The sequence below is a fragment of the Pseudoalteromonas sp. OF7H-1 genome (genome assembly GCF_022347825.1).
Taxonomy (GTDB): domain Bacteria; phylum Pseudomonadota; class Gammaproteobacteria; order Enterobacterales; family Alteromonadaceae; genus Pseudoalteromonas; species Pseudoalteromonas maricaloris.
The window spans coordinates 114227-171897 of the sequence record NZ_JAKRFX010000005.1 but is presented as its reverse complement, the minus strand read 5'-3'; the positions used below and the strand labels follow the sequence as shown (position 1 = coordinate 171897).

44 protein-coding genes (1 of these 44 cut by a window edge) are annotated in these 57671 nt (G+C 43.2%); 19 read left to right on the top strand and 25 right to left on the bottom strand.

Features of this window, described 5'->3' with window-relative positions:
* Positions 1 to 312 carry the 3' portion of a DEAD/DEAH box helicase gene (locus MHN30_RS08560; protein WP_130164283.1) on the top strand. Its footprint begins 924 nt before the window's first position, so 312 of the gene's 1236 nt are visible here — the last part of the coding sequence; its start codon lies beyond the left edge, outside the window; the stop codon is at positions 310 to 312.
* 67 nt (positions 313 to 379) lie between these two features.
* On the opposite strand, the gene MHN30_RS08555 is transcribed toward MHN30_RS08560, so the two are convergent.
* The 3 genes from MHN30_RS08555 to MHN30_RS08545 form a co-directional block, all read right to left on the bottom strand.
* Positions 380 to 760, bottom strand: coding sequence for a diacylglycerol kinase (locus tag MHN30_RS08555; RefSeq protein ID WP_010605037.1), 381 nt, complete (start codon positions 758 to 760; stop codon positions 380 to 382).
* Positions 750 to 2393 carry a phosphoethanolamine--lipid A transferase gene (locus MHN30_RS08550; protein ID WP_239359236.1) on the bottom strand — a complete coding sequence of 548 codons (1644 nt, stop codon included), beginning with the start codon at positions 2391 to 2393 and terminating at the stop codon, positions 750 to 752. The genes MHN30_RS08555 and MHN30_RS08550 overlap by 11 nt, the downstream gene beginning before the upstream one ends.
* A 75-nt stretch (positions 2394 to 2468) precedes the next feature.
* On the bottom strand, positions 2469 to 4412 hold the full coding sequence (locus MHN30_RS08545; RefSeq protein ID WP_239359234.1) for an LTA synthase family protein: 1944 nt from the start codon (positions 4410 to 4412) through the stop codon (positions 2469 to 2471).
* 162 nt (positions 4413 to 4574) lie between these two features.
* Here MHN30_RS08545 and MHN30_RS08540 point away from each other — a divergent pair, with 162 nt between their 5' ends.
* Together MHN30_RS08540 and MHN30_RS08535 are read left to right on the top strand one after the other, a co-directional pair.
* Positions 4575 to 5252, top strand: a complete 678-nt coding sequence (locus MHN30_RS08540; protein WP_069022342.1) for a response regulator transcription factor — start codon at positions 4575 to 4577, stop codon at positions 5250 to 5252.
* The gene (locus MHN30_RS08535; protein WP_069022344.1) at positions 5249 to 6637 is read left to right on the top strand and encodes a HAMP domain-containing sensor histidine kinase; all 1389 of its coding nucleotides are present in this window, start codon (positions 5249 to 5251) and stop codon (positions 6635 to 6637) included. The genes MHN30_RS08540 and MHN30_RS08535 overlap by 4 nt, the downstream gene beginning before the upstream one ends.
* An 8-nt stretch (positions 6638 to 6645) precedes the next feature.
* Here MHN30_RS08535 and MHN30_RS08530 read toward each other — a convergent pair whose 3' ends face one another.
* Together MHN30_RS08530 and MHN30_RS08525 are read right to left on the bottom strand one after the other, a co-directional pair.
* On the bottom strand, positions 6646 to 8304 hold the full coding sequence (locus MHN30_RS08530) for a hypothetical protein (protein WP_239359233.1): 1659 nt from the start codon (positions 8302 to 8304) through the stop codon (positions 6646 to 6648).
* Positions 8305 to 8447: 143 nt separating this feature from the next.
* The gene (locus tag MHN30_RS08525; RefSeq protein WP_239359232.1) at positions 8448 to 9743 is read right to left on the bottom strand and encodes an anti-phage deoxyguanosine triphosphatase; all 1296 of its coding nucleotides are present in this window, start codon (positions 9741 to 9743) and stop codon (positions 8448 to 8450) included.
* A 255-nt stretch (positions 9744 to 9998) separates the two neighbouring features.
* Here MHN30_RS08525 and MHN30_RS08520 point away from each other — a divergent pair, with 255 nt between their 5' ends.
* The 3 genes from MHN30_RS08520 (at position 9999) to MHN30_RS08510 (ending at position 14441) form a co-directional block, all read left to right on the top strand.
* On the top strand, positions 9999 to 10820 hold the full coding sequence (locus MHN30_RS08520) for a glucosaminidase domain-containing protein (RefSeq protein WP_130164279.1): 822 nt from the start codon (positions 9999 to 10001) through the stop codon (positions 10818 to 10820).
* Entirely contained in the window at positions 10810 to 11460 is a 651-nt protein-coding gene (locus MHN30_RS08515; protein ID WP_130164278.1) for a DUF2987 domain-containing protein, read from the top strand. Before MHN30_RS08520 ends, MHN30_RS08515 begins: the two co-directional genes overlap by 11 nt.
* Positions 11461 to 11774: 314 nt before the next feature.
* Complete coding sequence (locus tag MHN30_RS08510; protein ID WP_130164277.1) at positions 11775 to 14441, top strand: TonB-dependent receptor; 2667 nt, start codon at positions 11775 to 11777, stop codon at positions 14439 to 14441.
* Positions 14442 to 14749: 308 nt separating this feature from the next.
* Here MHN30_RS08510 and MHN30_RS08505 read toward each other — a convergent pair whose 3' ends face one another.
* Entirely contained in the window at positions 14750 to 16084 is a 1335-nt protein-coding gene (locus tag MHN30_RS08505; protein ID WP_039497462.1) for a dicarboxylate/amino acid:cation symporter, read from the bottom strand.
* A gap of 180 nt (positions 16085 to 16264) precedes the next feature.
* Between MHN30_RS08505 and MHN30_RS08500 the strand changes: the two genes are divergently transcribed.
* Positions 16265 to 20194 (top strand): hypothetical protein, encoded by a 3930-nt coding sequence (locus MHN30_RS08500; RefSeq protein ID WP_239359231.1) that lies wholly within the window; start codon positions 16265 to 16267, stop codon positions 20192 to 20194.
* A 251-nt stretch (positions 20195 to 20445) separates the two neighbouring features.
* The gene (gene topA / locus MHN30_RS08495) at positions 20446 to 23091 is read left to right on the top strand and encodes a type I DNA topoisomerase (protein WP_010373951.1); all 2646 of its coding nucleotides are present in this window, start codon (positions 20446 to 20448) and stop codon (positions 23089 to 23091) included.
* A gap of 338 nt (positions 23092 to 23429) precedes the next feature.
* Here the strand turns inward: topA and MHN30_RS08490 are convergent, their stop codons facing one another.
* Positions 23430 to 23672: a hypothetical protein gene (locus MHN30_RS08490; protein ID WP_010373953.1), complete on the bottom strand. Its 243-nt coding sequence runs from the start codon at positions 23670 to 23672 to the stop codon at positions 23430 to 23432.
* Between the two features lie 173 nt (positions 23673 to 23845).
* On the opposite strand from MHN30_RS08490, the gene MHN30_RS08485 reads away from it, so the two are divergent.
* Positions 23846 to 24406 (top strand): TIGR00645 family protein, encoded by a 561-nt coding sequence (locus MHN30_RS08485; protein WP_017219099.1) that lies wholly within the window; start codon positions 23846 to 23848, stop codon positions 24404 to 24406.
* A 282-nt stretch (positions 24407 to 24688) separates the two neighbouring features.
* Here the strand turns inward: MHN30_RS08485 and MHN30_RS08480 are convergent, their stop codons facing one another.
* Genes MHN30_RS08480 through MHN30_RS08470 form a run of 3 tightly spaced genes read right to left on the bottom strand, consistent with a single transcriptional unit; the run spans position 24689 to position 27143 of the window.
* Positions 24689 to 25942, bottom strand: a complete 1254-nt coding sequence (locus MHN30_RS08480) for a hypothetical protein (protein WP_039497473.1) — start codon at positions 25940 to 25942, stop codon at positions 24689 to 24691.
* A complete protein-coding gene (locus tag MHN30_RS08475) occupies positions 25939 to 26772 on the bottom strand; it encodes an ABC transporter ATP-binding protein (RefSeq protein ID WP_130164273.1) in 834 nt (277 codons plus the stop codon). Before MHN30_RS08475 ends, MHN30_RS08480 begins: the two co-directional genes overlap by 4 nt.
* Positions 26772 to 27143 (bottom strand): GntR family transcriptional regulator, encoded by a 372-nt coding sequence (locus MHN30_RS08470; protein WP_010373963.1) that lies wholly within the window; start codon positions 27141 to 27143, stop codon positions 26772 to 26774. The genes MHN30_RS08475 and MHN30_RS08470 overlap by 1 nt, the downstream gene beginning before the upstream one ends.
* Positions 27144 to 27232: 89 nt before the next feature.
* Between MHN30_RS08470 and MHN30_RS08465 the strand changes: the two genes are divergently transcribed.
* From MHN30_RS08465 to MHN30_RS08440, 6 genes are all read left to right on the top strand, one after another.
* Positions 27233 to 28717 carry an alpha/beta hydrolase gene (locus MHN30_RS08465; protein WP_130164272.1) on the top strand — a complete coding sequence of 495 codons (1485 nt, stop codon included), beginning with the start codon at positions 27233 to 27235 and terminating at the stop codon, positions 28715 to 28717.
* Between the two features lie 3 nt (positions 28718 to 28720).
* Complete coding sequence (locus MHN30_RS08460; protein WP_130164271.1) at positions 28721 to 29455, top strand: ATP-binding cassette domain-containing protein; 735 nt, start codon at positions 28721 to 28723, stop codon at positions 29453 to 29455.
* Positions 29452 to 30588 (top strand): ABC transporter permease, encoded by a 1137-nt coding sequence (locus MHN30_RS08455; protein ID WP_010373969.1) that lies wholly within the window; start codon positions 29452 to 29454, stop codon positions 30586 to 30588. Before MHN30_RS08460 ends, MHN30_RS08455 begins: the two co-directional genes overlap by 4 nt.
* 163 nt (positions 30589 to 30751) lie before the next feature.
* Positions 30752 to 31645, top strand: a complete 894-nt coding sequence (ttcA, locus tag MHN30_RS08450; protein ID WP_010373971.1) for a tRNA 2-thiocytidine(32) synthetase TtcA — start codon at positions 30752 to 30754, stop codon at positions 31643 to 31645.
* A gap of 489 nt (positions 31646 to 32134) precedes the next feature.
* Positions 32135 to 34288 carry a TonB-dependent siderophore receptor gene (locus tag MHN30_RS08445; protein WP_130126154.1) on the top strand — a complete coding sequence of 718 codons (2154 nt, stop codon included), beginning with the start codon at positions 32135 to 32137 and terminating at the stop codon, positions 34286 to 34288.
* A gap of 74 nt (positions 34289 to 34362) precedes the next feature.
* The gene (locus MHN30_RS08440) at positions 34363 to 35559 is read left to right on the top strand and encodes a PepSY-associated TM helix domain-containing protein (protein WP_222240717.1); all 1197 of its coding nucleotides are present in this window, start codon (positions 34363 to 34365) and stop codon (positions 35557 to 35559) included.
* A gap of 52 nt (positions 35560 to 35611) precedes the next feature.
* Here MHN30_RS08440 and uspE read toward each other — a convergent pair whose 3' ends face one another.
* The 10 genes from uspE to ccoN form a co-directional block, all read right to left on the bottom strand.
* Positions 35612 to 36535 carry a universal stress protein UspE gene (uspE, locus tag MHN30_RS08435; RefSeq protein WP_010605017.1) on the bottom strand — a complete coding sequence of 308 codons (924 nt, stop codon included), beginning with the start codon at positions 36533 to 36535 and terminating at the stop codon, positions 35612 to 35614.
* Positions 36536 to 36653: 118 nt separating this feature from the next.
* Positions 36654 to 37388: an FNR family transcription factor gene (locus MHN30_RS08430; RefSeq protein WP_010373979.1), complete on the bottom strand. Its 735-nt coding sequence runs from the start codon at positions 37386 to 37388 to the stop codon at positions 36654 to 36656.
* Positions 37389 to 37573: 185 nt separating this feature from the next.
* Positions 37574 to 38245, bottom strand: coding sequence for a sulfite exporter TauE/SafE family protein (locus MHN30_RS08425; protein WP_039497489.1), 672 nt, complete (start codon positions 38243 to 38245; stop codon positions 37574 to 37576).
* A gap of 1 nt (position 38246) precedes the next feature.
* Positions 38247 to 38447 carry a cbb3-type cytochrome oxidase assembly protein CcoS gene (ccoS, locus tag MHN30_RS08420; RefSeq protein ID WP_010373983.1) on the bottom strand — a complete coding sequence of 67 codons (201 nt, stop codon included), beginning with the start codon at positions 38445 to 38447 and terminating at the stop codon, positions 38247 to 38249.
* Positions 38444 to 40819 (bottom strand): heavy metal translocating P-type ATPase, encoded by a 2376-nt coding sequence (locus MHN30_RS08415; protein ID WP_239359230.1) that lies wholly within the window; start codon positions 40817 to 40819, stop codon positions 38444 to 38446. The genes ccoS and MHN30_RS08415 overlap by 4 nt, the downstream gene beginning before the upstream one ends.
* A gap of 6 nt (positions 40820 to 40825) precedes the next feature.
* The gene (locus tag MHN30_RS08410) at positions 40826 to 41317 is read right to left on the bottom strand and encodes a FixH family protein (protein WP_010605013.1); all 492 of its coding nucleotides are present in this window, start codon (positions 41315 to 41317) and stop codon (positions 40826 to 40828) included.
* Between the two features lie 118 nt (positions 41318 to 41435).
* The gene (gene ccoP / locus MHN30_RS08405) at positions 41436 to 42401 is read right to left on the bottom strand and encodes a cytochrome-c oxidase, cbb3-type subunit III (RefSeq protein ID WP_039497495.1); all 966 of its coding nucleotides are present in this window, start codon (positions 42399 to 42401) and stop codon (positions 41436 to 41438) included.
* Complete coding sequence (locus MHN30_RS08400) at positions 42398 to 42583, bottom strand: cbb3-type cytochrome c oxidase subunit 3 (RefSeq protein WP_010373992.1); 186 nt, start codon at positions 42581 to 42583, stop codon at positions 42398 to 42400. Before MHN30_RS08400 ends, ccoP begins: the two co-directional genes overlap by 4 nt.
* Before the next feature lie 5 nt (positions 42584 to 42588).
* A complete protein-coding gene (ccoO, locus tag MHN30_RS08395; protein ID WP_010373994.1) occupies positions 42589 to 43263 on the bottom strand; it encodes a cytochrome-c oxidase, cbb3-type subunit II in 675 nt (224 codons plus the stop codon).
* 12 nt (positions 43264 to 43275) lie between these two features.
* A complete protein-coding gene (ccoN, locus tag MHN30_RS08390; RefSeq protein WP_010373997.1) occupies positions 43276 to 44709 on the bottom strand; it encodes a cytochrome-c oxidase, cbb3-type subunit I in 1434 nt (477 codons plus the stop codon).
* A gap of 306 nt (positions 44710 to 45015) precedes the next feature.
* Between ccoN and MHN30_RS08385 the strand changes: the two genes are divergently transcribed.
* Together MHN30_RS08385 and MHN30_RS08380 are read left to right on the top strand one after the other, a co-directional pair.
* On the top strand, positions 45016 to 45450 hold the full coding sequence (locus MHN30_RS08385; protein WP_010605011.1) for a hypothetical protein: 435 nt from the start codon (positions 45016 to 45018) through the stop codon (positions 45448 to 45450).
* Positions 45447 to 45923, top strand: a complete 477-nt coding sequence (locus MHN30_RS08380) for a transcription elongation factor GreAB (protein ID WP_239359229.1) — start codon at positions 45447 to 45449, stop codon at positions 45921 to 45923. The genes MHN30_RS08385 and MHN30_RS08380 overlap by 4 nt, the downstream gene beginning before the upstream one ends.
* Before the next feature lie 20 nt (positions 45924 to 45943).
* On the opposite strand, the gene MHN30_RS08375 is transcribed toward MHN30_RS08380, so the two are convergent.
* Positions 45944 to 46936 carry a helix-turn-helix domain-containing protein gene (locus MHN30_RS08375; protein WP_130164263.1) on the bottom strand — a complete coding sequence of 331 codons (993 nt, stop codon included), beginning with the start codon at positions 46934 to 46936 and terminating at the stop codon, positions 45944 to 45946.
* Between the two features lie 117 nt (positions 46937 to 47053).
* Here MHN30_RS08375 and MHN30_RS08370 point away from each other — a divergent pair, with 117 nt between their 5' ends.
* The gene (locus MHN30_RS08370; RefSeq protein ID WP_130164262.1) at positions 47054 to 48952 is read left to right on the top strand and encodes a beta-ketoacyl synthase; all 1899 of its coding nucleotides are present in this window, start codon (positions 47054 to 47056) and stop codon (positions 48950 to 48952) included.
* A gap of 103 nt (positions 48953 to 49055) precedes the next feature.
* Here the strand turns inward: MHN30_RS08370 and fghA are convergent, their stop codons facing one another.
* Positions 49056 to 49898 (bottom strand): S-formylglutathione hydrolase, encoded by an 843-nt coding sequence (gene fghA / locus MHN30_RS08365; RefSeq protein ID WP_130164261.1) that lies wholly within the window; start codon positions 49896 to 49898, stop codon positions 49056 to 49058.
* A 56-nt stretch (positions 49899 to 49954) separates the two neighbouring features.
* Complete coding sequence (locus tag MHN30_RS08360) at positions 49955 to 51076, bottom strand: S-(hydroxymethyl)glutathione dehydrogenase/class III alcohol dehydrogenase (RefSeq protein ID WP_130164260.1); 1122 nt, start codon at positions 51074 to 51076, stop codon at positions 49955 to 49957.
* 95 nt (positions 51077 to 51171) lie between these two features.
* On the opposite strand from MHN30_RS08360, the gene MHN30_RS08355 reads away from it, so the two are divergent.
* Positions 51172 to 52047, top strand: coding sequence for a LysR substrate-binding domain-containing protein (locus MHN30_RS08355; protein ID WP_239359228.1), 876 nt, complete (start codon positions 51172 to 51174; stop codon positions 52045 to 52047).
* Here MHN30_RS08355 and MHN30_RS08350 read toward each other — a convergent pair.
* Both MHN30_RS08350 and rne read right to left on the bottom strand, forming a co-directional pair.
* A complete protein-coding gene (locus MHN30_RS08350; RefSeq protein ID WP_010605005.1) occupies positions 52034 to 53692 on the bottom strand; it encodes a SulP family inorganic anion transporter in 1659 nt (552 codons plus the stop codon). The genes MHN30_RS08355 and MHN30_RS08350 overlap by 14 nt on opposite strands.
* A 148-nt stretch (positions 53693 to 53840) precedes the next feature.
* A complete protein-coding gene (gene rne / locus MHN30_RS08345; protein WP_130164258.1) occupies positions 53841 to 57239 on the bottom strand; it encodes a ribonuclease E in 3399 nt (1132 codons plus the stop codon).
* Between the last annotated feature and the right edge of the window lie 432 nt (positions 57240 to 57671).

The following is a 57671-nucleotide window of genomic DNA, read 5'->3' as shown; positions in this document are numbered from 1 at the left end:
ATTGACTCGCTAAACTATGTCTTCAATGCTGAGTTACCCTATGTTGCTGAAGACTATGTGCACCGTATCGGCCGTAGTGGTCGTGCAGGACAAAACGGCCAAGCCATTTCGCTTGTGAGTATTGATGAACAGTGGCTACTAGAAGAAATAGAAATTTTCTTAGATGAGCGATTTGCACCGCAATGGCTGCCAGGCTATGAACCTGATTTAACCAAAGAGCCTAAAGACACTCGCCGTAATTCTGGTAAATCTAAGAAGCAAAGAGACAAAAAGCGTATTCTAGGAACAAGAACCAAGCGTAAAAGGAAGTAATGGCTTAGCGCTAAAGCTTATGTTTGGCTTCTCTCATCCAAACATAAGCATCATTGGCCATTAATTGCTAGTAGAGGTTTTGATATAAACAGCTGCCCCAGATGCAGATAAAAACGATAAGTGCGATCAATACGCCTGCAGAGCCCAAGTCCTTGGCAAGCCCCGACAGTGGATGGATTTCTAAACCGACTCTATCAATTGTTGCTTCAATAGCGGTATTTACTATCTCTGCAAACATCACAAACAGCGTTGCACAAAACAGCATAACGCGCTCATAGAGTGAAAGTTCAAGTGTAAACAGCAAAATGATAGTAACCAGCAGTAGAATAAGCTCCTGCCGAAAGGCGGATTCATTTTTTGTGAGCCAATTAAACGCTCTAAATGAGTGTCCAAGCGCCAGCAATAGTCGTTTTGCTCCAGTTGGCTTATTGGTGTTATCAAAATGCATTAGTTTCTCCATTAGTTGCGAGTAATTGAGTTCGACAGGTTGCGAATATGTCATTTTTGGACTGATAGGTTTTCGAATTAACTTGGGTTAAGCCAAGTAACGTATCGTAGATATTGTCATGAGAAAGGGGTTGCTGTTTTACAGCGTCAATGCAACCACTATAGCTTTTATTTGTTAGGCGATTACTCCAGTAAATCATCGGGATCTGAGTTTGCTCTTTAGGTGCTAGACGATATGGAAAGCCATGTAAATATAATCCGGTTTCACCAAGTGATTCGCCATGATCGGAAACATAGAGCATGTTGACAGTTTCTGCGTCTAACGAAGACAGTTGTGTAATGATTTTGTGCAACACTAAATCTGTGTAAGCAATGGTATTGTCATAGGTGTTCACTAATTCTTGAGGCGTACAATTTTGGATATCGCTACGTTGGCAATCTGGGAGGAATTTTTGCTGCGTTTTAGGGTAGCGGCGGTAATAAGTTGGGCCATGCGAGCCAATCATATGTAAGACAACAACAATATTGCTTGTTTGCGCGTTGTTTATGGTAGTCATAAGTGATGGGATTAGTACCTCATCAAAGCAATACTTACCGTCGCACAGCGGGTTATCCTTGTTAGTATCAATCCGGTAATTCTCAACCCGATTACATACACCTTTACAACTACTATTATTGTCTATCCAAAACACTTCGGCGCCAGCCCTGTGGATCACATCAAGCACGTTATCTTGGCTCTGAGCAAGACGGCTATTGTAATGTGCTCTATCTAGCCGTGAAAACATACAGGGTACTGAAATTGCTGTCGCTGTGCCACAAGATGACATTTTACTGAAATATTTGATGCCGTCCTGTTTAGTGTATTCGTTAGTATCTATTTTATAGCCTCCGTGTGAAAAGTTGCTTGCACGTGCAGTTTCACCAACGACGACAACGGTAATATTAGCACCTGACTTGGAAGCTAAAGCAGGTGTTTTATCTAGTAATCGAAATGGTAATGGAGGATAAAAATAGTTATCTCTCAGGTATTTATATCCTGCAATATAAAATGAAAATGGCGTGATATAGCTTGCGACTTCTTTATTGTTTCTACCAACGGAAGCATAGTTTTGATAAAAGCTAAATGCTATCAAAGAGATGAAGGTTATTGAAACAAAATTAATGAGAATAAAGGATTTTAGTCTTTGCTTTAGTGGCTGCCTGATTTTGTTTTTTGTCATTAAATAAGCAGGAATTAAACCCAAAGTTAGTACGAAAAGAACTAGATTTATATTTAAATATGAAAATGCTTCACCTGTGTCTGTTTCAATAATATTTTGCATCATGCTTTTATCAAATATGACGCCGTAGTTTATTGATGCGTATAGCAACACGCTAGATAACACAATGGTAATGAATAGAAAAGGCCGTACGAAGGTGATTAAAGAAAGCCAACTAAATAGTAACAGTGTCAGGAAAAATAAAAGAATAGGGACAGACGCTAAAAATAGCCAATCGGACCAGTCCTGTATTGTAGCAACATTAAATACTTTGATAAAAAATAGGCTATTAAAAGCAAAGGTACAATAAAGGGTGGCGAGAACCATCAGGCTGGTATAGCCTGATGGGGAGATATGTTTTAAAAATTTAAACATATCCAACTCCTGATGAGAAAATAAAAACTAAGTTATCTTTATTTTCTATAGAAATACTTAAGACAACCTTATGCTTTACTCTTTTAATCGATAAATTTGCTCCTGATAGGCCAAATTACTAAATAATACATGAGATAGTGCTTTTTCTTTCAAATCAATGGCGTGCGTTGTATTCACCAGTGGTTTTTGCATCTTAGTCGCCGTGTCATATTGCCAATAACTCACTTTGTTGCCTGGCATCAAAATGGCGGCTTTGTCATCTTCAATGTAGGCAAAATTATCGTAATATTGCATCATCGCTCTTTGCACGGGATATTGTTTGGTTAAGTCAAAACCAAGCATAGGCGTTGGGCGTTCAACCCCTACTAAAGAAAGCAAAGTGACAGGTAAATCAATTTGACTGACCAACCTTTTATCTTGTTTCTGATTAAAGCCTGAATTCAAAATAACGGCTGGAATATGAAAAGACTTAATAGGGACGGGCTCGGATCCATACACCCTGACATCATGATCTGCAACGACTAAAAAGATAGTATCTTGCCAATATCGGCTTTGCTTGGCCTTATCAATAAACTTTCCGAGCGCATAGTCGGCGTACTTGATAGCGAGATCTCGCGCAGGTTTATCACTTTTATGATTTGTTGGTAACATTACTTTTCCGTCAGGAATTTCAAACGGGTCGTGATTGCTAGATGTAAAGATCAAACTAAAAAATGGCTTTTCTTCTTCACTCAGCTGAGTTAGTTCTTTATCCGCTTGATTAAACAGATCTTCGTCGCTGGCGCCCCAAGACGCAACAAATTCTGGGTTTTCAATATCATCAAAGTCAACGATACGTTGAAAGCCATTTCCTAAGAAGAAGCTTTTCATGTTATCGAAGTGGCTTTCGCCACCGTAAATAAACTGTGTGGTATAGTTTTCTTTGGCTAAAATATCCGCCAACGTACAAAACTGTTGCTGAGACTTTGAAAGCTTAACGACGGAGCGTGACGGTGAAGGTACAAAGCCGGTGATCACGGCTTCAATTCCACGAACCGATCGGGTGCCCGTTGCGTAGAGGTTCTCCAGCCCCCAGCCTTCTCGATACAGTTTATCTAACTCTGGGGTTAGATTTGCTCCCCCTAGCGAGCTTACAAAACGCGCGCCTAAGCTTTCTTCCAAGATAATCACTAAATTTTTCTTTTTACCCTGATGGTATGCCGGATTAGTGGCTAGGGTAGGAAGTGTATTTGAGATAAAACCTTGTTTGTAACTTGCTTTTCTTACTGTATCAAAAACCTTTTTTTTGGATAGCGAACCATAAAGCGCACTGGCACTTTTTTCGCTGCCCATATTTTTTGCTGCAAACGCAACACTATAAGCAGAGTTGATGGTCAACGAATTAACCAATGCGTCTTGTGAGAAGTAGACGGTAGCAGGGTTTAGTGGTCTATGACCCAGAGTACCTCTCGCTAATAGCGCTAAACAGATTAGACTACAAAAAGTAGAGATAGCCATATTCCGTTTTAATGGCACATCGTTGCCAATGCGAGGAAAATATCTCAAGGTGGTTATTAAAGCTAAAGTACATAAAAGTAGGGTCAATATCACTGTGCCCAAGTGACCACTCAACAACATTGACATGACTTCTTTGGGGTAAATCAGATACTCAATAAATAAACGGTTTGGTCTGATGTCGTATTGCAAAATAAATGCAGGAGTTGCAGCTTCAAGTAGTAGGACAAATGCAATACCCAACGCAATATACCCCGTTACTAGCGCCGTAAGTAAAGGCTTCAATGGTTTAGGCATAAAATAGTGTGTGACCATTAACAATAAGAGCGGTATTGCGAGATAAGCGGTAGTACTCAAATCAACTCGCAGGCCTGATATCACAAAGGTCAAAGGATCAGAGCCTGCCATTCTCTCTAACATCCAAGCTGATAGTCCTAAACGGCTAAGCGTCAAAATCACCAACAAGGACAAGAAAAATACCATGAAAGGTTGTGCATAAGGAGTTGAAAAGTGTACTTTGTTCATAGAGTGTTAAGAATAGTTGCATTTATCACAAGACTATCCGACGAAACTTAAGAAAAGCTTAGGAAATCCTTCGGAATTGATGAAAGTTGAAGTTCTCTTTAGCGAATCTTAAGTTTGAGCAACTAAGCTATGTGATATTAAGCACTAGCCGAAGGTTTATTTATGAATGTGTTACTGATTGAAGATTCTGAGTCCTTGCGTCGCAGCTTAACCTTAGGGCTCTCTAAACTGGGTTTTACGGTAGATGATACGGCGGATGGTTCTAGCGGTTTGAGTATGGCGCTGATGGATCACTATGATGTAATTATTTTAGATATTATGTTGCCCAGTTTGGATGGCATAAGTGTGCTTAAAGCGCTAAGACAGCAGAAGAATGACACTCGAGTGTTGGTGTTGTCAGCAAAGTCACAACCTGAAGACCGAGTGCTGGGTTTATTAAGTGGTGCAGACGACTATCTCGCCAAGCCCTTTTCGTTTGATGAGCTGCATGCACGGCTATTAACGCTAATGAGAAGAGGGGCATTTAAACAAGATGGTGATGAAATCGTGCATGGCTTTTTGACCATTGACTTGCAGCTAAAGTCGGCGTTAATTGCAGGGCAGCAAATAGACTTAACACCCAATGAGTATAAAATTTTGGAATGTTTGTTTACTAATCAAAATAAGATTATAACACCAGAAAAATTGAGCACTTATATTACCGGCAATTTCGATAGTGTGTCGAAAAATGCCATCGAAGCTCACCTTTCTTCGCTACGCAAAAAGGTCAAAGCGTTGGGTCAATGCTTGCCAGTTAAAACTAAACGCGGGTTTGGATATTATGTTGAGCAACTACCATGAAGTCGATCCGAGGGAACTTAGTTAGCACATTATCAATTACCATCACAGGTGTTGTAGTCGCCATTTTACTCGCCACAGATTTGGCTGTTGACTCTTGGATTGACTCACAATTCGACAAAGCGATGCATACAAAAGTTGGCATGCTGATGACGTTAGTCTCTGAAGATGAAGATCATCTTGAACTGCACTTTTCCGGTGAGTTTTTACCTGAATTTACTGGCAATATCGAGCCCGAATATTATCAAATCTGGTTGAACGACCGAGTTTTTGCACGCTCTGACAGTTTAGATCTTTTTTCGCAACACGAGTTACCTTATTTGTCGTTATCACTTGGCGAGAGCAAAGTGGTAAATGAAACCCTGCCAGATGGTCGTGCGGGACGGATCATATATACCCGTTTTATTCCGCAGATCCATACCCTAAAAGGGGAAAAAAAATCTTTTGACGACGAACTTGTTATTGCCTATGCGGCCTCGTCGGAGGGGCTGGACTTTATTCTTTGGCTCATTGATATCGTTTTTATCGTGACTATCGTATGTGTTGTGGTGTTTATTCGTGTCTTTGTGCGTAAAACGGTCGATGTTGGTCTCGCGCCGTTGAATAGCATGAACGCTCAGATAGCCAAACTAAATTTCTCTAAAGATTCAGACACCATAATATTAGAAAAGCCAGTCTCTGAGCTATTACCCGTCGAGCAAAGCTTAAACCGTTTTATCGTTGAAAACAGACAACTGTACTTGCGAGAAAAGCGCTTAACCTCAGATATTTCGCACGAACTAAAAACGCCCATTACGGAACTCATTAATTTGGCGGAAGTCATTTCACGTTTCCCGGAAGACAATGAATTGACGGATGACTTTGTGCCAGAAGTATTAAGAATAAGTCAGCGGATGAAAAACATCGTCACCAACGTAATGTTGTTACATAAATACGAGCAGATAAAGCTACCTAAAGAAGATGTTGTTGATGTATTGCAAGTCGTCAACCGTTCGATTGGTGAGATAGCATTTGATAATGTTGAGATTCAGACAACTTGCTCCGAATGTCCAATTCAGACCAACTTAATGGCAGTTGAGAGCATCATTGGTAACTTACTAAAAAATGCCAAGCGTCACCGTGTACTGGGTTCCGAAGCACTTATCGTTGTTGAAAAGGGGGCGACAAATGGGATAAATGTTCGAGTGAGCAATCAGGTTTCCGGCGAGCTCGAAAACGTGAATTTAGCACAGTTATTTGAACCACTATGGCAAAGCGACCAATCGAGAAGCGCGAATGATTGCTTTGGCTTGGGCTTACCTATTGCTAGGGCCTTTGCTGAAGCCATTGACGCGGAACTCACTGTTGCGTTGGAAGCGAGCACCATCACCTTTACATTGACCCTTTGAAGCGCTATTTAAAAGTGAGTTTCCACTGATAAACCAAGTTCCCAGCTGTCAACTTCAGGATAGTTACCTAATGGTTTAGTAAAGTCTATATGCACTACGTTTTCGTTACTTGAACGGGCGGAATATAAACGAACTCCGAGCCCTACACTACCTAGCATTTTATTGCTTATATTAGGATGTTGTATATTCCCGGATGCTTTTCCCATATCAACAAAGCCAACGAATCCTAAATCAACAAGCTGATAAATATTAATGTTAGGGTACATACGGAGTTCGAATGAAGATTTGACAGTTTGTGTACCTTGTTGATAGCTTTGTGGGAAGCCTCGGAGCCCTTCTTCTCCACCGAGAGCAAGAGGACGCTCGGCAAATTCCTTGTTTTGCCACGCAGCAATGACATCAGCATAAAAAGCAAAACTATCGCTCCAGCGATAATTTACCTTTGCAGCGAGAGTAGACCATACTCTATCACCTTGCTGCGTGCCGATTTGGGCATTGGTTGATGCTTTAAATCGGTATAAGACATCATCATTAAATAGCCATGCTTTATTGGCTGAAAACTCCCAAATTGAGCCAACTCCATCCGCTTCGGTATCAATACCTGCTTTGGCCGCAAGTGACCATCCGAGGTTGAAATCTTCACTGTGATTGATTAAGTCTACGTCCTGCAGCACGATATAATTATCTTCGATATATTGAAGGCTAATCCAAGGCGCTAACAATTTGAAGTCATAAAGGTTATCCCTTATGGCTAAGTTTGGCTCGTCATAGCTGACATCTTGGTAATCGACACCAGCTATCCACCTAAGTGTGGTGGTGTTGGTTTGCTGCCATAAACGGCCATAAGCAAATTGCGCAGATGTACCATTAGATCGAAACTGACTTTCTGTTTGACCGTTATGATAGATAGAAGTCGTTTGGTCTTGTGCATTAATATAAGCTCTATATAACAAAGAGCTGGAGCGCTGATAGAAAGGTTGATAAATGTCAGCCATAAATATTTGACCGTCATCATAATCATCTGCTTGCACCGTTATCATGGCATGTGGTTGCCATGGCGCAGGCATTTGCAATACGGTATGGTAACCGGAACGTTCATGGTCAGATTTGTATTTTACGGATGCCCTAACGCCATACCCTAACAAGTTTTCTTCTTTAAACCCCAAACTTAACTTATTGTTTCCACTACTTCGGCCAAAGTTTACACTGGGCAGCAAACTCCAGGTGTCCCACGTTTGCACTGATATTTTCTGTGGCTCGGCACTGCTGCATGGCTTGACATAGTTAATTTTCGCCTCTCTGATGTATTTTTTAGCACGCAAGATCCGCTCAGCCTCTAAAATATCGGCCTCGCTGACTAGGTCACCAGCCTGAAAAGGGAGTTGAGAAGCGATAGTCGCATCTCGGGTTTCTATATGCAGCCAGTTTACGAAGTCATGGAAAGAGGTCGTTTCTGGGTCGTCTGGGTTAAAAATAGGGTTTGAGTTTATTTCGATAGACTCAATCTTGATGTTTTTCTCTTGACTTGCTTTATCTGTCTGTCGAGCCATTTTATTACTATGTTCAGCTTTATTATTGCAAAGGGCGTCGATGCTAAATGGGTCACCAGCAAACGCAGGAGTGATTGAAGTGACTAACACGAATACCGCAACGGTTTTGGCTGGCATATATGCTCCAACTGAAAAATATCAAGCTACGTTGAAAACATATATGCCGATACTTAAGAAAGGCTTAAGAAAAATTAAAGAATGAATTAATCGCCAATGTATGCGAATTTTTCATGATTGAGTTTTGCCTCTACGAACAGAGTTTACAGTTCCCCGGTAAATAAGCGTCGATGCGTTTTTCGTGCATACTCATCAGACATGCCACCAAGATAGTCCGCTAACACGCGCATTTGCTGCGTTTCATCGGTTGCTTGCTGGTACAATGTTTGGGTTGTATACGGCAACAATCGCATGGGGTCACTGGCAAAAACTTCAAATAAATCAATAAGCAGGTTTTGACCACTAAACTCAATTTGCTGCATTTTAGGTTCACGAATTAATCTTCGATATACGAACACTTTTAATACTTGCAGGATTTCCTGAAATTCGGGTGCCATCTCAACGGTAAAATGAAGTAGGGCGGAGTCAAAATCTGAGTCTTGAACGGTGAGTTTACAATGCACAATAAACAGGTTGACGAGTTCACCTATGGTATCTTTTCGATTAGATTCATCTTCTGAAAATAAACTCTCGCTTACGCGTTGTAAGTTGTGCTTTAACCAAGGTGAGTCTAACTTTTGCAATTCAGGCAGAGCAAAATCATGCCATGCTGCCTCGTTAAGGGTCTCGGTAGCTATCGCATCTTCTAAATCATGAACTGCATAGGCGATATCATCGGCATATTCCATAATGGCGCAATCTAACGATTTAAACTTTGTCTTGCGACGGAAGGTGTCTTTCACCTCGGTTTCTTGCAGCTTTATTTGGTCGTTTTGAGAAAATGGCGAGAGGATCCAATCAAATACCGATTGGTCGCATTGATAAATGCCTTTTGCAGGCAGCCAATCACTGGACAATATGTATTTTCGACTTTGTGTTTGCGTTGGTTGGTGATACCAAAGTGTGTCGATTAATGCAGGATATTTAATAAAACCTAGTAAGGTACGGCGTGTTAAATTCATGCCATAGCCTTTAGTGTATGGTTCCAATTTGGTGACAATGCGCAAGGTTTGGGCGTTTCCTTCAAACCCTCCGTGAGCACGCATAAGGTAATTAAGCGCGATTTCTCCGCCATGGCCAAAAGGCGGGTGACCGATATCATGCGCTAGGCACAAAGTTTCAATAAGACTTGTCGAAGGAAAGTGTTCAAATTCAGGGTGTTGTTTTCTTAAATGGCGTAGTAGACCGCTGCCTATTTGCGATACTTCCAAAGAGTGTGTTAGGCGAGTCCGATAAAAGTCGTTGACGCCGATTGCCATAATTTGGGTTTTGGCTTGCAAGCGCCTAAAAGCCGCGGCATGTATGATCCTAGAACGATCTATTTGCCATGCTGAGCGATTGTCGTTAGGGCGGTTTTTTTGCTGCGATAGCAGACGCTGCTGCCAAGCGTTAGACGTCATACTTCTGTTCCTTTTTCTTTATACCTTAAATTCGTCTAAACTATGTACGATAACTGAACGAAAATTCGCGTTTAATTGCGGCTTTTGATATTATCAGCCGCTATTTTTGAATACTGTTATTTTGGCGCAATTTATCAACGCTCTATCAAACTATAGTAACAGAATAAAACTGTTATTGAGCGGGCTTGAGAAAAGTTCTTAGAGACTTAGGGAAAGAGACTCCGTTTCCAGAACAACGCCACTGCGAGGAGAAGTATGCAAGCTAAACTGATTAAACTCATTGTTGCCCTGGTGACCATTTGGGCGTTAATTTATCCTTTTATCCAAGATGAAAGTTCTCAAGATTCTACTTTAGATCAAGAGGGTACGGGTGCAGAGGTTGTACCTAAGGTGCCGGAAAAGCCACTCCATAGCGTAAAGCTACCCAATTTCTCAGACATTCGTGACATTAAGGAAAAGAAAACGGCGTTTTTCGACTTTATTAAACCGCACGTAGAAGCCGAAAATAAACAGATCTTAGAGCAACGGGCAACGCTTGAAATCGCTCTGATGATGGTGCAATTTGATGAAACCCTAACACGCAAACAAATAGAAAAGATTGCGATGATTTTCACAAAGTATGATTTAAAAGGTGAAGCCATTAATGAATCTTCGCTCAAAAGAGCATTGCGCCGAGTGGATATTATTCCTAAAGAGCTGGCGCTGATGCAGGCTGCTAATGAATCTGCTTGGGGTACGTCACGGTTTGCACGAATTGGGTTAAACTTTTTTGGTCAATGGTGTTACACCAAAGGCTGCGGTATGGTGCCGAAGCGGCGAGAAGATGCGGCCGATCACGAAGTTAGAGCATTTCAGTCGGTAAGAGCCGCGGTCAAGTCATACTTTAGAAATATTAACACCAATGATGCATACAGGGAGTTGCGTTCGGTACGAGCAGAGCTGCGAGCTCAAAAAGCGCCGATTGACGCGACAGTATTAACCAGTGGTCTTTTGAGTTATTCAGAGCGTGGTGAGGACTACGTGAACGAACTTAACGATATGATAAGGCATAACCGAGCGTATTTTGATGAAGAGTAAGATTGTACTTGTCCTGATAATGGCACTTTGGAGTGCGATAGCCTCAGCTAAAACATTCACCTTTGCATATGACAGCTTTTACGACAGGCTAAAAGTGGTAAGTAAAGGCGAGTTTGAGTTTGCACGTGTGGGTTTTTACCTTGTTGATACAGTGAGTATGCAAGCCTGTAAAATCACGACGGGTAATATTGTGACCGAGGAAGCGAGCTTTCCATTGTCGTACACTGATGAAGCGCAGCTATTGCTGCCATTTGATAAAGAGTTGGACAAAGACAAAGCAAAAGTAGTGATTGAAACAAAGGGCACAAACTCGGACTGCCAGCTAAAAATGCAGATTGAAGCTGAGTTATTTAACACGACATCTTTGCGCAAAGCTGACCTTTATAAAATGCAACAGGAATTTGAAGAGCTACTGGCTGATCTCTCTGGCTTTTTTATTAAAAACTTACTGTCATTTTTGCTGCCTGAGCAACAAGGGGTTATTGTGACCTTTGGTAAAAGTCAAACTGTCACCGACGCTACAATGAAGTGTGAGTCGCAAGTCTGTCAAATCAGCGTCCCGAAGACGTGGTCAAACGACAACACACATTTTGCAGACTCTGTTAATGTGAAGTCAGTGCAACCTTGGCTGGCACTATAATTAGCCCATCATAATATAAAGTAACGTCTATAGACTTTAGTCGGAGCTATTCAGACTAACGAAATTCGTTAGACGTTACTTCACCCTTGCATTTCTTACAGATAAAACCCTCTCTCATCACCTTTAATCCTTCTTTTGACAATAATTCATACCGGCAAACAGCGATATCTATTCGTCGTGAATTTCTGCCATTAGACCCCCAAAATGGAAACTTAATGTTAAATAAATGCATTGTTAAAGTTGCTTCGGTATGCTAATAATGGCTGGATTATTAAAAAAACTACAGTGTAATTATCAACTTAAGGGGAAACAGGATGACCTATAAATTACCACTCAGTGCGCTCTCTATTGCCGTTTTAATCGGCATGAATCAACAAGTTAAGGCTGAAGAAACGAAGCAAGTTGAACGTATTGAAGTGACCGGTTCTCACATTAAAAGAACAGATTTAGAAGGCCCGTCACCAATCCAAAGTTTATCAGCTGCTGATCTAGCTTCAACGGGATCAACGGACCTTATTGGCGCGTTGCAAAAGCTGCCGGTATCGGGTACTGGTACTTTTAGTACGCAAGGTAACTCCAGCGATGACACAGCAAATGGTGGCTCTAGTGTTGCTCTAAGAGGGTTAGGGGCGTCATCGACGCTTGTATTAATCAATGGCCGCCGCGTTGCGGTTAGCCCATTTGCAAAAGATATCGAAACATCATTTGTGGACTTAAATACCATTCCGGTGTCATCGGTTAAACGTATAGATATTCTAAAAGATGGTGCCTCTGCAACTTATGGTTCTGATGCGGTAGCGGGTGTTATTAACATCATTCTTCGTGATGATATCGACGGTTTTGAAGTTGCAGGTAAAATCTCAGACACCGCAGATGGTGGTGCCGAAGAACAAAACTTTACTCTTCTTTGGGGGTCGTCAACACAAAATGGCCACCATAATTTCTCACTCGATTATTTCAAACGTGGTCACTTAACGTATGCAGATCGTGACTATACGGCATCTGCTGATCAGCGTTTTCGTGGTGGTAATAACTCATTAAGTTCTGCTGGTGTTCCTGGTAGTGTTGAAGTGATGAGAAGCATGTTAACAGACGAGCAGTGGGCGAGATTACCTGTAGTTCGTGTTGAAGACGATGGCACTCAGGTAAGACAGACTATCTTTACGGACGTATGGGGTAATGATAAATGCGATCCTGCTTTAGATATTGGTGATATTTGTCGCTACGACTACGCGCCACACATGACCGCAATTCCATCGACAGAGCGTATTAGCTTTAACTATAACGGTGTACAAGAAATCACCGACGGTATTGAAGGTTTTGCAGAAATTTCGGCACAGCACTCTACAACTTTCATTCAAGGTGCAGGTAGTCCAAGCTTTACAGAACTATTTATGGATGGTGATAACCCAAACCATCCATTATTTAACGATCCAGACCATTTCTTACATGGTGTAGATATTTCAATGCGTCGTCGTACGGTTGATATCGGTAACCGTAAAAAAGATGTTGATTCTGAATACTACCGCGCCGTCCTCGGTGCTCGTGGTGAGTGGAATGCGTGGTCTTGGGAAGTTGCCTACTCAGCAATTCGTTCAAGTGCAGTTGAAAAGGGTTTTGATGGTTTCCCTAATAAGTTAAGAGCGCAGCAAGCGATTGATGAAGGCCTTTGGAACCCATTTGAACCAAGCACCAATACAGAAGCAGGTCTGGCGTTTTTTGAGACCACGACTACGCGTTATGGTGCATCAACCATGCAATCATTAGACGGTACCATTTCAGGCGAACTGTTTGAATTGGGTGCAGGCTACGTTGCTGCAGCGTTTGGTTTCGAACATCGCTACGAGAAAATCGAAGATAACCCAGATAGTCAATACATCAGAGGCGAAATCTTTGGTACAGAAGCGACGCAAGCGAACGGTGATCGCGACAATACTGCACTATTCGCAGAATTTAGCGTACCAGTGCTAGATACGCTAGAGCTACAATTAGCATTGCGTTATGAAGATTATAGTGACTTTGGAACAACAACCGATCCAAAAGTAGCATTCCGCTGGTCACCACTTGATAGCCTTGTGGTTCGTGGTTCTTGGGGTACCGCATTTAGAGCACCTTCTCTTGTTCAGCTACATCTAGGTAGAACAGACGAATCTCCAAGCGTGATAGACCGCGAGCGTTGTCGCCAAACTGGCGCTGATGATGATTGTAGCCCGTATGAATACACTGCGATTGTGTCTGGTAACAAAAATCTACAACCAGAAGAGTCAGAAAACTACAACTTAGGTGTTGTGTGGCAAGCGACCGATGACTTTAGTATCGGTGTGGATTACTGGAACTATGATCAAGAAGATCTTATCAAGAAGATAGGTGCACAGAAGTTAGTTGATTGTTGTGGCACTGATCCTAATTTAGTTGTTCGTGCACCGAATCAGGGCAGCACACTTGGCCGTATTCTCACCATTAACGACACCTTTGTTAATATTGGTGGTCGTGAAACAGACGGTTTCGATGTTAACTTAGCCTACGCGTTAACTACTCGTGAAATGGGTGAATTTAAGTTCAATTATAACTTAACTTACGCACTTAACTTTGAAGAGCAATCATTTGAAAGTGACGATCAAGGTAACACATTCAATGTTGCAGAAGATCTCAATGGAGAATACCAGCATCCACAGTTCCGTTGGACCGCAGGCATGGACTGGGCCAAGAATGATTGGCTTGCAAATATCAGCGTAAACTATGTCGATTCGTATAAAGACCTTGCCGATAGTGATGGCAATAAATATGAGATTGATTCATGGACTACCGTTGATACAAGCGTCAGTTATATTGGCGTAGAAAAGCTGACAGTAACGCTTGGTGCGTCTAACTTGTTTAATGAGGAAGCGCCGCTTGCTCCTTCAGAGTCTATGGGAATTGACAATAAAACGCACAGTATCCTTGGTCGTCAAGCATACGTGAAGTTTGCATACCAATTCTAATATATTAACGTTTATTAAGATGAAAGCCGCGCTTTATAGCGCGGTTTTTTCTTGTACCAATTCGCTTAATTAAGTGGCCTAGCTTTGAGATGGAGAGACTTACCGGTAACTCCATGTCCAAATCCTGCAATAACTAAAGTACTCATATGCATAGGCACGGAGAATCTTCTGCTTAATCTTATTCTGTACCTAGGAAAAAATGGCAATGAAGAAAAGGGTATGGATAGCAGATATGTCGCTAGGAGAGTATTGAGTTAGCTTATTGAGGAGAATAACGCAGCTATTATAATTAGCTGCGTTATTGATATTTACGCTTTTGCTTTAGAAGTGGTTTCTTCCAGTTCTTTTGCAGCATCAGGGTCGTTGAAAACATCAATATCAAATTCGTTTTCAGACTTAGCGACAACGCAAGTAACCATACAGTCACCTGTTATATTAACGGCTGTTCTTGTCATATCTAACAGTCTGTCTACACCAATGATAAGCGCGATACCTTCAACTGGCAATCCAACTTGGTTAAGCACCATTGCAAGCATGATCAAGCCAACACCAGGCACACCTGCCGTACCAACAGAGGCAAGAGTAGCAGTCAAGATAACCATGAGATAGTCATTGATGGTGAGATCTACACCAAATACCTGAGCGATGAAGACTGTTGCAACACCTTGCATAATAGCTGTGCCATCCATATTAATGGTTGCACCCAGAGGGATTGTGAAAGAAGCGACTGAGTTATGTGCACCTAGCTTCTTAGTCGCAGTCTCTAATGTTACAGGCATAGTCGCACTTGAACTTGAAGTACTAAAGGCAAACATACACGCGTCTTTCATCTTCTTCAGGAAGATGATTGGACTCAAGCCCGTCAATAGCTTAAATAAGATTGAATAGTTAATGAATGCATGAATTAGCAGCGCTGCCAGCACCACCATAAAGTATTTGCCGAGCTCGGCGATTAACCCCATGTCGATGGTTGTAAACAACTTAGCCATCAAACAAAATACGCCATATGGAGCGACATTCATTAATAAAGTCACTAGCTTAAGCACCACTGTATTGAGATCTTCAAATACGGTTGCTAGGCGAGCACCAGCGTCTCCGCTTAATGCCATAGCAATACCAAATAGCAGCGCAAAGACGATGATTTGAAGCATGTTACCATTGGCCATCGCATCAATTGGGTTGGTTGGGAACATGTTGATTATGACTTGCACAAGTGTTGGTGCTTGCTTTGCGTCAAATGACGCGCTGCTTGGAATTTCAACGCCACCGCCCGGTGCAATGAGTAGTGCGAGCGTGATTGCAACCGTGATTGCGATTGCTGTTGTAATGAGATACAAACCAATGGATTTACCACCCAAGCGGCCTAATTTCTTTGGGTCACTAAGGCTACATGTGCCACATACAAGGGAAATAAACACCAAAGGAACAACAAGCATTTTTAAGCTTGCAATGAAGATTTGCCCACCTATGTGGAATAAACCGTCAACGAAAAAACCTTTAATGGGAAGGTCAAAGAGACCTAAAGGAATGAGTATTTCTTTATTCTTACCTAGGATGGCTTGAAGAGTGAGGCCTAATACAACACCCAACACCATGCCTATCATAATGCGCGCCGTTAGGCCCATTTTTTGATTTTCTGACATTGTCCTAACACTATGTATCTTAAAACTGCTAAAGCTTAACAGGCTTAGCGCAGATGAACAGCATTTCACGACAGAAAATCTACCTAATCTAATAAAAAATTGTGATTTTATCGCTAAAATTGAGTTACTATTGAACAATAATAAAATTAACTTAGCTAGGGAGATAGGTGAATGCCCTTGATGCGCTATTTTAGCATACTGATGCTAGCATTCTTACTGACCGCGTGCGGTGGCGGCGGCAGTATCCAAAAAGATACAGATAATGGTGGTGACAATACTGGAGGCGGCTTTTCTTTAACCCTTGGCTTTATAGGTGAGACGAACAGCTTATCACCTTCAAATGAACTAATAGCCATTGCAACGTTAACCAATAATGGAGAGCCTATTTCAGGTGCAATAGTCACTTTTGAAACGGATGCTTTTTCACTGATTGATTCTTCCTCGTCGGTAACAGTGACAACTGATGTAGATGGGAAAGCTAAAGTGACGCTTCAAGCAACTGCAGCCGAAGGTCAGGGAGTTTTAACTGCAAGTTATAATCAGGGAGATACAACCCTGTCAAAAGAATTGACTTTTGTTTCTGAGGGATTGATTGAACTGAAAATTGATTCGACACAGTCTGAAAACAATAGGTTATCACGAGCCGTCCCGTTAAAAGTCGATATTATAGTTAAAGAAAACGGTAATATCGTAGAAGGTGCAAGAGTTGTTTTTCAGGTCGATCAGGTTGCAACTATGTTGCCAGAGTCGGGAGCTGTACTCACTAACGACGAAGGCATTGCCAGTGTCACCTTGATTGCAACGAGTATCGCTGGAGCGGGTCAGCTTAGCGCAACATATGAATCTGACGGCATCGTTAAAACTGTTGAGTTCAACTTTACCTCTGTCGGTGACGGGGGAGATGATTCTTCTAATCCTTATCAAGTTACCATATCGGCAGTTAATTTAGATGGTGATGTGAGTAATGTCTTAGGTAAAAACTCTCCGTTAGTGGTGATAGCCAAGTTGACCTTTGAGGGAGCACCATTGGTTAATGAACGTTTGCAATTTCAAGTTGATGATTTTGGTATTATTGAACCAAAATCAGGTTTTCTATTAACTGACCAACAAGGCAAAGCTCAGGTGACACTTACAGCAAGTGAGTTAGTTGGTGCTGGCCGCATTATGGTAACTTATGAAGAGGGTCAAGGTGCAGCAAATCAGTACTTTAACTTTATATCTGAAGGAGCAACTTCTGAATTAGCTATTATATTGAGTGCTAAGACTGAACAAGGGCAAGAAAGCCGAGAGTTATCGGCTGGTTCTCCATTAATTGTAAGCGCCAGACTGACTAAAGATAATGCTGCGTTAGTAAATAAAATTATCACTTTTGAATCGGATGGTTTTGCGACACTTGTTCCTTCATCTGGTCGGGTTCTTACGGATACCCAAGGGGTAGCAGAAATAACTATGCAAGTCACTTCTTCAGCAGGTGCAGGCCAGTTAATCGCGCGCTTTTCGGAAGGTGACGAGAGTGTTGCTCAAGTGCTTAATTTTTCGTCTGAAGGTGATAACGCAAATAATAAAATAAAAGTTGAATCTAGCCTTATTGTCGATTGCGACGATGGCTGGGAATCTTCTCGAGAGCAAGCCCAGTTAGATCCTGTTGCAGGTGGATGTCGTATTGTTAATCAGGTTAGCTCAAATGAAAGTGCGGACATTTTTGTTAAAGTAACATCCGACCAATCAACTGATGGAATCAAGGCGTCCTTGGTTAGAGCTGAATCAACTCTTGGACAGGTATTACCAGCCACTGGTACGGCAATCACGGATAATTTTGGTATTGCCTTATTGAAGCTTCAGCCAGGAACCCAAGGTGGAGCTGGTAAAGTGACGGTAACTTCGCTGGATCATAATAATGTTCAAGACTCCTTTAATTTTGCGATTGGTGTAGCGGAGTTATTTGTAGATATTAAAAATGGCTTGGAGATAGAACCAAGTAACCCTCAAACTGGTTATTTTCCTTTAAAAGCAGGAGGAAGTACCGTTATTGTCGTTACATTAACGGATCAAGAAGGGAATCCTGTTACCAGTTCTATTGATGTTGAGTTTAGCTCATCTTGTAGTAGTCAAACTCCTGCATTGGCAGAACTGGATGAATTAGTTTCTACTTCAAATGGTATTGCTAAGTCTACGTACACCGCAAAAGGCTGTGCGGGGAAAGATATCATATCTGTCGTGATTGTTAATGGTAGTCAAACTATTACTGAGACTAAAGATATTGTAATCGAAAATGCAGAAGCTCAAGCTATCCAATTTTTACCTGAAGAAAATGGATTTGAGAGGTTTATCGCGCTTCCTCCGGGGGAGGGGGGTATAGCTACTCAGTCAGTACTTAGTTTCAAGCTTCTAGATGAAGATAACCGTTCTATTGCTGGCGCTAGGGTCGATTTTAAGCTTTCAGACGACCAAGGAGTTGCCGGACTAACACAAGTTTCAGGTAACACAAACTCAAATGGTATAGTGAGAACGACAGTCAAGTCAGGTGTTGTGCCTGGGCCGTTAGTTGTAACTGCCTGCTTGATACCTCAGGCAACTATCGATGAACATGGAGAATATGTAACTTGTTGGCCTGAAATAGCTTCTCAATGTCAAACTAATCCGAATTCTGATGAGCGTTGTCCAAAAGGCAATGAAGAATTTTTTGTGATTCCTCTTAGTGAGCAGGTTTACAGTGTTTCTTCTCAACTGATCTTGAGCTCAGGCGTTACTGATCAAGACAGCTTTAGTTTATCGGCAGACGTTCTAAACCCCAATGCGTTAAATTACGATGGTGTAACTACTAATTTAACATTAAGGTTTGGCGATCAATTTAATCAATTCAGTGCCGATGGTGTTGCCGCGACGATTCTATCTGAAGCAGGTACAATTGGAAGTATAGATTCAACTGATACATATGAATGCAGAACAGATAATGCGAGTTGTACAGTTGTATGGAGGAGTCAAGGAGATAGGCCATTCTATGGTTATGAATGGGGAAATCGGATTGGTGATATAGATGGAAATCCCACTACACATGAAGGAGTCGCTCCGCGTTTAAGAGAGTCTTTGACGACTGAAGCCGCTAGACAGTCCAATACTAATTGGAACTGTGACCCTTATTTTGGCAACCCAGCACCTTGTATTGGTGGTATGTTTAGACAAAAAAATGCCTCGGCTGCTGATAGCTCTGCAGAAGCGCTAAGGCGAGTGGTAATGGGTGGACGAGTGAGTCTATTAGCTTATGTGAAAGGACAGGAAAGTTTTAGAGATGAAGAATCAGTTTTAGATGGAGATGGTAACGTCATTATTGCTCGTAGAAATGGCCAATTTGATGTTGGGGAATACCGTCCTGAATTTGACTTAACAGAAGCTTTCATTGATACAAACGAAAATGGTCGTTTTGATAAAAAAGACTGCGATAGCAACGCGGAACTGGATCCATGCTCTCCGTTGGGGAGTGCAACAGGTGGACATGATGACGTATGGATTGATAGTAATAATAATGGTCTATTCGACTTTGACACCAACGGTGATGGTAGCTACGAAGGTGACGGTTTATATAATGGGCTGCTTTGCTCTGAAGCGGCATTAGTAGGAGGTGAGTGCTCTAGAGAACTTGTAAATGTATTTAGGCAAATGGAGATAGTGATGTCTGGTGATGACACATTTGTTCGTTTTGCGGTCGCCTCAGATGATTGTACAAGTACGTCAGCATTGGTGCTAGAAACTTCTGGCAACTCAGGATTTTGCGACGTATCTACTGTAGACTTTAATTTGGCTGAGAATAGAACACCTGTAACTGTGTACGTATATCTTTCGGATGAGTTTGGTAATCATCCTCCTGCAGGAACAGAGGTTGCGGTTTCTACTACTAATGGAGAAATTGATGGCGGGAATGTGTCTGCTACAGTATTAAGTTCTAATAGTGATAAGCCGTATGCTTTTAGCTTTACAATAAAACCGGAAACTAGTCCAAATGAATCAAGATCAGGACAAGTAAGTGTGCGGCTTACCTTTCCGCCGTTAGGGGATAGCGATTCAAAGGTGATAACCTTAGGGCCAAAAATTACCGTACTGGACGCTGGATAAAATGACAAATGCCAACTTTCGGGTTGGCATTTTTGTTTCTATTCCTTTATATTCCCGTGCCTTAACCTTATATATATGAATGCGTCCCTAAATTGGCTGAATATTGTACATAAATTGGATAATAATTCGGTGATCAGGGAAAAGTTAGTATTTTTAGCTTGTAACAATAGGTGTTTGTAGATATACCTATAAGTAATTTAACGCCCAAGTAAGGGCAAACATCAGACAGAATCGGTCAAAAATAGGCAGCTATGGGCAAATCGCTAGTAATTGTAGAGTCTCCCGCGAAGGCAAAAACAATCAATAAATACCTCGGCAAGGATTACATTGTTAAATCCAGTGTAGGCCATGTTCGAGATCTTCCTACCTCAGGGGCAGGTAAGACGAAAGGCTTGGCAACTAAGTCGCCAGCTGAAGTACGTAAAATGTCACCTGAAGAAAAAGCGCAATATAAAAAGCAAAAAGATTATGCAAATTTAGTTGCGAGGATGGGGATTGATCCTGAGAAGGGTTGGGAACCGCATTACGAAATTTTGCCGGGTAAAGAAAAAGTAGTTCAAGAACTACAGAAACTTGCTGAGGATGCTGACCATATCTATCTCGCAACCGATTTGGATAGAGAAGGGGAAGCTATTGCTTGGCACCTTGAACAGATCATCGGTGGCGATGAGAGCAAATATAAGCGTGTGGTCTTTAACGAGATCACCAAAAACGCGATAACCCAAGCGTTTGAAGCGCCTGGCGACCTTAACACCGACATGGTATATGCGCAGCAGGCAAGACGATTCCTTGACCGAGTTGTTGGCTTTATGGTATCCCCGCTGCTTTGGCAAAAAGTAGCAAGAGGGTTATCGGCAGGTCGCGTACAATCTGTTGCTGTGAGATTACTTGTTGAGCGAGAGCGTGAGATTAAAGCGTTTATTCCAGAAGAGTTTTGGGATATTCACGCCGATGTTAAAGCAACAAAAGATGATATTCGCCTAGCGGTTACTAAGTTTAAAGGTGAGGCATTTAAGCCTGTAAATAAAGCGCAGGCTGATACTGCCGTACAAGTGCTTGAAAACAGTGCTTACGAAGTAGTCAAGGTTGAAGAAAAGCCAAGTAAGAGTAAGCCAAGTGCGCCATTTATTACCTCGACAATGCAGCAAGCGGCAAGTACTCGTTTAGGCTATGGCGTAAAGAAAACCATGATGTTAGCGCAGCGTCTATACGAGGCGGGTTACATCACCTATATGCGTACGGACTCGACGAACCTATCAAACGATGCGTTAGAAATGTGTCGTGGCTATATCGATAGTGAATTTGGTAGTAAGTATCTTCCAGAAGCACCACTGCGTTACTCCGCAAAAGGCAACGCACAAGAAGCGCACGAGGCAATTCGTCCTTCTGATGTGACGATCTTATCAGGTCATTTAGACGGCGTAGAGGCAGATGCTAAGAAGCTCTATGAGCTTATTTGGCGTCAGTTTGTGGCGTGTCAGATGATGCCTGCAGAGTATGATCTAACAACGCTGACCGTCGCCGCGGAAGATTACACGTTAAAAGCGAAAGGTCGCGTGCTACGTTTTGATGGTTGGACACGTGTACAACCGGCTGTGCGTAAGAAGAATGAAGAAGAGCAGGCGCTTCCAAGTGTTTCAGTTGGCGACAAGCTTGATCTTATTGCGATTGATCCTAAGCAGCACTTTACTAAACCACCAGCACGTTTCAGCGAAGCAAGCTTAGTTAAAGAATTAGAAAAGCGTGGTATTGGTCGTCCATCTACCTATGCTGCTATCATTTCGACGATTCAGGACCGTGGTTATGTTCGAGTTGAAAACCGCCGTTTTTACGCTGAAAAAATGGGCGAGATCGTAACTGACAGACTCGTTGAGAATTTCAACGATTTAATGGACTTTGACTTTACCGCCAAAATGGAAGGTCGCCTTGATGATATCGCAGAAGGCGAACGTTTATGGACGCAGGTACTTGATAAGTTTTACGCCGACTTTTCTAACCAGCTAGAAATAGCCGCTGGCGATGAAAGTGAAGGCGGCATGCGACAAAATGTGATGGTTGAAACAGACATCGATTGTCCCACATGTTCACGCAAAATGGGTATTCGTACAGCTTCTACAGGGGTATTCCTTGGCTGTACAGGCTATAACTTGCCGCCAAAAGAGCGTTGTACCACCACAATTAATCTAGTGTCTGGTGATGAAGCGGTTGCTGCTGATGCGGATGAAGAGGCGGAAGCTGAATCGCTGCGTCATATGAAACGTTGTCCAATTTGCGAAACGGCAATGGACTCATACCTTATTGATGAAACGAAAAAGCTCCATGTATGTGGTAATAATCCCGCGTGTAAGGGCTATGTCATTGAAACAGGCGCATTTAAGATCAAAGGCTACGATGGACCACTAATTGAGTGTGACAAGTGTGGTTCGGATATGCAGCTTAAATCTGGCCGTTTTGGTAAGTATTTTGGTTGTACAAATGAAGACTGTAAAAATACACGTAAGCTATTGAAAAACGGTGAAGCTGCACCACCGAAAGAAGATCCAGTTCCGCTTCCGGAACTAGAATGCGAAAAGTCAGATGCGCATTTTGTGCTTCGTGATGGCGCTTCAGGTATTTTCTTAGCGGCGCACACATTCCCGAAATCACGTGAGACAAGAGCCCCGAAAGTATCAGAGCTAAAACGCTTCAGAGATAGAATTTCACCTAAATTCTATTATCTGGCTGATGCGCCTGAGCAAGACTCAGATGGTAACCCTGCGATTGTTCGCTACTCTAGAAAAACCAAGACACAATATGTGATGACAGAAGTAGATGGTAAAGCGACGGGTTGGAAAGCGACATATAGCAATGGTAAATGGGTAGAAGAAGAGAAAACTACCAAGAAAAAGAAAGCTTAACGATTAGCCAAACATCGATAGGTGTCTTCAGATGCTATGGATATTTTGTCTAAAATGTTATTAAAAGCAAAAGGCCGCTCAACACATTGAGCGGCCTTTTTCATCATGAATGCCATCACTTAAATAACCTGAGGTTTGGATAAGGAATGTTCCAACTCATTGTTGCTAAAGCACAACTTAGTTTTCTCCTTGTCTAGCCAGAGAGTTTTAGGGAAAACAAGGCGAATTTACGCACCAATAGCTGGCTATTGGAAGTGAATTCAACGCAGTTAGCGCTAAAACTGGCTGCTAGAAAGGCATTAATTATCCGCAGCTCAGGTTAAATAAGCGAACTGGTATTATTTAATGTTTACGTCTTTGACTTTTTGATAGCCAGTTGCCTCTAGCTCGTCGTTAACGCAATTCAAAACATATTTTTTCATCTCAGATGCTTGTACATCATCATCTTTTGCCCAATCAAGGCACATTTGAGTTAACTCTTGAACCAAATCTGCAGGCGCGACTGGTAACTCTTCATCGGCTTGTACTTGTACACAAGCAAAAAGAGATAGAGCGATTAATGATGAAACTAAGGTTTTCATTCGTGTTACCTGTTAGTTGAAAGAACAAGCATGTTTTAAAGCAAAATTTAAAATAAGGAAAACGAATTTATTTTCTCTTAAAGAGCAGAAAATTGATTCAAATTTACGTCAATAAATAGTGAGAAATATAAGCGTTGATGCTACATTTATAGGTTCAGTTAAACTAACTAAAGATGGTGAAAATCAAAAACATGGAGCAAGAAACAAAGTCCGAGAATGAGCAATTTAATCGTTATGAACATCTCTTAGAAAGAACCTTATTTAAAGGACGATGGCTGTTAGCGCCGTTCTTTGTTGGCCTACTACTCGCGATTGTGTTGCTGTTACTTAAGTTCTTTAAACAGCTTTATGTGATGACCATCAGTGCGCTTACCGCGACAAATCAAGAATTACTCATTGGTATCTTAACATTGGTTGATACGGCTTTACTGGCTGGGTTGTTGATCATCATTATTTTTAGTGGCTACGAGAACTTTGTTTCCAAGCTTAATGTTGAACCACAAGAAGACAAACCGACTTGGATGGGGAAAGTTGGCTTCTCAGGGCTTAAAATCAAGCTGATCAGCGCCATCGTAGCGATATCTGCCGTAGAGTTGCTCAAGGTCTTTATTCATTCTCAAGATTTAACCAGTGAGCAGCTTGCTTGGAAAGTAGGCATACACATTACTTTCGTGATCTCTGGGGTGTTGTTTTCGGTCACCGACTTTATTAATAGTCGAACCCACTCCCATTAAAAATTGCGGCTATAAAGGAGTGATAATCGACTTATGCTCACGATCACTCCTTTATTCTAACCAGCGCTGTCTCCGGTGGTTCAAGTGCTAGCGCCACGCCTTTACGAGTGACCCCTTTCTTATACCAATTGAATTAATTCTCTAATCAATTTGAAGGGTGAAATAGCATATTAGCTTCGTTAAAAATTTCTCATTTAGAACAACTAAATAGTAAAATTTTTGCCTTGCTACTAAAGCTATTTCCCCGCTTCAAGATAGATCATTTACTTAATACAACTGGTATTAATCAAACTTCTTATTACTGTAAACAAGCAGTGAGGTGGCTATCGCAACGTAACCTAATAATAGATATACGGTGGTTGCTGATTGTTCGTGATTTAACAGGTAAGATTTAAATGCACTATGCAAAATGACTACGAACATGCAGCAAAGCGACAACGTAAGGGCGCTTTTAATCATGCTTCCTAGCGCAACACAAAGAACAAACCCTGCTACAGAGCCTGTAAATATCACTAAATAGAAAGCCACAGTCTCGAATGTGGAAAAGAAGCTACAAGCTAGCAATACTAAAAGTTGAAACAAGGCTAGGCAAAACCCAAGTTTAACTGCAGAGACGTGGTAAGCCTGCTTTATCGCTTTAAGGCTTGAATAGATAGGGAGTAGGTATAGTTGATCCCATGTCATTTTTGTTTGTAGTTTGGACCAACAGACAAAAATAGCGACCATCAGAACAAGCATATCGGTAAAGCCGATAACAAAATGGAGTGTGACACCAAAAAAGCCACTTGCCACAATGGCTAATAGTCCAGAGATAAGCAATATCTGACAGGTTTGTATCAACAGATTACCCGCAAAATAGCTCATTGGCATAAAAAATTGTCTAAACCCCTGAGTGAGGAAATCTGGTGCGAAGGTATTGCTTGGGAGCCACCCTGTTTGAATATTATTTATGTAGGTTTGATATGCCATATGATGCCATTGGCAGTGATGAGTCCGTGTCACTAACAGGTATGTTCCCATTACCATAAGGGGAACGGCAAGCAGTGCTAAAATTTGTGGGGTATCGCCAAAAAACATAGCGAGCACGAGTACTAGCATAAAAACGTAACTATTATGTCTAAAATACACACTATTTCGAAGACATAGCAAAAAGAAGCTACCGCCAAAGCTCGTTGCAAATAACATGGCATAGGCAACTTCAGATGCGGGGCGGTTGAAAAGAGCAAGGGCATTGAGTAAGTAGCCAATGACCAGAATTACCGTACCTTGCAAGTATATGTGCTGTTTAATTGCAGGGAACAGTAAGGCGCTCTCCTGTGCTTGCAACTTCACTAACTGCCAACAAAAAGCCATCCATAAAGCGCTGATTGAAAAGACCAAACTAAATGCTTGTATATTTTGATCTTCTATTAAGGTTAATAAAGGTGAAGCGATAGACGCTAAGAACCCAGGAATGAAAAAATTTGCTGAGCCGCACTCTCGCAGCCAAAACCCGGAAAATCCGGTCCACCAATTGCGCTGAGTTAATGTACTCATGCGTGTAGCTCCACAAAGAGCTGCTCAAGGTTGCTATGGCTTTGCTGTAGGTCTGCTGACCAGTTTGCACTGTCGTGAGCTTGATAAATGCTAAAACGTTCAGATTGATGAAGTACGTCTCCTGATGGCAGTTTGCTTGTAAGATGATGTGGTACAAGCCTAATTTGTTCTTTTAGCGTATCTAATTCGCCAGTAACCAAAACCTTACCATCTTTAATAATGGCAATGTGACTCGCAACGCGCTCAACGTCAGATGTAATATGCGAGGAGAAAAGTACACCAGAGCCGGACTCAAGTGCTAACTCGAATAAGTCCGACATAAACTCCCGGCGTGCAATGGGGTCGAGGCTTGACACTGGCTCGTCAAGGATCAGTAACTTAGGGCGGTACGACATCGCCATTATCAGCGCTAAGCTTTGTTGTTGACCAACTGAAAGGTTACTTACTAGCTTGTTTTCGTCTAACTCGAAGCGAGAAAGCCATTCTTGCTCAAGTGTAATATCCCAATTTGGATAAAAGCTGCGGTGCAGTGCGAGGGCGTCTTTGACTTTAAAGCCTTGATAGCCACAGGGCTGTTGTGGCACATAGCCAATTTGGCTTTTACACGTAGGGCTCAGCTCGAGGTTGCTACTATTGAGGCAGCTAACCTCACCACTATTTTGTTCGATTAACCCAAGTGCAATCCGCAGAAGTGTCGTTTTACCGGCCCCGTTTCGTCCTAGTAAACCCATAACCATGCCAGGTTCAATAATAAGATTTATGTCTTCAAGAACCGGCTTGTCGGTATATTGTTTATGGATTTTAGTGAATTGTAGTAGTGGGCTTGTCATTATTCTTGTCCCCAATTTTTATCAATCAATGATATCAATTCAGTCTTACTGATCCCAAGCTGTTTCGCATCACTAATTAAAATATCTAGGTTTTTATGGAGTAGATTATCGGTCTGTTGTGTCGTTTGCTGCTGTGCAACGCGTGTCGGCTGGCCGCGTCTTCGTTCAAGCCAACCTTGATCGACAAGTTGCCCGATAGCCCGAGAGACGGTCATCGGGTTCACCGAGAAGTGCTCAGCTAGCTTTCTTACAGAAGGTAGCTCTTCTCCGGCTTGTGCTTTACCAGACACAATTAAACGCACTATTTGATCAAATAGCTGCTTATAAATCGGCTCTGCGCTGTTGGGGTTGACATGAATAAGATCTAGCATTACTCTAATTCTACTGTATTAATACAATAATACACTGATACACTCACTTAAAGTTAGCATACTGACCGTGAGTCAACAAGGAAATAACTATGAAAAAGCCATTTAAGTTTAAGAAAAGCTTAGTAAAGCTAGCGCTGCTTCCTCTCGTTTTAGGAACTGTGCTGCCATTACAAGCGGCAACATCAACCGCAGAATTATCCGCTTGTTATGCAAAAGGCCTCAGTGACAGAGCGCAATGCGGAAAAATTTCGCAACCATTAAGTGAAACCAAAACAGAACAAAAAATTGATATTCATTTTATGGTTATTCCAGCAATAAAGCCGCTTTACCCACAAGAAGCGATTATTGCGTTTGCAGGGGGACCTGGACAATCGGCCACCGAAATTGCAGCAAACTTTGAAAGAATTCTTAAATACGCGAGAGAAAATAGAGATATTATACTTGTTGACCAGCGGGGAACTGGAAAGTCCAATCTATTGCAATGTGATATGGGGGATCTTGAGCAACAATTTGCGCTAAATGATACCTTGTTGGGTCTCGATTTTTACAAAGAAGATGCCCTTAAGTGTAAAGAAAATCTAAACACAGATCTTTCCGATTATACAACGGTTGCGGCCGCAAAAGATTTTGACGCGGTACGAGTCGCGCTTGGTTATAGCAAATTACACTTATATGGTGGCTCATATGGAACGCGCATCGCACTTGAGTATATGAGACAGTTCCCTGATAGTGTTGCATCGGCCGTGTTAGATGGTCTTGCGCCCAATAACCAAAGTTTAATGGCGATTGGTGGCGCGATAGAAGATTCATTGAACGCCCTTTTTGCACAATGTGAGGCCGATAAAAAATGTGCAAATAGTTATCCGAATCTAAAGCAGCAATGGCAAAGCTTGCTTAATCAAGTAGAGCAAACGCCGTTAGAAGTGTCTGTACTTCACCCAAGGACCAGCAAACCGCTCGCGATGACGATGACCAAAATGAAGCTATTTAGCGCGATTAGGATGGCGCTTTACTCTCATTCCTTCCGTGCATTGGTGCCGCTTGCGATTAGTGAAGCGACTAACGGTAACCTTGCTCCACTTGTTGGCATGATGGCACCAAGTGAAGACGGTCTGGGATTGGCCATGGGGATGCATCAGGCGATTGTATGTGGGGAAGATTGGCCACGATTAACGGCTGCGGACAAAGCCAAATATAGTGAAAACTATATGGGTGAGATGATGATCACAGGACTAGATGCGACGTGCCCAATTTGGAATGTGAGTCCGGTGCCAAGTAGTTACTATGAACCCGTTGCGTCCGATATTCCAACCTTACTGCTTTCTGGCGGATTAGATCCAGCAACGCCTGCTAAGTGGGCAGAAGTTGCGATGGAAAAATTAAGCAATGCCACGCACTTAGTTGCGCCAACGGCCACGCATATTGTCGCAGGGCAAAGCTGTGCTAATAAGCTTATTGCTAAGTTTTACGATGAAAAGACAGTGGGAGACTTTGATATTAGCTGTCTTGAAGAAGACACACGCAAACAATTCTTTATGAACATCAATGGCCCAGCAACCGCTAATAAGGAGTAACTCATGATCCAAGTAGATAACTTATATAAAAAGATTGGTGAAGTGAACGCGCTAGACGGGCTGTCATTTACCGCTCGAGATGGTCAAATTACGGGACTATTGGGACCAAATGGGGCAGGTAAAACGACTTGTTTACGGACCGTATTTGGCCTGCTCCAAGCTGATCAAGGTATGGCGTCTATCGATAGTATTGATGTTGCCAAAGAGCCAACCAGGGCAAAACAACAATTAGGATTGTTCCCAGACCCGTGTGGACTCTACGAGCGCATGACACCGCGTGAATATACCCAGTTTTACGCTGAACTAAGTGGCATGGACGCAAATTCGGCCGCTGCCGCGACGCAAGAAGTGTTAGAGAAGCTACAAATGTTGGATATCGCGGATAGACGCTGTAAAGGCTTTTCACAAGGTCAAAGAATGAAAACAGCGTTGGCGCAGGCAATCGTGCATAAACCAACGAATATTGTACTTGATGAGCCAACGCGTGGTTTAGATGTAATGAGTACCAGAGTATTACGGGATTTGTTGTTGATGCTTAAGGCGCAAGGTCACTGTGTCTTGTTTTCTAGCCACGTGATGCAAGAAGTTGCAGCACTTTGCGATCATGTGGTGGTCATGGCGAAAGGCAAAGTGGTCGCGGAAGGTTCTCCACAAGCGCTATGTGAACAAACAGGTAAAGCATCGCTTGAGGAAGCTTTCATTACCCTAATCGGTACGGATGAAGGAATTGCAGCATGATGAAATTAATCTCAGTTTTATTTAAAAAAGAAGTGTTAGACGCAAGCCGCGACAAACGTTCAGTGATGGCTGGCCTTTACTATTGCATCGGTGCACCTATTCTAATGTGTGTATTATTTACCGTCATGTTTAAGCAAATGGCTTCGCCTGATGCACTCAAAATCACTATTAATAATGCGGAGAATGCGCCCAACTTAGTACAATTTTTAGCGAGTAAAGAAATTGAACATGGTGAAGGCGAAGAGGTTAAAGCCATTACCTTGGAGGTAAGCGAAGATTATCAAGAAAATATGATGCAAGGTAAGAGCGCGACGGTATTTATCATCGCTGATAAATCGGAGCAAAAGTTACGTTCATCAATTAACCGACTAGAGCGTAACCTCATGTTATACAACAGCGAAGTTGCTTCATTGCGGTTAGTCGCGCGTGGTATCGATCCGACAATTGCACGTGCGATAGATGTTCAAACTCATGACCAAGCGACACCAACCTCTAAAGGGGGCTTCGTATTAGGTATTGCAACGTTATCTATTATTATTTCACTATTTTATGCGGCGATGGGTATGGCAATTGACAGTAGTGCTGGGGAGCGTGAACGCAACTCTTTACAGCTATTACTTAGTCACCCGATCAGTACTATGCATATTGTGTTAGCTAAAGTGGGGGCAATTGCAGGTTTCTCTATCATTGCCTTAGTGTTAACCACCATAGTATCAAAGTTTGCGTATAATATGGTGCCTTGGGAAATGATGGGCTTTACGGTGATTATTGGTCCTAAATTCATTATTTCGGCAATTATAATTGGCCTGCCTATTGCGCTAATGTCTGCCAGCTTGTTGATATTTATCTCTTTCTTGGCTAAATCATTTAAAGAAGCGCAATCTTATGTAGCGATGGCGCTGTTCATTCCGGTAATGATGAGTATGGCAACGACCTATGATATTGCTACCGACATTATGCAGTGGATGCCGATCGCAGCGCAGCAAAACGCAATGATTGAAATCATTAAAGGCAATGCGATACCAGTACCACAACTATTATTATCGAGCGCGGTAACGTTGGGGTTGTTTGCTATTTTCACCTACCTAAGCAGTCGTATGCTAAAAAGTGAAAAGGTAGTGTTCGGCCTTTAATTTACTAATTCCCAACAATGGCGCCCAAAGCGGCGCCATTTTTGTATTTTACCTCATCTCAATTTCACGTATAATCGGCGCCCCATAATTGATGTAGTAATGTACTAGCGTGATAACGTCCACAGTACACAGTTGAGTAAGTATGAATACGGCACCTAACACCATGACAGAGCAAGATAATCGCAAAGAAGTTTTAGAGTTTAATAAGCTGCAAAAGCGTCTGCGCCGTAATGTCGGCAACGCCATCAAAGATTACAATATGATCGAAGAAGGCGATGTGGTGATGGCTTGTATCAGCGGTGGTAAGGATTCATTCGCCATGCTGGATATTTTACTTAGCCTAAAAAAGGCAGCACCAATTCACTTTGATGTGGTGGCGGTCAATCTAGATCAAAAGCAGCCTGGGTTCCCAGAGCATATTTTGCCTGAGTACTTCGAAACGTTAGACATTCCTTATTACATCATTGATAAAGATACTTACTCAGTCGTAAAAGAGAAAGTACCAGAGGGCAAAACGACTTGTGGTCTTTGTTCACGCTTGCGTCGTGGCACTTTGTACTCATTTGCGGAAAAGATTGGCGCGACTAAAATCGCACTGGGCCACCACTTAGATGATATTGTTGAAACGCTGTTTTTAAACATGTTCTACGGTGCAAGAATGAAAGCGATGCCACCAAAGCTACGCTCTGATGATGGCCGTAATGTGGTGATCCGCCCGCTCACTTATGCACGTGAAAAAGATCTTATTCAATACGCAGAGCATAAAGATTTTCCTATTATTCCGTGCAACCTATGTGGTTCGCAAGAAAACCTGCAACGTCAAAACATTAAATCTATGTTGGTAGAGTGGGATAAGAAAACACCTGGTCGAGTAGAGAATATTTTTAAATCAATTCAAAATGTTAGTCCAAGCCAACTGGCTGACACGGAACTTTTTGACTTCGAAAGTCTACCTCTAGATAGAGACGGTGAGCGTGAAGCTTATGACTTTAATGAAGCAGTGGTTTCCTCGACAAACATTGATGAATCATTGTTTATTGATGTAACTAATATTTAATTCTCAACGATGATTTTTCCAGGCTAGGTCTGATAGGCCTAGTCTAAAACTCAATAATTGGTACTCTATAACTTAACTAACCTGAGGTTTGGATAAGGAATGTTCCAACTCATTGTTGCTAAAGCACAACTTAGTTTTTTCCTTGTCTAGCCAGCAAGATTTAGGGAAAACAAGGCGAATTTACGCACCAATAGCTGGCTATTGGAAGTGAATTCAACGCAGTTAGCGCTAAAACTGGCTGCTAGAAAGGCATTAATTATCCGCAGCTCAGGTTAACTACTTTTGCTCCCCAACATCTTTCACTTTAAATTACCTGGTAACTCTACGCACCTAACTTATTCATGCTGTCGGGAAAATGATCTCTGCATGAGATATTTTTGTTCTTAGTTTTGCAAAAAATGCAATTAAATATAAGTTGGTTATTTTAAATGTAATTAATAATTGTTATCATTTGCCTGCGCTTTAATAATAACCAAGTTGTGGCTCCAAATGAAAACAATATCAAAACTATCCCTTATCGCTTTAGCGATTATGTATCCCTCTTTGCATGCGTCAGCTCAGCAGCAAGTGTCAGAAGATAAGCTTAAAGACCAAGACATAGAAAAAATAACCGTCGTTAGCCGTACATTAAATTTATATCGTAATGGTGAGTCTTCGACGGGAAAGCTTGCGGTTGACCCACTTAACTCGACCCAGATGGTGACTTCTCTCAATGCAAATCTGATCCGTGATTTAGCCGCAAGAGATGCCAAAGATCTCTATCGTAATATCGCGGGGGTCAGCCAATTTAGCTACGCGGGGGTGACTGCACGTGGCTTTCGTCAAGAAGAAATCTATTTTGATGGTCTAAGAGGCGACCCATATGTTGGGTTTAATGTCCCACAGCTATTTAATGTCGAGCGTGTCGACTTTTTGAAAGGTCCCGCCGGTATGCTGTATGGACCCGGGGCACCTGGTGGATTATTCAACTATATAACTAAAAAGCCGCAATCTGAGTTTAGTGCCAATACTCGTATTATCGCGGGCACAGATAGCCGCTATGGTGCTTCTGGTGAGGTGACTGGTGAAGTAGCACAAGCGCAAAGCATTCGCTTGGGGGCGTTTTACGAACAACAAGATACCTACCGCGATAATAGTGCAAGCGAAGTGGCAATTATGGATGCAGGTTACGCTTATGATTTTGATGATGCTCGTTTGATTTTGCAATACACGCACTACAAACAGGACTTGGACGCGAATCGCTTACGCGGGGTCCCCGCTGGCGATGACGGTGAGTTTCTAACGACCCCATCGTGGAATCATAATGAGCCTACAGACTTTTTAAATCTAACCTCAGATGTATTGCAAGCGAGTGTTGCTGGGGATTTGAGCCCATCGCTAAGTTACAACGTTGCGCTTCGCTATATAGATAATGAGCAAGAACAAAACTATCATGAACCAAGAGCACTCATCGACAGCAATAAAGATGGTCAAATCGATTTGGTCGCACGTGAGTTCCGAGATCAACTAAGAGCCCAGTCTCAACTCTCTTTTGCGGCTAACTTTGTTTATGAAACACAGATGCTTGGTGCTGAGCAGCGTACCGCGTTTGGTCTAGATATATATTCTGGTGAAGAAGATGCGTTGTTGGGTCGAGCGTCAGCATCTAATGACTTTGTCACTCGTTATCTAAATGGTACGTCGTTAGACTCGGATATTTTGCCTTTGTCTCTCCACAACCCTAATTATGGAGAAACGCAGCCAAATCAATACAATGTGAAGTTTGCGCCAGAAAGTACAACGAAACAACAGCGTAATGGCACCTATGTACTCAACGAACTCGCTTGGGAGAAAGTAACGTTTGTAGCAGGCATACGTTATGACCAGTTTGAAGACGATGCCAATGGCAGTAAGTTTAATGATACCAATGTTAGCTTCAGAATTGGTGGTATCTACAAGCTATCTGATGATATCTCATTGTATTCACAGTGGGCTGACTCTTACGAACCCCAAGGCGTATCCAGTCAGGACGAAAAAGCGGGTGGTCCATTTGAGCCAACGACGGGTGATATCATTGAAGTTGGGCTTAACGCAGAGTTATTTAACGGAAGTACATTGCTAAAAGTGGCTGGTTATCAGATAACAAGGCAAAACTTGCTACAAAATACAGGTACAGATCCCGAGCAAGATGGTGTTGATAATTTAGCGCCAATCGGAGAAATCACGAGTAAAGGCCTAGAAATCGAGTTAATCACCGACGTGACCCCTGACTGGGTAGTAAGCTTAGCCTATGCCTATAATGATGCGACTATCACCGCTGACAATGGCGCTGGTGGGATCCGCAATAGTGTTGGCGATAAATTTGCCAACGCCCCTGAAAATCAGTTTGGGGTGTGGACTCGATATCAGATCCCTGAGTGGAATCTGGCTTTCGCAGTTGGCGGTAACTATGTGGATGAGCAGCTTAGTTTATCTGGCCAAACACTAAATTCCTATTTCGTCGCTGACACCTCAATTATTTGGGAATTAGATAACTATAGTGTGCTATTCAGAGTTGAAAACGTATTCGATAAAGAATATGCAGAGTCGGGCTTTTTAGACCGCACGGGACACTTTCCGGGCGATCCAAGAAATGCTTTCCTTGAGTTTACCTACAACTGGTAATGCTTAAGTTAATCTGAGGCTCGGTGAGTTATCCGAGCTTGTGGAAATGAAAGTCTATCTTTATAAGGATCAAGATGGCTGACAAAGCTAGACAAAGAAAGCGGCTACGCAAGTTATATGATTTACATGCCTGGGTAGGCTTTCAATTAGCGGCCGTTATGTTTGTGATCCTCGCAACGGGCACAATCGCGACTGTTTCAAATGAATTAGATTGGCTTGTTTTTGAGCAAATGCGTGCGAGCCAAAAGCCCAAAGAGGTAAAAGAGCAAACGGCGGCATCTTGGAGAAACATGTATGCGTCGATAGCTGAACGCTATCCAGAAGGTCGTATTACTACTTTAGGTACAATGGGGAGCGACTACTTTTCCTATCGAGCACGGGTGGCTTTCGAGGCTAAAAGTGATAGGTATGTGCACGTCGATCAATGGACTTATGAAGTAACGGGCGATATATCATTACTCACAATTCAACGATTTTTTAGAGATTTGCATCGCTACCTATTTATGCCTGCAATGCCCGGGCTGCCAATTGTCACTGCTTTTGCATTCATTTTACTGATCTCTGTCTATACCGGACTGAAAACCACACGAAATTGGAAAGTTGCGCTGTGGCGTTTGAGATTGGCGCAAGGTACAAGAGTATTTTTGAGTGACCTGCATAAGGTTTTTGGCTTATGGGGACTGTGGTTTAGTACACTTATTATTATCACAGGTATTTGGTATCTGTTTGAGTTTTCTGCACGGGTAGCCGGTTTTAGTTTGGAGCCTCCAGCTCCAAAAGTTGAGCATGTTACAGCGGTAAAAGACGTCAACATGCTCTCTGTAAAGAGGTTTGAAAGCGCTTTTAAAAAAGCGCAGCTTGCCATTCCTAATTGGACGATAACAACCGTACAGCTACCAAGAGCAGATACTGCGTTGCTGCGTTTTCAAGGGATGAGCACAAACCCTTTACTTCGGGATAGAGCGCACAAGGTTTATATGGATCCAACAACGCTAGAGGTTTTAGCAGTACAGCAACCTGAAAATATGGCGTGGGGCAATTATCTTAACGAACATGCAGATCCATTACACTTTGGTTATTTTGCAGGGATCACCTCTAAGCTTATATGGTTTGTGTTTGGCCTTGCGTTAACCGGACTGTCGTTTACCGGCGTGATGATGACATACAAGCGCACTAAGTCTAAAAGTATAACGGGTGCACAGTTGGCAACGTTGCCGATATTTTGTTTATCAGCATTTTACTTTTATTTCTGGCTCGCCAGGTACACATAAAGGGATGTGCGGCTGTGTATTTACCGCACATTTAATTAACTTGAGCGCTGAGTTAGTCTTCTAATGGGGATTTATAGCCATCTGGCTTTAGTGCTAAGACATCACAGTCTAAGCTATCTATCACATGCTCAGCAGTATTGCCAACAAGCGCTGCACTCAGTCCAGTGCGACCGACAGTGCCGATGACCACTAACTCAGCGTCTTTTTCTTTAGCAACATAGGGGATAACGTCCTCTGGTAGACCTTCTTTGATGATGCAATCGCTTTTATCTATTGAATAAGTTTCTGCGAGTGCAAATGTCTCGTCTTCATGATGTTTTTTCACGGCTTCATTGTATTGCGATGGGTTAAACTCGGGAATTTCTATCGCAATATTAACAGGCGTTGCTGGATAGGTGTTTACCAAGCTCAATTTAGCATTGGCTAATTCACATAAAAACTGAGCATCTGTAATGATACGCTTATTGAGTTCTTGATGTTGTTCGTTATCGCTGACAGAGTTTACCGCTGCAATAATGTTGCCTTGATCTGGCCAAGCGTGATCTTTAACCAGTAATAGTGGCGCAGGGCATTTGCGAATTAAATGCCAGTCGGTTGGGGTGAAGATAACTGACTTTAGGGTATCGTGCTGATGGGTGGATTTAATGACCAAATCATAGTCATGTGCAAGCACGGTTTTGATGATTGCTTCGTAGGGGCGATTGTGCCACAACACTTTAGTTTGGATACTCACATCAGAAAAGTCCTTAACCATATCGGCAAGCCATGCTTCTCTGTCTTTAATTACTGCCTCACGCATTGCTTCACGTTCGTCTTTAGACAACATCGTGGTCATTTCATAGGAGAAGTCATAAATAGACATAAATGCAGTGATTGCAGCACCGGTACGCTTGGCAAGATTGATAGAGCGTTCTAAGCTATTTTGGCGCTCTTTGGTTGGATCAATTACGGTGAGTATACTTTTGATTTTATCCACGACTATCTCCTTAAAACGGTATACAAATAAGATCAGAAGCTTTTTCACCTCTGACCTTATTGAGTGTAACCGATCCTATCTAAGGATAAAGTCTTAACGATAAATAGTTTGTTCTAAATCAAGATGCAATTGCGGCTGTCTCAGCTAGGGCTGCAGCATCAATAATGGTAATAAACTTGCCTTCGACCTTTATTGTTCCCGCTTTTTGGAAACGACTGAGTAAACGACTAATGGTTTCTACAGTAAGACCTAAGTAGTTACCAATTTCACCGCGCGTCATCGTAAAGCGGAATTCTTTACGAGAAAAACCACGCTCGCCGAAGCGATTTGAAAGGTTATAGATAAAAGTTGCTAAGCGTTCTTCAGCAGTCTTTTTATTCAATAATAACAACATCTCTTGGTCGTAATTGATTTCACTGCTCATTAGTCGCATGATCTGTTGGCGTAGCTTTGGCAGCTTACCGGCTAACTCATCAAGGGTATCAAATGGGATTTCGCACACCATAGAGGTCTCTAAAGCTTGTGCGAAGCTCTGGTGCTGCATTTTATTGATGGCATCAAAACCCACAAGATCGCCCGCAAGGTGAAATCCTGTGATCTGCTCGTCGCCTTGCTCAGACAGTGTGTAGCTTTTAAATGAGCCGGAACGAACGGCAAAGATAGCATTTAATGGCGCACCTGACTCGAAAAGAAAATCTCCTTTATGAAGCGGCTTTTTACGTTCAATGATCTCATCTAGCTTGTCCATTTCGCTGCCATTGAGCGAAAATGGGAGGCAAAGTTGACTGATACTGCAATTATTGCAGCTGATTGTGCATTGGCTCTTTGAGCGGTTTTGATTACTTAAGTCCATAAAATTTCCATAAGTCTATGACGCACGTGAAGGCAACCTAGTATCAAAGCATAACGGTTTTGGTACTACAGATCGCCACAAACTCATATGACACGCAAAAGAAAATTTGGTTATCAATTGGAGCTCCTAATCTCAAAGCGCTAACCAATAATCTTAAATGATGAGTTTGCTTAGATAAGGATAGGTTAATGTACTAACTTATCAGTTGCAATAATAATTAAATAAACACCATACCAAATCAATAAATTACCCATAATAATACGTGTAACTAAATGATTTATAAACTTTTGTAGCAGCTGAGCCGATTGTCCTATTACAATCAGCGCAGGCATTGTGCCGATACCAAAGGCGAGCATAATGAGTGCGCCTTCAGTTGCTGATTTTGCTTGTAATGTCCATGTTAAAGCCGAATAAACTAGGCCACAGGGTAGCCATCCCCATAAGGCCCCGTAACAAAACGCTTTGGTTTTTGTATTGACCGGGACTAAGTAGTGATTGAGCTTAACAATATGTTGCCAAATTAAGCTTTTAGCAAACGACTCTAGCCATTTTAAGGTGCTGGCTAAGCGCATTACGTAGATAGCGACAAGCACCATAAAAATACCACTCATCAATTGTAATATAATGGCGAGTGACGTGTTTTGCTTGGCGAGACTTGCCCCGAGTAGGGCAACAAGGCTGCCAGCTAGTGCATAGCTGGAGATACGTCCGATATTATACAACAGGGTAACAACCACTGCAGAAAGCTGCTTACTCGCCAGTTGTAGCGAGCTGGCAATACCGCCACACATCACCAAGCAGTGACCACTTCCTGCAAGCCCCATCACAAATGCACTTAGCAAGCTTATCTCATTCATGCTAGTTGTCGTTATTGCTCTTATTATTTGATGGTTTTACGGACTTATCACCCGTTTGCGCTTTATCATCATCGAATAAGATGCTGTGGCCCTGTTTATTCAAATCTGAAAATTGTTCGCTTTTTACTGCCCAAAAGAAAATACCAATAGCAATAATGACGAATAAAATGGCGATAGGTATTAATACGTAGATGATACTCATAGCTTTAATAACCTTAATGAATTACCGATCACGATGATCGAGCTAGCTGACATGCCAATAACTGCTATCCAAGGTGGAATGAGGCCAAGTGCAGCGAGTGGCAAAATGGAGCCGTTATACAAAAGTGATATGGTTAAGTTTTGCTTTACTATTCTGCGCGTTTGTTTCGCTACTTGCTGAAGGGCTAGAATGGCATTCAAATCGCTATTTAACAACACTACATCAGCGGTATTCTTTGAGATATCAGCGCCGGTATCCATCGCAACTGACAAGTGAGCGCTATTGAATACTGGGCTATCGTTGATGCCATCACCAACCATAGCGACAATCTCGCCTTGTTTGGACCAAGTTTCAACGGCTTGTTGCTTAATCTCTGGTGTGCAAGCGCTTTGGTAGCTATCTAATGCTAACTGCTGCGATAACTCTTTGCCTGCATTGGAGCTATCCCCAGTTAGCATGTGGCATGTAAGGCCAGCTTGTTGTAGCTGTTCAACAACTGTTTCAGCATTGCTTTTTACTTTGTCATTGAAGTAAAAATCTGCAACTGCGTTGTTGTTAATGAATAAGGTTGCTTGAGCAAATGACGCGTGGTTATCAAACCAATGGCTCTTCCCAAGGGCAATAGTGACTCCTTGCCAGTGACCACGAATACCTGAACCAGCCACAACTTCAACATCTTGGACTAGGTTTTCGGTTGGGGTGATATGTGCAAATGCGCGAGCGATTGGGTGCTCAGAAAAGCGCTCTAACGCTGCTGCGAAATCCAAGACTTGTTGCTCGTTGTATTCCGTTTGCAGTAGCTCAATGTGTTTAATTGAGAAACGTCCTTCGGTCAGTGTGCCTGTTTTATCAAAGGCAACACGCGTTAATTTGGTTGCCGTTTCTAGTACATGGGCTTCTTTAATCAAGATCCCTTTTTTCGTAAGTGACGCAACGGCGCAGGTAAGCGCGGTTGGTATCGCAAGGCTTAACGCGCAAGGGCAGGTTGCTACTAGCACTGAAATCGTGACCCAAAAAGCCTTATCTGGTGAAATTGGGTACCAGCCGATGGCGGTAATTGAGGCAAAAATTAATAGACAGGCAACAAACCACTGCGCGACTTTATCGGTGATTTCCACCAACTTAGGGCGTTTGGTAAGTGCGTTATGCTGCAGTCGAATAATTTGGTTGAGCAGGGTATTTTGCCCAATTTTATTGATCTCTAACGTAATTACACCGTCATGATTCACGGTTCCAGCATACACTTGATGGCCTTGATATTTCTTAACTGGCAAATGTTCGCCTGTCATCATCGACTCATCAACGGTGGTATGGCCTTTGATCACTAAGCCATCCGCAGGGATAGTTTCTCCAGCCTTAACTAGTATCAGATCGTTCAGTTTTAGCTTTTTGGCGGCAATATGTTGTTCATTGTTATTCTCATCAACCTTTCTGGCGGTCAATGGCAGCAGCTTTTGCAGGTTTGCAGTAAACTCACTAGCTTTGAGTCTGGCCCTGAACTCAAGGTATTTACCTAACAACAGCAAGAAGGTAAACATACAGATGGATTCAAAATAGACTTCGCCGACTTCCATAAAAGTCGCGTAAGTGCTGGCGCCGTAGGCACCGAATATAGCAAGTGAAACAGGGAGATCCATATTCAGTTGTTTAGCTTTCAGTCCTTTAACCGCATTCGTTAAAAATGGCATTGCCGAATATAGAATAACAGGAGAGGCAAGCACGAGACTTATCCACCGAAAGTACTGTTCAAAGTCCTCTTCCATACCTGAAAACATGCCAAAGTACATGGCAAATGCAAACATCATCACTTGCATAGTCATGAGGCCAGCAACGCCTAAACGACGGATGTATGCTTTCGCTACGGCTTGTTTCTGTGCAGCTTCTTCATCGGCTTGAAATGGGTAGGCCTTATAGCCGATTTCCATCAAAGATTTAATGATATCGCTTAACTTTACGTGTTTATCTTGCCATACAATCATGGCGCGATGGGTGGAGGTGTTAACATCAACCCGAACGATACCGCCGAGCGCCAGCAGTTGTTTTTCGATAAGCCAAGCACAGGCGGCGCAGCTTATTCCTTCAACACTGAGCAGTACCTCTTTGTGCTCACCGCTAATTTCGACGAAGTCCTCTTGGATCTCGTCGTTATCATAGCTGAGTAGCATTTTGAGTTGTTCAGGTACAAGCTCTTCAACTTTACCTGCACTTTCTGTGCGGTAAGTATAGTAGTCACTCATACCTTGAGAAATAATGGTTTCGGCAACGGCCTGGCAGCCAATACAGCAAACCGGTTGTGCGCTACCCTCAAAGGTAACCGAGCCTACAAACCCTTTAGGAATAGGCTCCAAACAATGAAAACACGAATTTGCCATGGCAGCTTACTTATACTGTGGAGTGACCGCGATAATACCATCATGTGGCAGTTGGATTTTTTCTTTCATTTTCCAACTGTTGTCCATAGGCTCTATAAATACCGTGAACACACCGCTATGTGGTTCATCAAATAAGCCAGTAAACTCGCCGCTGGCGTTTTTAGTCAGCGTGACTGCAAAATCGTATTTCTCAATAGTGCGGTGGTAAAACGAGAGCTTTAATGCATGAACTTTAGAAGCGTCGCCCTTGGTAAATTTAAAGGTGACTTTTTGCTCTGCTACTTGCAGGTCACCATGTAAATAGAGCGCTTTTGCTTTATCAAACTTACTCAGCTCTAGGTTGATTGCTTTACCTTTTTTGTAGTAGTCATCAACGACCATATCAGGACCATTACCGACTGCAAACGTGATGAGAAAAACACAGGCAACGACAGTAACGAGTGGGAAAAAAATTAAAAACCAAGGCCAAAAATTCTTATACCAAGGGGTAGGGTTCATAGTTGCTCACATGGCTATAAAACTTGCCCGTATTCTACCGTAAGTTGCGGTAAATACCTAAAAAAAAGCCTCCAAATGGAGGCTTTTTTGATCTCAAATAATGTTCTAAAAGCTAAGCTTATTGGTCTTGTGACAAGCTATAAACATACGCTGTTAGAAGGTGTACTTTATCTTCACCTAAGATATCTTTCCATGCTGGCATTACACCCGCACGACCGTGGCGAAGTGTGTCTTCAACTGCGCGTTGAGAACCACCGTATAGCCAGATATTATCGGTTAAGTTTGGTGCACCGAACGGCAGGTTATGTGCAACAGAACCTTTACCATCCATACCATGACAAGCCGCACACATTGCAAACTTAGCTTTACCTGCATCAGCATCTTTTTGGTTAACAGTACGTCCAGAAAGGCTTAGTACATAAGCAGTCATTTCTTTTACGCCTTGATCACCAAGTGCATCTTGCCAAGCTGGCATCGCTGCAACACGACCGTTAAGCAGTGTTTCTTTGATCTTGTCAGGCGTGCCACCATATAACCAGTCTTTATCAGTTAGGTTAGGGAAGCCTGCGCCACCACGAGCATCAGAGCCATGACACTGAGCACAGTTTTGCGAGAATAAACGTTGACCGATTTCAAGTGCTTCTTCATTCTTTGCAAGCGTAAGTACGTCTTGCTTTGCAAATTCTTGGAAGATAGGACCAAAACGGTCTTGTGCTGCTTCAACTTCTTTATCAAGTTGTACCCACTGGCCATTTTCATGTGCTTCAGCGACTGCTTTCTTAGACTCTGCCAAGGTAGTAATGCCTTGGTTAGAGCTCGTCCAGTTTAAGAAACCTTTAAAGTTACCAAGACCTGGGTAAGCAGCAAGATAATATACTGACCAAACAAAAGTCGCGAAGAACATGTAAGTCCACCACTTTGGTAGTGGATTATTTAATTCCTCAATTCCGTCGAACTCGTGACCACAGCTTTCGCCTTCTTTGACACCTGTGTAGTTTTTCAGGTTCCAAATTAGCAGGCCGAAAATCAGAGCTAGACACGCTAGGGTTAGTACGATAACCCAAATACTCCAAAAGCTAGTCATTTTTCAGACTCCTTTTCCTCGTTAGAGATAGTGTTGTTATGTTTTTTCTCATCTTCAAAAATGGCATTAGCAGCGTCGTCGAAACGGCGCTTAGACCGCTTGCTATATGCCCACACAACAATCACTATAAACAGTACCAAAATTACCAGAGTCAAAATGCCTCTGTATGTGCCGTAATCCATAACAATTACTTCAAATGTGTGCCAAGTTGTTGTAAGTAAGCGATAAGTGCTTGCATTTCTGTTGCACCTTCACCACCGTTCATCGCGTGAATTTCATCCACTTGCGCTTGTAGTTCAGCATCATCACCGTAGCCTTTGCCATTGTAGCGGTCTGACGACTTATCAATACCAAATGCATCACGGAACACTTGTAATTTTTTCAGAGTATAAGTGGTATCTACTTTAGTGCTATCAAGCCAAGGATAGCCTGGCATGTTTGACTCAGGTACCACCGAGCGAGGATCCATTAAGTGCGCATAGTGCCAGTCGTCAGAATAACGCTGACCAACACGTGCCAAATCTGGACCTGTACGCTTAGAACCCCACTGGAATGGGTGATCCCATACAGACTCACCGGCTACAGAGTAGTGACCGTAGCGCTCAACTTCATCACGGAATGGACGAACCATCTGTGAGTGACAGTTGTAACAACCTTCACGTACGAAGATGTCACGACCTTCCATTTCAAGCGCGGTAAGCGGGCGTAAGCCTTCTACTGGCTGAGTGGTATCTTTTTGGAACATTAGTGGAGTAATTTCAACTAGTGCACCGAAGCTAATCGCGAATACCGTTAGGATAGCCATCAGGCCAACGTTCTTTTCAACGATTTCGTGTTTGTTTGTTGAGTTATTGTTGCTCATACTCAATACCCCTTAAGCCACTTGCGGGTTTGCATCAGTGGCAAGTTGACCACTTTTTGCAGTAACCGTACGGAATACGTTGTAAGCCATTACCAGCATACCAACTACGATGAATACACCGCCTAGGAATCGCATGATGTAGAAAGGCTTAGAAGCTTCTAGTGACTGAACAAAGCTGTACATTAATGTACCGTCAGCATTTACTGCGCGCCACATTAGGCCTTGCATAACACCAGAGATCCACATTGCAACGATATAAAGCACAACACCAACTGTGTGTAGCCAGAAATGTGTGTTAACTAGCTTGATGCTGTACATGTTACCGTGACCAAATAGGGCAGGGATTAGGTGGTAAATTGCACCGATAGAAATCATCGCAACCCAACCTAGTGCACCAGAGTGTACGTGACCTACTGTCCAGTCTGTGTAGTGTGAAAGCGCATTTACAGACTTAATAGCCATCATTGGGCCTTCGAACGTAGACATACCGTAGAACGATAGAGACACAACTAAGAAACGCAGTACTGGGTCAGTACGTAGTTTGTGCCAAGCGCCAGACAGCGTCATGATACCGTTGATCATACCGCCCCAAGAAGGAACGAATAGGATAACTGACATCACCATACCTAGAGACTGTGTCCAATCAGGTAGTGCTGTGTAGTGAAGGTGGTGAGGACCTGCCCAAATATATAGAGAAACAAGTGCCCAGAAGTGAACAACCGATAGACGGTAAGAGTACACTGGACGACCTGCTTGTTTTGGCACGAAGTAGTACATCATACCTAAGAAACCAGCGGTAAGTAGGAAACCTACAGCGTTGTGACCATACCACCACTGAACCATCGCATCTACTGCACCTGCGTAGATTGAATAAGATTTAGTAAGTGATACAGGAATAGCCATACTGTTTACAATGTGAAGCACTGCAACAGTGATAATGAAACCAGCGTAGAACCAGTTTGCTACATAGATGTGTGACACTTTACGCTTGATAAGAGTACCAAAGAATACTACAGCATAAGTAACCCATACTACCGCGATCGCGATATCAATCGGCCATTCTAGTTCAGCGTATTCTTTTGAAGAAGTAATACCCAGAGGAAGCGTGATAGCCGCAGATACGATGATGGCTTGCCAACCCCAGAAGGTAAATGCGGCAAGTTTGTCAGAGAACAGGCGCGTTTGACACGTGCGCTGAACAACATAGTAAGAGGTTGCAAATAGTGCACTTGTACCAAATGCAAAGATTACTGCGTTCGTGTGTAACGGACGAAGTCTAGAGTAAGTTAACCATGGAATGTCGAAGTTTAACGCAGGCCACGCAAGTTGCGCTGCGATAAATACACCTACACCCATGCCAACAATGCCCCAAATCACTGTCATGATAGCGAATTGGCGTACAACTTTATAATTGTACTCAGTTTGTGATGCTACTGTTTGGCTCATTTTCTGGATTCCGCTGCAATTTATTGCGATTAGAAATGAATTACCTGAATTACAGGCCCTAGTTATATTTCTTCAAGCCCGTCATGTTTTAACTCAAAAGATGAGTGAAAACCTAACCAGCCCGAGAAACCTTTATTTTTGCGAGGAAATGATAATTTTTTTGCTTATGAAAAGATACCTAAAACGCCTAAAATTATGACATCAATCAAGTTTTCACGCGCTTTTTGTTCGCTTCTTAAGCAACCTAGCATTTGCCCTGAAACTTGCGTACACTGCGCAGGATTCAGAAGTGACGGTAAATCCCTCATGATTGCAAAGCAATTAACAATCGGGTTGCTAGGTGTTTTCCTCGTGGCCTGTTCAGACCCGACTATTATTATACATGAAAGTTCAGAAAAAAGTGAAAGTTCAGTAACAAGAAATGTCTGTAATTTTTCAACGCCCTGTGATTTGACTCCACAAGTGCAGATTTATCTGGGCTCAGAGCAGGTTCAACCGGAAACAGAATTTACCATTGGGCTAAAAAGTGCGACTAAAGTAGAGGTCGTTTCGGCATGGCTTGAGGGAGAAAATATGAACATGGGGAGAATCCCCGTGTTTTTTGACAAAAACACACTGATAGCAAAGACCATGGTCGGTGTATGCACGGATAAATCTATGCGTTGGATTTTACGTTTAGCGCTAACCGTTAACGGCCAGTCTGTTACTACCAGTCATCCAATAGCTGTAAACTACCAATGAATAAAACTGTTTTTATCGAATATCTCAAGTTTGCACTTGAACAAAAGCTGATTGAAGCCACTGAAGCGGCAAACAGTGCTCGTGCTGACGCGACTCACGAACAAAGTGCTGCGGAAACACAATACGACTCGTTGAGTATCGAGTATGGCTACCTAGCAGAAGGGCAAAGTGAGCGCGTTGATGCCATGCATTTGGCAAAACAAACAATATTGAATCAATTGGCGCTAGCTGTGAGCAATACAATTACACATAACGCACTAGTTGAAATTGAAGATGAGCAAGGCAACTGTCATTGGTTCTATTTTGCGCCTTGCGAAGGCGGGCTAAAAATCCAATATAAAGAAACACCAGTGTTGGTGTTAACGTTTGATGCGCCCCTTGGCAAGCGGTTAAAGGGGTTAACGGTAGACGAAGATATTTCATTTTTCTTCAACGGCCAACAGCAAACGTTAACTGTGATGCAAATACTGTAGAGTGGTTTACTCTCGTTTTGCTACGAGAACAATTTCTTTCTTACTATTGCCCGATATGTGCTTGGTGATCTTCCCATTAATTGCCGAAATACTCTGCTTAATTGCCCTTGTGAATTAAATCCAGAAGCAAGGGCAATATCTTGAATGGAGAGATTACTGCTCGCGAGCAGCTCTTTGCACATCTCAATACGCACCTGTTGTAAGTAGGCAACGGCGGTTTGTCCTGTTGCTTGTTTAAAGCGGCGGTTAAAGGTGCGATAGCTCAAATCAAATTGTGCTGCGACAGTGGGTAAAGAGATTTCCGATGCGGCATTATTTTTCAGCCAAAATTGAATTGCGGCAATTTGCTCATCAGCATGACGGTCCACAGCACCCTCTAAGTAGCGCTGTTCTTCGTAAGGCTTACGAATTTCATGAGAAAAGTTTTGCTGCACATGGTGTGCGGCATCTATCCCGTACAGTAACTCAATAATGTGTACAATCACATCGGCCAGCGCATTTAAGCTGGCTACAGTGTAGATCCGCTCTGATTGAGTGATAAAGTAATCCGGTTTTAATTCAACATTGGGGTATAGCTGAGAAAATTGTTTGGCAAAATGCCAGTGGGTCGTTGCTGAATGCCCGTCAAGCAGGCCTGAACTTGCTAAAAAGCAAACACCTGTACCAACACCTATCAGTGTGCTTCCTGCTCCCCATGCATCCGCAAGTGACTCACTCAGCGCTTGGTTTTGTCTTACAAGTGGTCTTGGATTTCGCCATATGCTTGGCACAATAATGTAGTCATATAAAGGCAATGAGCTAAAGTCACTTTGTGCTTCAAGTGCCATGTAATTATCGGCGTTGACTGCCTCGCCTCGGCTGCTGCAAAGGAGAACTTCTAAAGGAACATAAGCCTCTTTTAGATGCACTTTAGCAAAGGCTTGTCCGGCTTTGAGCATTTCCAGCGGTAAGGTGACACTGGTAACGAGCATATGCTTGTAAAGCACAATGGCGACCTTTGTACAGGATTTCATCTGCTCCGACCTCTTTGGTTTGGCGAAAAATGATTTATATGTGGCGTATTTTGTAAAAACTTAAATTCGAATGCAATTAAAATCAAGTCATTATCTTAGTTCAGAAGTAGGAACGACATGACAGCATTGCCAATTATTGTAGGAATGGGGGGTATTAACGCCGCGGGGCGCACCTCTTTCCATCAAGGCTACAAACGTATTGTACTTGATAAGCTAAATGCTAAAGACCGACAAGAGACCTATTTGGGTCTTGCGAGTTTAATGAACTTAGTGCGTTATAAAGATGGCAAGCTAATTGACCAAAACGACCAAGTCGTTCAAGAGGTGGAGATTGAGTCGCGTTTTGGTGAGCAGATCTTAGCGGGAACGTTGATCCGTAAAATCGAAAAAAACCATTTTGATGTAGATGCGACTCCTTGGCAGCAAAAGCTCACAATGAAAGCAAATGATGACAGCAAGATAGTATTCAGTTGTCGTAAACGTGATTTACCAGAGCCAGTTCCTGCAGCTTGGCAAGTGATTGAGCTTGATCCAAAAATGGTTGAAGTAACCATTGCGGACCAGATTGAAGTTAAGCACGATAGCTATAGAGACAATCCAATTAAAGCCGCAGGTCAATTACCAACAGGCTTTGAGCCGTCACTCATGTATAACAGCCGTTATCAACCACGCGGCCTTCAGGCAACTATTTTCGCTGCAACCGACGCTATCCGCTCAACGGGTCTTGAGTGGGACAAGGTAATGAACAGCGTACGACCGGACCAAATCGGCACTTACTCCGCTTCTGTGGCAGGGCAAATGAATGATGAGGGCTTAGGTGGATTAGTACGTAGTCGTTTACGTGGCGACCGAGTAAGCACTAAGCAGTTAGCGCTAGGACTCAACACCATGTCCACTGACTTTATCAATGCTTATGTTACTGGCAGCGTTGGCACAACATTTACGACATCAGGTGCCTGTGCGACGTTTCTATATAACCTCCGTGCTGCAGTGAATGATATTCAGGCTGGCCGTACTCGAGTGGCGATTGTAGCCAGTGTTGAGTGTGCCATTACACCAGAGATCATCGAAGGCTTCGGTAATATGGGTGCACTCGCAAATGAAGAAGGCTTGCGTAAACTTGATGGTACTGAGCATGTAGATTATCGCAAAACAAGTCGTCCTTTTGGTGAAAACTGTGGCTTTACAATTGGTGAAGGGGCACAAGTGACGATTTTGATGGATGACGCATTAGCACTGGAGCTTGGCGCGCAGATCATGGGCTCTGTGGCCGATGTATATGTCAACGCAGACGGCGTGAAAAAGTCGATTACGGCACCTGGCCCTGGTAACTATATTACCATGGCAAAATCGGTCGCGCTGGCTCAGCAAATCGCAGGCACCGAGGCGTTAGTAAAACGCAGCTTTATTTTGGCACATGGCTCAAGCACACCACAAAACCGGGTTACTGAGTCGCTTATCTACCACAAAATCGCAGAAACTTTTGCGATTAATGGCTGGAAAGTGGCGGCGCCAAAAGCCTATGTTGGTCATACCATAGCGCCAGCGTCTGGCGATCAGTTAGCGATGGCTCTTGGGGTGTTTGAATACAATATTATGCCTGGGATCACTACAATCAATGCAGTAGCAGAGGATGTTCACGCCGAGCATTTAGATATTCGTACCGAGCACTATGAGTGCGAGCCAATGGATATCGCCTTTATTAACTCAAAGGGCTTTGGTGGTAACAATGCAACGGCAACGGTGCTTTCTCCAAAACTCACGAAGCAGCTACTAAGCAAGCGGTATAGCCAAGTTGAGTTTGCAAATTATGAGCAACAACTTGCCATTACAACACAAAGACAAATTGCATATCAGCAAGCGGCCGATTATGGTCAATACGAGCTCATTTATCGTTTTGGCAATGGCATGATTGATGAGTCTGAATTGAATTTAAGTCAGCAAGAGTTAGCCATTCCTGGGTTCGAGCAAAGCATACAGCTTTGTCCAACGAATCCATACGGCGATTTAATCTGATGATTTGATACCAAATAATGTTAAGCAAGCAAGGCGTACAGGGAGTACGCCTTTTTTATTTTTAGCTTAGTGCTGTGCTTAAATGCGCAAACGGCAGTCAGGCTCACTTCATATAGTTAGCATGAAACTCAAGATGATTTTCAATAAAGCTTGAGATAAAGAAATAGCTATGATCGTAACCTTCATGCATGTTTAGCGTGATAGGGTAGCCTACTTTTTCTGCAGCTTGTTCGAATAACCAAGGCTTTAGCTGCTCGTCTAAAAACTGGTCACTTGAACCTTGCTCAATGAGTATCGGACGTTTTGTTGGACTAACATAGTGCGACAATAGTTCGGTCGCGTCATATTGTTGCCAACGCTGTTTGTCGTCCCCTAAATATCCTGTTAGCGCTTTTTGACCCCAAGGGCAGTTACTTGGGTTAACGATTGGGCTAAACGCTGAGATACTCGTATAGGCGTCAGGGTTTCTAAGCCCAATAATTAATGCACCATGACCACCCATGGAATGACCACTAATGGCTTTTTGCGGGCTAACCGGGAAGTGCGCTTCGATTAACTGAGGCAGCTCTTCTGTCACGTAGTCATACATTTGATAATGTTGACTATACGGCGCCTGTGTCGCATTGACGTAAAACCCCGCACCTAGACCAAAGTCATAAGCGCCATTTTCGTCGTCTGCAATGCCTTCTCCACGCGGGCTTGTATCTGGTGCGACAATAGCGATACCAAGCTCGTTGGCTTTTTTAAACGCGCCTGCTTTTTGCATGAAGTTTTCATCGCTGCAGGTTAACCCTGAGAGCCAATATAAAACCGGGACTTGTTGTCCCTCATTGACGATTTCAGGTAAGAAAATGGCGAAGGTCATTTCACACTGCGTCGACTGGCTGGTATGTGTGTAGCGCTTATGCCAACCGCCGGATACTTTGTTGCTGGAAATCAGTTCCATCAAGTGCTCCTTAATTAAGTGAAATAGGACGCAACCTGTGCGTCCTTAAGCGGGTACTAGTAATGGATCACCGAGCGGATACTCTTGCCTTCATGCATTAAATCAAAGGCTTCATTAATATTTTCGAGCTTCATGGTATGAGTGATAAAGTCATTGAGTTTGAATTCACCAGCCATATAGCGTTCAACAATCTCAGGAAGCTCTGAGCGACCTTTTACGCCACCAAAAGCACTACCGCGCCATACGCGACCGGTAACCAATTGGAATGGGCGTGTTGAAATCTCTTGTCCAGCGCCTGCAACACCGATGATCACTGACTCACCCCAACCTTTGTGACAGCACTCAAGGGCACTTCTCATGACATCTACGTTACCGATACATTCGAACGAGAAATCCACACCGCCATCGGTCATTTCAACGATCACTTCTTGGATAGGTTTGTCGAAGTTTTTCGGGTTGATAAGATCGGTTGCGCCAAGCTTTGTCGCCAGCTCAAACTTATCTTCATTGATGTCGATACCAATGATCCGACTCGCGCCAGCCATTGCCGCACCGATAATAGCGGACAAGCCGATCCCACCTAGGCCGAAAATGGCGACGGTATCGCCTTTTTGCACTTTAGCGGTATTCATTACTGCGCCCATTCCCGTGGTGACACCACAGCCAAGCAAACAGATCTCCTCAAGAGGCGCTTCTTTGTTTACTTTAGCCAAAGAGATTTCTGGCAGTACAGTGTACTCAGAGAACGTTGACGTGCCCATGTAGTGATAAATTGGTTGGCCGTCTTTATAAAAGCGGGTTGTGCCATCAGGCATCAAGCCTTTACCTTGGGTTTCACGGATCTGCTGACAAAGGTTCGTTTTACCAGACTTACAAAACTTACATTCGCCACACTCCGGTGTGTACAATGGGATCACGTGGTCGCCAACGGCAACGCTGGTAACGCCTTCACCAATCGCTTCAACAATTCCTGCACCTTCATGGCCTAAGATTGCTGGGAATACGCCTTCAGGATCGTCGCCAGACAAAGTGAAAGCATCGGTATGACATACGCCTGTAGCGGTGATTTTAACTAAGACTTCGCCTTTTTTCGGTGGCATAACATCAACTTCTTCAATACTAAGCGGTTGACCTGGGCCCCAAGCGATCGCTGCTTTAGATTTAATAAATTCAGACATGGTTTGTTCCTTTCTTAAAAGTTGATAGCAGTATAACTACATTATGATTTTTGATAATCTATAAAAATTATAAAGACTTTTACGTATATGTAATAATGGATAGGTGGATTGGCATTGATGAGTTTGTTGCGGTCGCAAGTAATGGCTCATTTAGTGGGGCTGCAACTCAGTTAAATACTTCGGTTGCGCAAATTAGTCGCCGAGTGAAAATGTTAGAGGAGCGCCTTAACATTCAACTTTTGACGCGCACTACCCGAAAATTAGCGTTGACTCAAGAAGGTGAAATATTCTTATCTCACGCAAAGCATTTGCAGCATGGATTAGATGACGCCACTGCCGCAATCCGTCAACGTGATAGACAGCCTACAGGCAAACTTAAGCTTACCGCACCGGTAATGTACGGCGAATCTTATGTCATGCCTGCCGTGGTTGACTTTATGCGTTTGTATCCCAAAGTTGAGGTGGAAATGCATTTGACGAACAACCAAGTCGACTTGCTCGATAAGGGCTTTGACTTGGCAATTCGCCTCGGTAAGTTACAGGATTCATCACTGCGCGCCAAACGGCTAACCACACGTAAAACCAAGGTGTGTGGTGCAAATATCTATTTAAATCAATTTGGCCAACCGCATACGCTCGCTGAGCTTAGCAATCATAAATGTTTAATTGGCAATAGTAGCGAATGGCGCTTTGTTGAGCACGGTAAAGCGCGACAAATTAAAGTGGCGGGGCCACTGCGTTGCAACAGTGGTTGGGGGCTCTTGGAAGCAGCAAAGCAGGGCTTAGGTTTGGTACAGTTACCGCACTATTACGTGCAAGAGGCGCTAGAGAGTGGAGAGTTAACAGAGGTACTCACCAACTTTAGACCTGAGGAGGAGGGCGTCTGGGCGCTGTATCCACCCAGACAATTTGTCGCGACCAGTTTACGATTGTTACTGGATCACTTAAGTGCGCACTTTAATAAGTTTTAGCCATAGTATCAATGGCTTGACTGAGCGCTATCTCGCGACTATCACAAAATGCACGGTCGCCTAGACGGTCATGAATGTTTAAGCGCTTGAGTTTATCGGTGGTCTCCAAATTCGGTGAATAGATAAACACACTACAGTCAGCATCAAGCGCATCTGTAATCGCATTTTCAATGGCTAAGCCCACGGTGACATCAATCATAGCTACGTCGCTTAAATCTAATACCATGGCTTTGTATTCACTAATCTTGCGGTGTTGTCTTGCGATTGCTTTTGAGACGCTAAAAATCATTGGCCCGGAAAGATAAAAGAATAATAGTTTACCGTTGGCTTTATCTAACAGCTCGCTTTCTTTTTTCGTTAGTGGCACATCTTCATCGCTATCACTGTCGCTAATTGCTTTAACGTGATTAGCTTGCACTCGGCTTAATCTCTCTATGATCATCACATTAGAGATAAATACGCCAAGGCCCACGGCAACAATCAGGTCAACAAAAACGGTAAGGAGCATTACGCCATACATAATCGCCATTTGACTGACACTAAGCTTATGAGCACGCTGGATAAAACTCCAATCCAGAATATTAAAACCAACATACACTGCAATACCAGCAAGCACCGCCATTGGGATTGGCTCGGTCAGGCTGCCCGCGATAAAGACTACAGCCATCAAAATTAGTGCCCTGAATATCCCAGCGATTGGCGAGCGAGCGCCCACTTGAATATTGACCACAGTTCCCATCGTTGCGCCAGCACCTGGCAATGCACCAAAAAGGCCAGCTATCATATTGGCAATACCTTGGCCTCTGAGCTCCTTATCAGAATCATGCTCGGTTCGCGTTAAACTGTCGGCTATTACTGCCGTTAACAACGTATCTATACAACCCAAAGTGCCCAGTACTAATGCGTCGATAAGCATTTCAACGAATAGCTCTGGTGATAATACTGGCAACACAATACTTGGCAGGCCACTTGGAATTTCTCCGATGCGGCGAATACTATCGGTATCAAAAATAATAATTGAAAGCAGTGTAACGGCGACGAGTGCGACCAGTTGAGCGGGGACGTACTGGCGCCACTTACTTGGCATTTTGAATAAGATTGCAAGTGTGATCACCCCGAGGAACAACTCAGAAAAGTGTAAGTCCATCAGCAGGCTGGGCAAGTTAGACAAAGTGCCAACAACACCACCTGCAGGCGCTTGGTGTCCAAGTAAAGGAGCAAGCTGCAAAATAATGAGGATAACACCAATACCAGACATAAACCCGGAGATGACGCTGTAAGGCATCAAGGTAACGTATTTACCTAACTTGAGTGTACCGAGTAAAACCTGAAAAGCACCTGCCATCATGACAACAGTAAAGCCCATCGCAAGACCATTTTCGGGGTACTTGCTCATCATGGCGGTGAGTACTGCTGTCATGATAACAGTCATTGGGCCGGTTGGTTCAGAAATGAGGGAGGTTGAACCACCGAACAGCGCGGCAAATAAGCCAACTAAAATTGCGCCCCACATCCCAGCTTCTGCGCCAGCACCAGAGGCAACACCAAAAGCGAGTGCGAGTGGTAAAGAAATGATTGCAGTGGTTACACCACCGAATAGGTCACCTTTTAAAGAGGCGTTTTTAAATCTCTTAAGTGTGATCATACTTTTGACTTTAACGATCAAAGAATTGACGGCATTCTACTGATAAATAACACGGAGTGCTACGAAGGACTGGTATTACCATTTGTCTACTCAGTAAAATTCGGACACAAAAAAGCCAGTCTAAAAAGACTGGCTTTTCAATTACTGCTTAGTCAACCTGAGCAGGAGAGGCCATGTCGGCGCTTGCTCTGCCTGTTGGTGACTTAGAGCCAACACCCAAGCCGCTATTCGCCACAGCCTGACGTAGTTCATGTGGCATCGCAGATGGTGTTTCTACCACGACATCCTCAATCACGCTTTGTGCTTTTGTCATTGGCGCGGCAGCCGTTTGGTTGAAGCGTACACGGCTTTGTACTGAATTGCCGTTTACTACTTGTTGAGTAGGTGCTTCAATAGCGTTAGCGGCTGGTGTCTCTTCAGTTGAAGATTCAGTAACTGCTTCAGCTGCTGTTTCCACAACCGCTTCTGTTGTCGGTGCCTCGACTGCTGGCTCCTGAACTTCAGGTGTTGCCTCAGTGTCAGAAGCCTGAGTTTCTTCTACAACTGCAGTTTCAGCTTCATCTTCAGCCTTTGTCGTTTCAACTTGTTCAGTCTCTACTGTGTCAGCGATTGGCTCAGCTTTAACCACTTTGGCTTCTTCTGGCGGCATAGCTTCAAGCTCTTCTGCGACTACCTCGTCAGCGCTTGCAGACGTTTCGGGCTTTGCAGCTTGTTGCATTGGTGCTTCAGCAGTGGTTGCCTCAACTTCGTTTTCAGGCTCCACTTCTTGCGCTGCCTTTTCGTCAACCTGTGCTTCGGCTGGCTTAGCTTCAACATCTTGGTCTGCATCAGTGTGCGTCTCAGAAACAGTCGCTTCTGCCGCTGGTGCATTATCTTCAGCTACCGTTTCAGGTGACAATTGAGTCTCAACTGTACTTGCTTCTTGCTGCACTTCCGCTTGAGTTTCACTGTCAGAAGAAGATTTCGCTTTTAGCTCAGCTTCGTATTCTGCAGCGGCTTGATCTGCTACGGGTACAAATGCAGCAGCTTGACCTTTTTCAGGCGTATCCTGACGACGGCGACGTTGACCTGCAGCTCTCAGATGACGCGGAGAACGTCTAGAGCGAGTGCGGCCTTCTTTATTTTCGTCATCAATTTGCGATTCTGAAAGTTCAGCAGATACCACCTCGGTAACATCGTTTTGTTCGTGGCGCTCAGTGCTAGCTGTTTCTTGCTGCTTTGCTTGAGCGTGTACGTCAGCTTGTTCAGAAGGTGCAGCTACTTGTTCGTTAGTTGCAGACTCTTGTTCTGACTTATCCGCGACAGGTTTCGCTTTTCTTTGCCTTGGCTTTTGTTCAGCTTTAGGCTCAGCTGTCGTTTTCGCTGGTTGTTCAAGCGGCTTTGCTTCTACTTTCACTTCTTCAGTGCTAGCTTGCTCTGACGTGTTAGTATCCTGCGCATTGCTTTCTTCCACACGTATCTTCTTACGAAGATTACGTCTTTGTCTGCGTGGTTTTACTGTCGCTTCTTTAACTGGTGCGTCTTTAGCCTCAACCGTTTCAACGTTATCGTTTACAGACTCCTTAGCTGGACGGTTTGCTTTGTCCTGATCTTGGCGCTTTCTGTTATTTGGACGACGGCGTTTGCGGTTATCACCACGTTGCTCGTTACTGTTATTTTCGTCTTTCGATTCAACCGTTGTTTCTTTTTGTTGATCGTTACGACGGCGGTTATTGTTACGACGACGATTGTTATTATTGCGACGGCGATTATCACGGTTGTTATCGCGTGATGATTTTTCTTCAGAAGATTTGTTTTCTTCTTGGTTATCGCTGTCACTAGCAAATAGGCTCTTGAACCATTGACCAATCTTTGCAAACAGGCTAGTGCCGTTTTGAGCTGGCTTTTCTTGTGGCTTACGTGCTTGTGGTTTTGCAGCTTGAGTTGGAGTAGGGGCTGGCGCAGGCGCTGGTGCATCAGGCATAACGACACCTTTTAACACAGGCTCCTCTTTCACAATTGCTTGAGCTCGAGCAATTTCAACAACTTCAGGCTCAGGCGCGGTGATCTGCTCATAGCTAGCTGCTTCTGTTGTTTCATCTTTACGCAATCTAACCACTTCATAGTGCGGTGTTTCTAAGTGTTGGTTAGGAATGATAACAACGTGGCACTCGTGGCGCTTTTCGATGCGTTGCACAGAACGACGCTTTTCATTTAATAGATAAGCACCAACAGCGACAGGCACTTGGGCGTTGACCTGAGCGGTATTATCTTTGATCGCTTCTTCTTCGATTAGACGCAAGATAGACAAAGCAATGGATTCGTTTGAGCGAATGGTGCCTTGGCCGTCACAGCGTGGACACGTATGCTGGCTTGCTTCACCTAAAGACGGACGTAAACGTTGACGCGACATTTCTAATAGGCCGAAACGAGAAATCTTACCGATTTGCACGCGAGCACGGTCAGTACGAACGGCTTCTTTCAAGCGGTTTTCTACTTCACGTTGATGGCGAGGCGGGGTCATATCGATAAAGTCGATAACGATTAGGCCACCTAAGTCACGTAAACGTAATTGGCGTGCAATCTCGTCAGCGGCTTCTAGGTTAGTGTTCAGTGCAGTCTCTTCGATATCGCCACCTTTCGTCGCTTTTGACGAGTTGATATCGATAGAAGTGAGTGCTTCTGTTGGATCAATAACGATAGAACCACCTGAAGGCAAACGCACTTCACGCTGGAAAGCTGACTCAATCTGACTCTCAATTTGATAATGCGTAAATAACGGCACATCGTTTTGATAAAGCTTAACACGATTGATGAAGTCTGGACGGAAACGCTCAATATGCGCCTTCGCTTCTTCAAAAACACGCGGTTTATCAATTAGTATCTCACCGATATCACGACGTAAATAATCGCGAATTGCACGGAAGATCACGTTACTTTCTTGGTGAATTAGGAAAGGTGCTTTACCGCTATTTGCCGCATTTTGGATTGCGTCCCAATGAACGAGTAGCGCCTTAAGGTCGTACTCTAGTTCTTCGAAAGATTTACCTACGCCCGCGGTGCGAACGATAAGACCCATACCTTTAGGTACGTTTAAGCGACTCAATGCTTCTTTTAGCTCAATACGCTCATCACCTTCGATACGACGTGAAATACCGCCAGCTCTTGGGTTATTTGGCATTAATACCAAGTAACTACCAGCGACGCTGATAAACGTTGTGAGTGCCGCGCCTTTTTGACCACGTTCTTCTTTATCAACCTGAACGATGACTTCTTGACCTTCTTTGATCACGTCTTTGATGTTAGGGCGACCATTGAATGTATAGCCATCTGGGAAATACGTTTTAGCGATTTCTTTTAAAGGAAGGAATCCGTGACGCTCAGCGCCATAATCAACAAATGCGGCTTCTAGGGATGGTTCGATACGGGTAATTTTACCCTTATAGATATTGGCTTTTTTCTGTTCGTGACCAGGGCTTTCTATATCTAGATCGTATAGACGCTGGCCGTCAACCAGTGCCACGCGCATTTCTTCTTGCTGCGTTGCATTGATCAGCATACGTTTCATATTGTAATTCTCTACTTAATTATTTACAGCGCCTGATACGTCTTGCCAGCGACAGCGTGCTACGCCTTGGATGTTCCTATTAAATGATGCAGTCTCACGACTGGGGGAAAGGGAACATATTCACAGTTTCCGCTTTAAATCAGGGTAAAATCACTGATCCATCGTTCGCTTTTTGCACGTTTATTCGTTTCACAAAGTAGTCATGCACGGGGTAAGTTGAGCTTGGTTTGCCAAGCTTGGCTATCACCATCTTTTGACTTGATTGCTTTGTGATTATTCACGAGTTGCGGCCTGCTATGCACGGGTATTACTGCAACTGTGGTAAACGTATCAGACAAATTTTAATTTCTTGCTTTTTGGTTTGTTCATCGTGTCCAGTCATTAAACGAAATATTACGCGCTTCGCACTGACTGTTCGCACGTGTTTATCTT

What these genes read in the sequence shown, in the direction of transcription:
- MHN30_RS08555 (WP_010605037.1), bottom strand. Translation starts at nt 760, where the DNA reads ATGCATTTTGATAACACCAATAAGCCAACTGGAGCAAAACGACTATTG.
- MHN30_RS08550 (WP_239359236.1), bottom strand. Translation starts at nt 2,393, where the DNA reads ATGTTTAAATTTTTAAAACATATCTCCCCATCAGGCTATACCAGCCTG.
- MHN30_RS08545 (WP_239359234.1), bottom strand. Translation starts at nt 4,412, where the DNA reads ATGAACAAAGTACACTTTTCAACTCCTTATGCACAACCTTTCATGGTA.
- MHN30_RS08540 (WP_069022342.1), top strand. Translation starts at nt 4,575, where the DNA reads ATGAATGTGTTACTGATTGAAGATTCTGAGTCCTTGCGTCGCAGCTTA.
- MHN30_RS08535 (WP_069022344.1), top strand. Translation starts at nt 5,249, where the DNA reads ATGAAGTCGATCCGAGGGAACTTAGTTAGCACATTATCAATTACCATC.
- MHN30_RS08530 (WP_239359233.1), bottom strand. Translation starts at nt 8,304, where the DNA reads ATGCCAGCCAAAACCGTTGCGGTATTCGTGTTAGTCACTTCAATCACT.
- MHN30_RS08525 (WP_239359232.1), bottom strand. Translation starts at nt 9,743, where the DNA reads ATGACGTCTAACGCTTGGCAGCAGCGTCTGCTATCGCAGCAAAAAAAC.
- MHN30_RS08520 (WP_130164279.1), top strand. Translation starts at nt 9,999, where the DNA reads ATGCAAGCTAAACTGATTAAACTCATTGTTGCCCTGGTGACCATTTGG.
- MHN30_RS08515 (WP_130164278.1), top strand. Translation starts at nt 10,810, where the DNA reads ATGAAGAGTAAGATTGTACTTGTCCTGATAATGGCACTTTGGAGTGCG.
- MHN30_RS08510 (WP_130164277.1), top strand. Translation starts at nt 11,775, where the DNA reads ATGACCTATAAATTACCACTCAGTGCGCTCTCTATTGCCGTTTTAATC.
- MHN30_RS08505 (WP_039497462.1), bottom strand. Translation starts at nt 16,084, where the DNA reads ATGTCAGAAAATCAAAAAATGGGCCTAACGGCGCGCATTATGATAGGC.
- MHN30_RS08500 (WP_239359231.1), top strand. Translation starts at nt 16,265, where the DNA reads ATGCGCTATTTTAGCATACTGATGCTAGCATTCTTACTGACCGCGTGC.
- topA (WP_010373951.1), top strand. Translation starts at nt 20,446, where the DNA reads ATGGGCAAATCGCTAGTAATTGTAGAGTCTCCCGCGAAGGCAAAAACA.
- MHN30_RS08490 (WP_010373953.1), bottom strand. Translation starts at nt 23,672, where the DNA reads ATGAAAACCTTAGTTTCATCATTAATCGCTCTATCTCTTTTTGCTTGT.
- MHN30_RS08485 (WP_017219099.1), top strand. Translation starts at nt 23,846, where the DNA reads ATGGTGAAAATCAAAAACATGGAGCAAGAAACAAAGTCCGAGAATGAG.
- MHN30_RS08480 (WP_039497473.1), bottom strand. Translation starts at nt 25,942, where the DNA reads ATGAGTACATTAACTCAGCGCAATTGGTGGACCGGATTTTCCGGGTTT.
- MHN30_RS08475 (WP_130164273.1), bottom strand. Translation starts at nt 26,772, where the DNA reads ATGACAAGCCCACTACTACAATTCACTAAAATCCATAAACAATATACC.
- MHN30_RS08470 (WP_010373963.1), bottom strand. Translation starts at nt 27,143, where the DNA reads ATGCTAGATCTTATTCATGTCAACCCCAACAGCGCAGAGCCGATTTAT.
- MHN30_RS08465 (WP_130164272.1), top strand. Translation starts at nt 27,233, where the DNA reads ATGAAAAAGCCATTTAAGTTTAAGAAAAGCTTAGTAAAGCTAGCGCTG.
- MHN30_RS08460 (WP_130164271.1), top strand. Translation starts at nt 28,721, where the DNA reads ATGATCCAAGTAGATAACTTATATAAAAAGATTGGTGAAGTGAACGCG.
- MHN30_RS08455 (WP_010373969.1), top strand. Translation starts at nt 29,452, where the DNA reads ATGATGAAATTAATCTCAGTTTTATTTAAAAAAGAAGTGTTAGACGCA.
- ttcA (WP_010373971.1), top strand. Translation starts at nt 30,752, where the DNA reads ATGACAGAGCAAGATAATCGCAAAGAAGTTTTAGAGTTTAATAAGCTG.
- MHN30_RS08445 (WP_130126154.1), top strand. Translation starts at nt 32,135, where the DNA reads ATGAAAACAATATCAAAACTATCCCTTATCGCTTTAGCGATTATGTAT.
- MHN30_RS08440 (WP_222240717.1), top strand. Translation starts at nt 34,363, where the DNA reads ATGGCTGACAAAGCTAGACAAAGAAAGCGGCTACGCAAGTTATATGAT.
- MHN30_RS08430 (WP_010373979.1), bottom strand. Translation starts at nt 37,388, where the DNA reads ATGGACTTAAGTAATCAAAACCGCTCAAAGAGCCAATGCACAATCAGC.
- MHN30_RS08425 (WP_039497489.1), bottom strand. Translation starts at nt 38,245, where the DNA reads ATGAATGAGATAAGCTTGCTAAGTGCATTTGTGATGGGGCTTGCAGGA.
- ccoS (WP_010373983.1), bottom strand. Translation starts at nt 38,447, where the DNA reads ATGAGTATCATCTACGTATTAATACCTATCGCCATTTTATTCGTCATT.
- MHN30_RS08415 (WP_239359230.1), bottom strand. Translation starts at nt 40,819, where the DNA reads ATGGCAAATTCGTGTTTTCATTGTTTGGAGCCTATTCCTAAAGGGTTT.
- MHN30_RS08410 (WP_010605013.1), bottom strand. Translation starts at nt 41,317, where the DNA reads ATGAACCCTACCCCTTGGTATAAGAATTTTTGGCCTTGGTTTTTAATT.
- ccoP (WP_039497495.1), bottom strand. Translation starts at nt 42,401, where the DNA reads ATGACTAGCTTTTGGAGTATTTGGGTTATCGTACTAACCCTAGCGTGT.
- MHN30_RS08400 (WP_010373992.1), bottom strand. Translation starts at nt 42,583, where the DNA reads ATGGATTACGGCACATACAGAGGCATTTTGACTCTGGTAATTTTGGTA.
- ccoO (WP_010373994.1), bottom strand. Translation starts at nt 43,263, where the DNA reads ATGAGCAACAATAACTCAACAAACAAACACGAAATCGTTGAAAAGAAC.
- ccoN (WP_010373997.1), bottom strand. Translation starts at nt 44,709, where the DNA reads ATGAGCCAAACAGTAGCATCACAAACTGAGTACAATTATAAAGTTGTA.
- MHN30_RS08385 (WP_010605011.1), top strand. Translation starts at nt 45,016, where the DNA reads ATGATTGCAAAGCAATTAACAATCGGGTTGCTAGGTGTTTTCCTCGTG.
- MHN30_RS08380 (WP_239359229.1), top strand. Translation starts at nt 45,447, where the DNA reads ATGAATAAAACTGTTTTTATCGAATATCTCAAGTTTGCACTTGAACAA.
- MHN30_RS08375 (WP_130164263.1), bottom strand. Translation starts at nt 46,936, where the DNA reads ATGAAATCCTGTACAAAGGTCGCCATTGTGCTTTACAAGCATATGCTC.
- MHN30_RS08370 (WP_130164262.1), top strand. Translation starts at nt 47,054, where the DNA reads ATGACAGCATTGCCAATTATTGTAGGAATGGGGGGTATTAACGCCGCG.
- fghA (WP_130164261.1), bottom strand. Translation starts at nt 49,898, where the DNA reads ATGGAACTGATTTCCAGCAACAAAGTATCCGGCGGTTGGCATAAGCGC.
- MHN30_RS08360 (WP_130164260.1), bottom strand. Translation starts at nt 51,076, where the DNA reads ATGTCTGAATTTATTAAATCTAAAGCAGCGATCGCTTGGGGCCCAGGT.
- MHN30_RS08355 (WP_239359228.1), top strand. Translation starts at nt 51,172, where the DNA reads ATGGATAGGTGGATTGGCATTGATGAGTTTGTTGCGGTCGCAAGTAAT.
- MHN30_RS08350 (WP_010605005.1), bottom strand. Translation starts at nt 53,692, where the DNA reads ATGATCACACTTAAGAGATTTAAAAACGCCTCTTTAAAAGGTGACCTA.
- rne (WP_130164258.1), bottom strand. Translation starts at nt 57,239, where the DNA reads ATGAAACGTATGCTGATCAATGCAACGCAGCAAGAAGAAATGCGCGTG.